This is a genomic window from Candidatus Jettenia sp. AMX1, assembly GCF_030263775.1.
Classification (GTDB): Bacteria; Planctomycetota; Brocadiia; order Brocadiales; family Brocadiaceae; genus Jettenia; species Jettenia caeni.
Genome location: NZ_SZPP01000001.1, coordinates 57672 through 107116, shown reverse-complemented (window position 1 = coordinate 107116; position 49445 = coordinate 57672). Strand labels below are relative to the sequence as shown.

The window sequence follows — 49445 nt, the reverse complement described above, 5'->3', positions numbered from 1 at the left end:
AATCCCTTTCAGTGTATACAACTAAAAAATTCGCTTTCCTCATATATCTCAACACCTTAGGACTTTATTTTGACTTTACTTTAGTAAAGTCACGCTAGAGCGGTGTTATGCACTTTGAAATATCACCTCAGCAAATCTTCTTAGCATGAGTATGACGAAAGCAAGGAAATGAAGACCTAAAGTGGACGGGTTTGTCAAGACTATTTATTGTTAATTTTTAGATGCATTGATAAATAAATTACCCTTCTGTGCCTCCACAAAAATTCATCCCTGCTCATTATTGTTCCCCTTTATGAGAATAATAAAATCCTCTCTTTACTCATTCTCACGAAAAATTCCATAATGAACCTCATTATGTTTGATCTATGCAGACCCAAAAGCTCACACTGCTTCCGTATATACTTAGTCTCTTATGTTCTCCTTCTAGTAACCTCCTCTTCTCTTCAACGCTCAAGCGGTACAGATTTTTTTTAAGCCATTCGTTCTCCACCTTCAACTGGCCTATCTGACGGTAAAGCTCATCTATCACCTTCTCCTTCTCTTCTCGTAATTTCCTCCCCTTTCCCCTGAAATATCTCTACCATCCCCTCCCATGCTCGTTTTCGCCAATTTACTATCTGTGTCCTGCGTACTTCGTATTCTGACGATAACTCTGCTATTGTCTTTTCTCCTTTTATTGCCTCCAAGGCTACTTTTGCCATAAACTCTGAATGAAAACTCTTTCTTATCCTCCTTTTTCGGACCTCCTTTTATCTCCTATCCTACCAAAAATGATTCTTAACTACTGGTCCGAAAAATCCAGTCCATTATACACACCACCGTTTTGTTTTAGATAATATATCTTGAGAATATGTTAAAGATGACCTTTTGGATTGTATCCCACAATATATACATTATCTTTCCTGTTTCCCCATATACCTAGCAAAAGGTAATCGGTATTGCTTTTTTGTCGGCTCCATTTTGTGCCGTTATAATAAAGTATCGTACCGTAATCTCCTATTGCAAAGATGTTATTATTATCAACGCCCCATATTCTTCTCAGCCAGTTATTTGTATCACTTCTCTGTCCCTTCCAATCCATACCATCATAATGGAAAATGAGGCCATCCGCTCCTACCACGAATACATTTTTAGGGCTGGTTCCCCAAACACTCATAAGCCTTTTATTCGTAATTTGAACAGCAGTATTCCATGTCTTTCCATCGTATCGAAGTATCGTACCGTAATCTCCGACTGAATAAATAGTATCCTTACTAGCGCCCCAAACTCCATAAAGCCAGTTAAGGGTTCCACTATATTGTTCTCTCCATTTTTCTCCATCATAATGTAATATTTTCCCCAAAACACCAACAATGAATATATATTTCTCACTAAGGCCCCATATACTAGTTAGCCAATCTCCAATACCAATTTCAATTTTTTCCCAGCCAGATCTATCATGATGAAGAATAGTACCCTGGTCTCCTATAATATAGATGTTTTCTCGGCTGCTACCCCATATTTTATTTAATCTGTGGTAAGTAATATGAATGTCTTTTTGGATAGTCCATGATTTACCATTATAGTGAAGTATAGCGCCATTTTTACCAATTGCGAAGATATCGTTATCGGAAAACCCATAAATATCGCTAAGCCACATATTGAATCCATCATAGACATGATTCCATGACTTGCCATCATAGTGAAGTATAACGCTATCGCACTTATCATATTCCGTTGCCTGTTCTTCTAATCCCCATTGATTTGCGAAAACAATATCGTTCGTAGAAGATTGATATATAACAAAAAGGATAGAAATAAAAATATTTGTAATTATTTTCATACTCTTTTCCTATAGAATGTTTAGTGTGTAAGACATGGTGATAATCTTTTAATTTGCTCCATGATCTTCCTTGTAATCTCTTCGATCTCTTCCTTTGTAGTACCTTTTATCTTCTCAAATGTCATAGGCTTGCCAAAAATTACTTTAATTCTGAAAATTCTTGGTATCTTTGCGCCCTTCGGCAGTGCCTCATATGTACCGGAAATAAATGCGGGGATGACAGGTGCATTGCTTTTTTTTACCAGAAAACCAATACCGGGATTTCCCTCTTGAAATTGACCTTCTTTACTTACGCCTCCCTCAGGGTAGATACCAAGAACATTATTTTTCCTAAGTACCTCAATTCCCTCTCTAAGTGCAGCAATATTCGTGCCTTTCTTTCTTACACAGATACAGTGAAATAATTTAAAAAGCCATTTCCAGCGTCCTTCATAAAACTGTTCAGTCATCATAAAAAAAATACGCCTTGGGAACATTGCCTGTAGGACCACGGGGTCCATATAACTAAAATGATTTGCTGCCACGATAAGGGGTCCTTTCAGTGGTATCCATGCTCTATTTTCAACTTGGATATGATAAAGTATTCTCAATAAGATAACACCTACTACCTTAAGTACTAAGAAAAAACAATTGTTCAATAAATTCATAAGATAAACAGTAAACAAACGTAGGGTAGAGTAGATACCTCTTAGTCTTCCCTTAATAAGGGGAAATATGGAAAGATTTTTGTTTAATTTTCGATCCATAAAGTTATCCTGATAATGAAAGATTTAGCGAAATGAATTTATAGTGAAATTTCCTTGATAGATAAATTTGTTTTTGATAGCATAAGAAATCATTTCACCAATATTTAAAGTTATTTAATGAAAAAACCAATCAGTATATAATTATTGTTTTAGTTCCTTTAATTTAACGAGATATTTTGTTCTTTAATGAGATACAGAAGTTCTTCTTATTTTAGCATTCAAATCGTATATTTTTACACAATAAAAAATAAAATTCATAAATTATGGTATTCGTTGTGTTTTACATTATCGATATTTGAAAGGAGCAGTCCGGATGTCACCTAAGTATATCTATTTTTTTGGCAATGGTTCTGCGGAAGGAAGCGCAGATATGAAACACCTCCTTGGTGGTAAGGGAGCCAACCTTGCAGAAATGACAAACCTAGGTATCCCTGTCCCTCCTGGCTTTACTATAACAACAGAGGTTTGCGATGCATATTACAAGAAAAACCAGCAGTATCCTGAGGGTCTTGCCGAAGAGATAGAACGGAATCTTTCTCAACTCGAGAAATTAATGGGTGCAAAATTAGGTGATGCAGAGAATCCCTTACTGGTTTCTGTGCGTAGTGGCGCGGCAGCATCTATGCCGGGGATGATGGATACAGTTCTCAACCTTGGATTAAATCCAGACGCTATTAAGGGCCTCATGAAAAAAACAGGTAACGAACGTTTTGCGTGGGACGCATACCGACGCTTTATTACCATGTTTGGTGACGTAGTTATGGGGGTAGAACGTCATCATTTCGAAGAGATTCTTGACAAATACAAAAAAAAGACACGGGTAAAAAGCGATACAGAACTTACCGCTGAACAATTGAAAAATATTGTTGAGGAGTTTAAGGTAATCTATAAGAAAAAGACCCGTGAATCCTTTCCTCATGATCCAAAGGTTCAGCTCCAAAAGGCAATAAATGCTGTGTTTGCCTCATGGAATAATCCCCGTGCTATAAAATACAGGCAACTTTATGATATTAAAGGCCTTCTTGGAACAGCAGTAAACGTTCAAGCCATGGTTTTCGGAAATATGGGGAATGATTCTGCTACGGGCGTATGTTTTACGAGGAATCCTTCAACGGGTGAGAATAAATTCTACGGTGAATTCCTCATTAATGCGCAGGGTGAGGATGTTGTTGCAGGTATTCGTACACCTGAGCCAATTGCTGATCTGGAGAAAGAGATGCCTGATGCTTATAGTCAGCTCGTTAAATATAAGAACATACTCGAAAATCATTTTAAGGATGTTCAGGATATCGAGTTTACCATTCAGGAAAGCCGGTTGTTTATGTTACAAACAAGAACTGGTAAGCGTACTGCCAGGGCAGCGGTAAAGCTGGCTGTTGATATGGCTCGGGAAGGACTTATTGATAAAAAGACAGCTATTTCCCGTATCGATCCCGGCCAGCTCGATCAGTTATTACATCCAACCTTTGACCCTAAAGCAAAAAGAGAGATTGTTGCTGTAGGGCTTCCTGCTTCACCAGGCGCGGCTACAGGTAGGGTTGTTTTTTGTGCCGAAGATGCAGAGAGATTAGCCGAGAAGAATGAGAAAGTAATCCTTGTACGAAAAGAAACCTCGCCCGAAGACATCGGTGGAATGCATGCTTCTCAGGGTATTCTGACAACACGTGGAGGTATGACATCTCATGCTGCCGTGGTGGCAAGAGGAATGGGCAAATGCTGTGTGGCGGGCTGTGGCTCGCTTAATGTTGATTATAAAAATCAAAATTTTAAAGTAAATGGCAGGGTAATAAAAAAAGGAGAATACATCTCCCTGGATGGCAGTAGCGGAGAAGTAATGTTAGGGCAAGTCTCTACCATAGAGCCCAAATTGAGCGGAGATTTTGCTACCCTTATGGAATGGGCAGATGAGTACCGGAAACTTAAGATACGAACGAACGCAGATACCCCGGAGGATGCAAGAAAAGCGCGTGAGTTGGGCGCAGAGGGTATTGGACTTTGCAGAACTGAACATATGTTCTTTGGAGAAAACAGAATTGATTCAGTTCGGCAAATGATACTCTCCGCACCAGACGTAAAAAATTTAAAAGCTAAAATTAGCTTCCTGGAAAAGGAGTTGGCAAAGGCAGCGAATGATAAAGCAGATGTTCTTAAGAAAGAATTAATGTTGGTTAAAAAGGAACTTAAAGAGCCTCTGGTCTCATATTCGTCTGCGCTTAAAAACCTACTTCCTATGCAACGCCGGGATTTTGAGCAGATATTCAAGGCAATGGATGGGCTTCCTGTTACCATACGGCTCCTTGATCCACCTCTTCACGAATTTTTGCCGCAGGAGGAATATAACCAGAAGGAAATAGCAAAAAAGATGAAACTTAGTCTTAAAGAGATACAGGAAAAAGTGTCGGCGCTTCACGAATTGAATCCTATGTTAGGCCACCGGGGTTGCCGTTTAGGTGTTACCTATCCTGAAATATATGACATGCAAGTACAGGCTATTATTGAAGCTGCATGTAATATGAAGAAAAAGGGTATTACCGTATATCCAGAAATTATGTTGCCTATCATTAGTACAGAACAGGAATTCAGTGTATTAAAGGATAATGTCCATAAAATTGCCAAAGATGTTATGCAGAAAAAAAACATGCAAATTGAATATATGGTAGGCACTATGATTGAATTGCCGCGAGCAGCCCTGATAGCTGATAAAATTGCAAAACATGCAGAATTCTTTTCCTTTGGAACTAATGACCTTACGCAAATGACATTCGGATTTAGCCGTGATGATGTAGGATCTTTTGTACCGGAATACCTTGAGAAAGGTATTCTTGAAAAAGATCCATTTCAGGTATTGGATCAGGAAGGAACAGGGCAATTAGTTGAGATTGGGATTCATAAAGGAAGGAGTATCCGGTCCAATCTAAAAGTCGGTATCTGTGGTGAACATGGTGGAAATCCTCAAACTATCTCCTTCTGCCATAAGATTGGAATGAACTACGTAAGTTGTTCGCCATTTAGGGTACCTATTGCCAGGCTTGCTGCAGCGCAGGCCTCATTACAGCAACCTGTATCACGGGCAACTGTTTAAGTTTTATGTTTTAGAGCTGCAATATTAGAGGTGGCATGGATAAACTTGTTTGCCCGTATTTTGCTTGTAAAATGACTTTCGTTTCCATAATTTTTAAGTAATACCTTTCTATTCAAAAGGCATTCGAACTAGTTATTGGATGCCTTTTGTGTTTACAACTAGATAAAGTGACGTTCACTGGATTAAAACTTTGTATACACTAAAGTTGCAATTTCAAAATGCGGTATATTCAACCCAATAAGTTTCAGTCATTTATCCTTTACCTCACAAAAACATGCTCCAATCAACACGCTGTTGTTTGATTTAAAATACCATTGAAATAATTTTTTAAATGGCTTATACTTCGCTTCAAATCAGAAGTAATACAGAAGTTAGTAATACCAATTTAGAGAAATAATTAAATATGGAAAAAGGAAATTCTTTTACTATTCATGATTTGCCAAAGCCTGAAAGACCAAGGGAACGACTGATAAAAGGCATTGGTCTTGCCAAAGCCGCTCAGATTAAAGCATGTTTTGAACTTGGCAAAAGACAGTACTTAGAGTCTGAAGTGGAAGATATTGATTTCAAAAATTCACAGAGCGTAGTTAAGGCGCTACAAGCGAAAATTAAAGACAAGGCAAAGGAACACTTTAAACTTATCCTCCTCCTGAACACGCGCAATAAAATTATTGGCATTTCTACTGTTTCTATTGGTACTCTTGATTCCAGTTTAGTGCATCCTTGAGAGGTGTTCAAAGAGGCAATTGTTCATAGTGCTTACTCGGTAATTCTTGCCCACAATCATCCCTCTGGTGATCCTGAACCACCTTCTGAAGATGATATGACAATAACGAGAAGGTTAAAAGAATCCGGTAAAATATTGGGCGTAGAGGTTACAGACCATATAATTATTTCAAAAGATGGGTTTTTCAGTTTTAAAGAAAAAGGCATATTATAGAAAACTTATCAACAACTATGCCTACAAAGAATTTAACGGACCTAACAAAAGATGAGCTTATTGCGGAAATTGAGCGGTTAAGGAAGGAATTGAAAAAGAAGAAAAAGTATGGCCTTGTATGGGAAAAAAACCAGAAGAAGTGGTTGAGATATGTAAAAATAAACTCCCAATTCTCAAGGAAGTAAAAAAGCAAAGAAATAATTTCTGATCCAAATAAACCTGTAAATTTGCTCATCGAGGGAGATAATTATCACGCCCTTTCAGTTATATTGACAAGAACGATCCGTATCGCCATAGCAGATGGTTATCAATGATGTTTTCACGCTTATGCATAGCAAGAAATTTACTAAAGCAAGATGGTGTGCAGATTGTCACAATCGATGATTACGAACTATTTGGTTTACTCGGCTTATTAGAGAATCTCAATGCAAGGTTTCTTGGTAGGGTTTGTATTTGTATCAAGCCGGAAGGCAGGAGGCAAAGTAAGTATATGATGGAAGCACATGAATACGCTTTATTTGTCACTTGGGGTAATCCTGTCATACTTTGTACAAATAATGAAAATAATATTTGTACTGAGGTTTGTTATCCTAGAATAAAGAAAGTTATAAATGGCTACCAAAATGGAAGTTCTGATATTAAAGGTTTCGGTGGAAATCTCAAGTACTTCAGGACTGACTTTGCTGACGCTGAGCCAACAGACAAGAATAAAAAGAAGCTTACCGAACAGGCAATGGAAATGCTCTGCATGAAGGTGATTAGAGTATTAAAGGATACACATGGGATTTCAACAGAAAATGGGAAACTGGCTATCTGGCTTTCGGGCGAACATATCAATAAGGAAGATGTGGTTTAAAAATGGTGATAGAGACACAAAATTTTTTACCGTGCCATATAGTAATGGAGAGAAAAAACCATTTTATATTGATTTTATCGTTAAGTTGAAAGATGGAAGGATTGGACTATTTGATACTAAATCTGGGCTAACTCAAAAGACTGCAGGACCAAAAATTGATGGATTATTCAGTCATAAATAGAAAGATAAAAAAGAATATTTCTGTAAGTAGTGAAGCGGTTGATATTGAAATTATTAATATTCCTGATGCAGAGAAAAGACAAAAAGTAGGCATGTTGTCTTCAATATCACAATCCTAATCTAAAAGACACGGATGTTAAGACTATAGTAGAGGAAATAAAAAAGAGACGAAAAGCAAAATAGAAATGTAAATTGACTGCAATGCCATAGTCCTTATCCTTTTGTGATTTATGCTTGAGATATATAAGAAATTACCAAAAACCAATTGTGGTAAATGCGGTGTGCCTACCTGTATGGCCTTTGCGCTGAAAGTAAAAAATGCACAACTTAAGATACAGGATTGTCCTTATATCAGGAAGGAAGATAAGGAATTATCTGTCCGGAAAACTACCCTTACTATGGAAGATAACTATGAGCGTGTAAGTAGCGAATTAGAGAATGAGGCAAGGCATTTGAATTTCAGGGAGGTTGCTGCTGCTATCGGCGGCTGTTTTGAGGTTGAGCATGGGTACGAGATTATAAGGCTGAATATGATGAATAAACCTTACGAGATGCGGAAGGAGGGTTTGTTTGAAGATGGTAAATATTGTCATGACTCGTGGGCAAAGATTATTGTTTACGACTATATCCGGAGAAAGGGAAATAAACCCTTGACCGGGGATTGGGTTACGTTAGGACATTTTCCTGATACAGCCTCTCATGTAAAGGTATTTCAACGCAGCGCAGAAGAAAAGGTTGCGGCAACTTTTAATAAGAATACAGGAGGTTTAAAGGCCCGATGCAAGGAATTGGGCGGGGTAGAGGACATAGGCAGGATGAAGGCGGATTATATTTGTCGTTTTGATCTCTTACCACGCATACCCTTGTATTTATGCTTCTGGGGGGCTGACGAGGAATTTTCAGCCAGCTGTAAACTCTTTTTAGATACAAGTGCAGAGGCCTATATTGATATAGAATATCTCGCCTATCTTGTAGAAAGATTTGTAGAATTATTTGTTACATTGTTACCAATTCAATAAGGAAGATATACCATGGCCAATTGCTGGAAATGTGGTTGTTTCCTCGGAGAAAAAGACGAGTGGAAAAAGATGACTACCGTGAAGGGAGATATTTGTATTCTGTGTTATAATAAGGCTAAAGAGACTGATGGTCCACGTATAAAGGCTGATATGGATGCCTTTTTAAAGGACAGAGAAAACCAATAATGAATTTTCATTGACTTTGTAACATTATTTTGGCATGAATCTAATTATGAGTTTCTTTTAATCCTTCCCATATTTTTTCCAAAAGAAGGAGGTCAACCATGTTAGAATATACCTTATCTTATCTTATTGTTTTTACATTCGTTCCTTTTGCAACAACACTCATTGCGGATGCTAAGGATAAGCTTTCAACGATACCATGGGAAAATACCTTTGAAGAAGCGGTAAAAAAAGCAAAAGAAGCGGAGAAGCCGATTTTATTAGACTTCTTTTCTCCTACATGAGCAGGCTGTAAAACCCTGGGTACCGTGACGTATCCAAATGCTGCAGTAACCGATTACATCAACAGAAACTTCATCCCTTTACATGTCAGTACACAAAGCAATTCAGACCTTCTGAATAAATACCGCATATTTTGGACGCCAACCATTCTTGTTTTAGATTCTGATGGTACCGAATATTATCGTTTTCATGGTTTTCTCCCATCTGATGAATTTATTCCGCAATTGGAATTTGGCTTAGGTAAGATGGTACTGGAAAAGCATGATTATAAAACGTCCAGCACTAAATTAAAATCTGTGGTAGATAAATATCCGAAGAGCGGTATTGCGCCTGAGGCACAATATTGGCTGGGTGTTTCAGAGTACAAGGCAACTCATAATGTTGATGCATTGTTAAATGCGTGGCGGAAGATCATGAAGGATTATCCAAATAGTATTTGGGCTGATAAAGTATCCTTTGCTTTTTAAAGAATTGATGGTAGGTGTGAGCCAATAAAAGAGTTCTTAGAATCTATCTCTCTATACAATAGATAGAGATACTGCTATTCATTCTTATCTATTGTATAGAGCTAGATCCTGATAGGCTAAAAATATTTCGTTTTTTTAACTCTAAGACCTTTTACGGAAAAAATTTTAAACTAGGTCTCATTCCAGTTAATAAATTGGGGAAGGCGTTTGCCTCTTTTACAGTGAATGAGTTCGTGTAAGAGTTTTTCAGGATCATGGGATACGGTAAATAACTGACGGTGTTTTGTTTGTATAAAGCGTTCCTGTAATACATAGTTTACAAATTTCAGCAGTAAATCAAAATATTTTTCCACATTTAATAAGCCAATAGGCTTTATGTGGATTCCCAATTGTGCCCATGTGATAATTTCAAAGAGTTCATCAAATGTTCCAAAACCGCCGGGCATTGCAATAAAGGCATCAGATAATTCTACCATCATGGCTTTTCGCTCATGCATGCTTGACACAAATCGGAGTTCTGTCAGACCCTGATGTGCGAATTCTCGGGAAGAAAGAGCTTTAGGGATAACGCCAATAACTTCTCCGTTCTCTTTCAAAACAGCGTCTGCAATAACGCCCATTAAGCCGATACTGCCTCCGCCATACACAAGTCCAATTCCCTGCGATACCATAGTCTTGCCTAATTTTTGAGCCATTTCTGTATAAACAGGACGCGCGCCCAGCCGGGAACCACAAAATACACAGATGCGTTTTATGGAATTACTATTTACTTCCATTTTATTACCTACATCTTTACGCCTGTTTTATACAGGGTATTTAAAATATTCATAGCAAGTTCCATTGCCTGGGGTTTCGAAAGCAGTAACTCATAATTATCAGCATCTGCCTCATCTTCCACGATGATTTCAATACCTTCTGTCCTGGCAACAACAATAATTTTTTTCTTTTCTTCCATACTCATTCTCCTCCTTTGATAAATAAGTAATATCAAAAATCAACCGCAGAGCTAAAGAAAACTGAAAAAATTATTTCTCTGTCATCTGCCTGTATGTGGTTCATTTCTCTCTAAATTTTGTTTTTAACTATTTTCATTTTTAAGTGAGCAATAGAGCCAGATGGATTTAAATCTTTAGGGCATACTTCCTGACAGTTAAAGACTGTATGGCAACGCCACACCCCATGTTCATTATTTACCATTGTCAACCGTTCTTCTCTTGCGCCGTCCCGCGTATCTGATACGAACCGGTCCATGTTAAGAAGAGCCATCGGACCCAGGTACTTTTCGTGTGATGCTGTAACAGGACATGAAGAATGACAACAGGCGCACAGGATACAATCAATCAGGATGTCTATTCTCGATCTTTCTTCCGGGTTCTGGATCTGTTCTCTTGTTGCTGGTAATGGTTTGTTAGGCATCAGGTACGGTTTTATATATTCGTAGTTTTTCCAGAAAGGCCCCATGTCAACAAAAAGGTCTTTGTGAATAGCCATATGGGCAAGTGGCCGTATTGTAATGATATCTGATGTAAGTTTCGATATTAAGGTGTTACAGGCCAGGCGATATTTTCCATTGATATGCATGGCGCAGGAACCACAAATTGCAGCCCTGCAGGAGGAGCGAAAAGCTAATGAGTTGTCCAATCGCTGTTGAATGTAAAACAGCCCCTCAAGTACTGTTTGATCTTTCCGTGTGACGGGAATTTTAAATTCCTGCAAATAGGGTTTTTTATCATTATCGGGATCAAAACGGAAGATATGGAAGAGAATGTTATCTTTTTGCATGGTCGGGTCTTCTACTGTTCAAATAAGGCATTTACGAATGCGTCAGGATTAAATTTTTCTATATCATCCGCTTTTTCTCCCAATCCGATAAATTTTACGGGAATGTTTATTTCATTACGCATGCCTAATACAACGCCGCCCTTTGCAGTACCATCTATTTTAGCAAGAAATATTCCTGTAATATCAACAGCTTGCTTAAACATTTTTGCCTGGGAAATTGCATTTTGCCCTGTTGTAGCATCGAGTACCATTAACACCTCATGAGGCGCCCCGGGAGATCTTTTCGAAATAACTCGTTTTATTTTACTTAATTCATTCATAAGGTTCTCATGGGTATGAAGGCGTCCGGCAGTATCCACAATTAATATGTCAATACCCCTTGAAATACTGGCTTCTAATGCATCATAAGTTACTGCTGCAGGATCAGAACCGGTTTGATGTTTTACGATATCTGCTCCGATACGTTTACTCCAAATATCCAATTGATCTGCTGCTGCAGCCCTAAAAGTATCGCCTGCAGCGACCATTACCCTTTTACCCTCTTTGATGAAAAGACTTGCAAGTTTTGCTATGGATGTAGTTTTTCCTACACCATTAACTCCCACTACCATAATGACGGTTGGGGGTGTGGGAGCATAATTAATATCGATTTGCCAGGACTGTAGATCTTCTTTTAATCTACTTTTTATGAAATCATGTATTTGTGTTGTTTCATTTATTGTTTTAGATTTCCATGCTTCATGTATTTCCTGCATGAGTCTTTGAACAGGTTTTACCCCTATATCTGCACCAATCAGGATATCTTCCAGTTCTTCAAGCACAGATTCATCGATAGTTCTTCTAAAAGAAAAAACACCTTTTAATCGGGACCAGAAACGGTTCCGGGTTTTTTCTAATCCTTTTTTTAGCTTTTCAGATTTGATCCTGTCTTCTATAACCGCCGTTTCTTGCAGGGATGGAATGGGTGTTTCGACCTCCTCTTCCATAACAGCAGTTTCAGATGAAGCCAAAGCTTGTTTTTCAGCATCATCTTCAGTTACAGCAGTTTCTGGCAGGACAGAAACCTGTTCTTCAGTTTCAATAACTGTCGTTTCTGTTGGAGTAGAAATGATTTCTTCAGTATCAACTTCTATAACTGCTGTTTCTGATAGTGCTGATACAGGTTTTTTTATAGCACCTTGCGTATCAGGAGTATCGGGTGAAATAGGGGATTCTTCGGTATCAATTTCAATAAGAGCAGTTTCTTCTTCGATAACAGAAACTTCAGGTTCGATGGGAACTAATCTTACAACACCATTTTCTATAATGACCGTTTTTCGAGATTCTACTGTGAAGTTTTTTAGCCGATACCAAAAGCTGACTCGCTTTTTTTTCAAACCCGTTTTTATCTTTTGAGTCTCTATCATTTCTATTTTATTGTCAACCATGGCTTTTTTGCCTTTTTTTGAGGCCAGTCCCATAGGTTATTATCTCCTCTATAGATTTTTACAATAAGAGCTGCCTTTTCAAGAACTTTGCATAATCGGTGTCCTTTGAATTGGAATCTATTTGTAAAACTAATATTAACAAATAATGTATAAGGTAAACCTCTTCATTGAGAAGAGCATTTTTGTCTAAGCTTATGAACAAACTCCTCTGGTACCGTAACTTTAGCAATGGGGGTGTCTATTTTTCTCTCTCCATGAAAATCAGAGCCACCGGTTACGGCCAAATCGTATTTTTCTGCTATCTTGAGATATTTCTTAATAGTTTGTGGGGAATGAGCTGGATAATATACTTCAATTCCTTGTAAACCGTCTTTTACCAAATCTTCAATAATGTGATCTCTTTGGGTGAGTCCCGGATGGGCCAGAACTGATGCTCCATGAGCCTCTTTAATCAATTCAATAGCCTCTCGTGGTGTAAACGTTTTTTTAGGAACGTATGCAGGCCCATTGTCCCCTATATATTTTAAAAATGCCTCTAAAATAGTGCTGCAATAACCATGTTTCCATATTACCTCTGCTACATGCATACGCCCTGGCGAGCCTTTCCCTGCTAAGGTAAGGACTTCCTCCGCATCAATGTCAACATTCAGGTTATGGAGTTTTTCAACTATAGTATAAATACGTTTTAACCTGTCTTCATGAGCTCGTTTTAACATCTTTTGCAGAGAGGTATTATGGATGTCGATAAAATATCCAAGGATATGAACCTCTGAAGGACTGAGGTATGAAGAGAGTTCTATACCAGGAATAATATTCAGGTTTTTATTATTTCCGTAACGGAGCGCAATACCAACACCCTCAATAGTATCGTGGTCTGTAATAGCGATAGTTGAAACACCAGACAGAAGCGCCTCATCAACTACCTCTTCAGGTGTCATTGTACCATCGGAGTAATTTGTATGTATGTGTAAATCGGAATTTCCATAATTAACTTCTACTATATTCTGGAAAACAGGATCAGAAACGTTATCTTTCAACTCTCCGTTTCCGAATTGTGTGTAGATCTTATCGAGAATTCCATTTACAAAAGTTCCTGAATTTTTCGTGCTGAACTTTTTGGCAAGCTCAATGGCCTCATTAATTGAAACCTTTGGTGGAATATCGTCCCTGTACAAAAGTTCGTAGACTCCTAAGCGGAGAATATTTTTATCAATAATGGCCATGCGGTGTAATTCCCAATGTTCTGTAACACTGGATATCTTTTCATCTATTTCTTTGAGATGTGACCGGCAACCGTCAACAAGCAATATGGCAAATCTATATATGTCAGGCTTATCTGTATTTTTTTTACAGAAGGTATCGACCTCATCAAATATTCCGTCACCACGCAGGTCAAGTTGATAAAGAGCTTGAAGGGCAAGTTCACGAGCAATCGTTCTATTACGCATAGAATAGTCAATTTTCAGTAAGAGCAATTAAAAAAATAAATCAATAAAAAATGCATTTCTTTATGGTTATAAGTAGGGTGCGGGAGAGGAGAGCAAAACAGGTAACTGATTAAACCTTTTTAGCTGATTTTATACAGGATTGTATTTGATCAAAAAGGTTTACCATTTCTATGGCTGATAAAGCAGCCTCTGCGCCTTTATTGCCAGTTTTTGCTCCAGCCCGGTCAATGGCTTGTTCCAAGGTCTCTGTTGTAATAACGCCATAAATAGTTGGAATACCGGTAGACAAACCAACCTGTGCAATACCTTTAGCTGATTCGCTTGCAATATAATCAAAATGAGGTGTTTCGCCGCGGATAACAGCGCCGAGGCAAATTACCGCATCATATTTTCCATTCTGTGCTACTTTAAGAGCGGCGCCTGGTATCTCATAAGAGCCAGGGACCCAGAAAATATCAATATCCTCTTCTTTTACACCGTGCCTGATAAGTCCATCTAGTGCACCATCCAATAAACGCTTTGTTATAAAATTGTTAAATCGGCTAACAACAATTCCAAATTTCTTCCCTGTGCCAATTAAATTTCCACAGAATTCAATACCCATAAGTTTCAGAGAGTTCCCCTCATAGATAGCCAAGAAAATAGATTGTTATATGCAAAATAGTAGCATATACCATGAAATCTTTCAAGGCTTTTCTCCTGAATTGTTTTCTTGTAATTTTAGAGGTATGTTTGTATGATAAACTGCTTGTTTTTTGTTATGGTCTCAAAGGAAAAATAAATCATAAGGCGAGAAAGAGAAATTTTTATGTGTATCGATTTATTATAATTCACAGAGGTTTGATGTGGAAAAGGTAACGAGAGAAGAAGAGATTGATGAAATCGAAAAAATAAGGATGACTTTAGGCGCACACCTTGAAGAGCTGCGACGCAGGGTGGTTTATTCCATTATCGCCATTGTTCTTTGCTTCGTATTCTGTTGGTTTTTTAAAGTGCAGATTTTGGATATAGCCAAAAAGCCCCATAGGTTTGCTATGGGAAAGGCAGGCCTTTCATCTGAGTTACAGGTGCTCAGCTATCAGGAGGGTTTTTATGCCTATATGAAATTGTGTTTTATAACATCGGTTTTTATCGCTTATCCGTTTGTCATCTACCAAATATGGCAATTTGTAAGGGCAGGGCTTTATAAAAAAGAGAAAAAATATATACTCCTCTTCCTTCCTATTTCATACCTTGCTTTCGTGGTAGGAGGAGTTTTTGGGTATTTTTTACTTATACCCTTTGGTCTGCAATTTTTAATCGGTATTCTTGGTCCGGGAATACAACCAATTATTACCATGCAGCAGTATGTTTCATTTGTGTTCATGCTGACTGTGGCATTAGGATTAGTATTTCAATTGCCTCTCGTTATGCTACTCCTGTCGAAGATTGGAATTGTTAGCCCTGACAAATTCATTGCATGGAGAAAGTATGCCATCTTAGTAATATTTATTATTGCTGCTATAGTTACTCCACCCGATCCTTTTACACAGACTATGACTGCAGTTCCCATGATCATTCTCTACGAACTAGGAATCCTTATCGCAAGACCTACAAAAAAAGGATTTATTCTCCTGGGTACCGCTGTTGGTTGTGGAGCTATTGCTGTGGTTGGGGTATATTTTTATTTTACCCATAGGGGTGGAGAGATTAATGTGTCGAATCCGTATGGGGATATTCAGATTTTATATCCGGGCGATAGAGGGTGGAAGAAGGTATCAGGCCATATGTCCTTTCAGAAAGGTATTACCCTGAAAACTGGCAAGGGAGGGAGAACCGTCTTATCTACAAAAAAGGGGGTGAATGTAGGGATGGACACAAATACTGAAGCGCATTTTTTTGATTCCTGGAAGATGCAACTAAAAACCGGTCAAATCCTCATTTCGATGAAGGAATCGGAAATACCCTTAGAAGTTGATACCCCGAATGGGCGGATACGGATGAATAAGGGTACTTTAAATATCCAGGCGAAGGATATTGTTACTATTGTGACAGCCGTAAATGGCGAGGCTACTCTATTGATAGAAGGGGAAGAGAAAAAATTATTGGAAGGACGGCAACATAAGATGTCCATAGGCGGCGAACCTGTGGATATTGGGGCTATTATCAATTGGTCAGAGGGTATAGTAACGAAATCTGATGAGCAAAAGTGATAAGATTATCAAGAGAAAACAGGAGAAAATACTTACCCTGAGCTTCTGTTTGAAAACGTTGATTCCCAAAAAGTTTCTCCTTCGGATTTAGAATTATACTGTTTTCTTTCCTCAACTTGAAAAACATAATAAGTAAATAATGGTTCAAGTAACAGAAGATACTTTTGAGTGTATTCTATCTACCTTCAATGAGCTACAAGAAATCAATCTTCAGGATGTAACCTTTATAGATCCTTACGGTATGGTTGGCCTTCTGGAATTAGGAGAATTATGTAAATCAAGGAATATTCGGAAAGTCATATATTTACCCCATTCAGAAGAAGTCCTTACATATCTTGAAAGGATGGATTTCTTTCGATTTGCTTATAACTATTTTGACCTCAGGCCTTCAAGACCGGAGATCTTGGAGAAATATCTGAGAAATTCGTATTCAGATGTCCTTCTTGAGATCACACCGATAGAAAAGTCAGATGATATCCATTTCATTGTTCGTAAGGTCAAAGAGCGTGCTCATGCAATCCTCAACAGGCATCTGCATTATAATGAGAGGGCAATTCATGGTTTTATCGTTGCACTTTCAGAGGTATGCCAGAATATCATTGAGCATAGCAAGGCCAGGGGGTTTGTAGGTATCCAGAAATATTTTTTCCAGAACATAGGTAAAAATGTTGTAAAGATTGCCGTTATGGATATTGGTATGGGATTTAAAAAATCCTTATCTGAACGGTTTACCTTAAAGAATGACCTTGATGCTATTGAAAATGCCCTCCTTCGCGGTGCATCCAGATTTGCAGAAAAAGGAAGAGGACACGGATTGGCTGCCGTAAGACGCTTTGTCAATCAATGGGATGGTAAACTCTCCGTCCGTTCGGGAACTGCGAAACTCTCTATAATACCTGAGTGGGCATGGGGAAGAGAGAAAGAATTCCATCTTACTTATTTTCCTGGCGCCCAGATAAACATCCTCCTGCCAGAAATTTAATTCTCATTTCTCCAAGATATTTTGTTTGACTTAGGTTCTATTTTGTTTATAATGAATTCAATTGAATCTATTGAATAAGTGTTGTATTCCTCTGAAGTCAGAAAAAACCGCTTCCTATATCTAAAATAATGACTCAACACTTTTTACCTCTCATAGATACTCCTCTGGAACAAAAATTCCTCAAAGCTATTATCTCTTATTATTTTCATGAAAATGATAAACTTGGTCTTGGACTTAGTAAGTCTCAAATAAGTACTGTATGTAAAGTACTTTTATGTGGGAGCGAGTCTAATTCTGACAATCCTCCGACGTGGCAAATCAATGAAGAAACAATATTGGATGAATATCATAAAAAAGAATTTGCAATAATGGATTATCTCCACATTGTTTCTCTTGAATTAAGAAAACAATTAGGGCAGTATGCAACACCAATTGAGATAGTGAGATATATAGTAAAATCGGTTGAATATATTCCATCGAAAAGTATTTTACAAAAGAGGCTTATAGACCCTGCCTGTGGTTCAGGTGCCTTTTTGGGAGAGGCATGCCGGGTTTACTTGAACGCCCTCAAAAAAGCTGCCATACCTATATCTGAATGGTATCCAATGATTATTTCGGCTATCTGTGGAATAGATATTGACCCAAAGGCTTGTTTCTTTGCCCGATTAAATTTGGCGATGCTCCTTGCGCCTCCCATCCTTGAATTTATCTCCAAGAATACTATCGCAAAATTAAAACCCCTGCCTATCCATTGTGCTGACACCTTGCATTTGTTAGCTTCAAGGAGAAAAAGTATTCCATTATTCTACGACAGAATCAGCATACCGTTAGAGGATCAATTTGATTTTGTTGTAGGCAATCCGCCTTATTATAAAATAAAAAATCTGGAACAAAATATAAAGAATACTTTTACGGAGTCTATTTACGGGCATCCCAATGCTTATGCCCTCTTTATTCATGCAGGTATTGAGATGTTAAGGACACATGGGAGATTGGGTTTCATAGTTCCCCGTTCAATGCTTTCGGGACTTTATTTTAAAAATCTCAGGGAGTTTATTGAAAAAAAAACAGCGATAAAGGAAATCGTTAATATCTCGGATCGAAAAAATATTTTTGATGGCGTCCTTCATGGTACGATGATTCTTTCACTGAAACGAGGGAAACAGAACGATGAGAAAATTAATATTTCTCTCGTGAAAACTCTGGAGGATATACGAGATCAGCATAGGGCAGTAATTGTTGATAGAAATGAAGTAGTCCAACAGCTTAATGGTACAACAGTATGGTTCGTAGCTGATTCTTTGGATGTATATAACATTCTTAGCAAGATAATTAAGGGAAGTCCTCTCTTATCTGGAAATCAAATTAATTATCGGGCAAAGACAGGACAGATTGTTTGGAACAGGGTTAAACCATTATTATCAACACAGAAAGAGCCAGATACCCTGCCGTTAGTATGGGCAACGGATGTCGGGAAGTTTAGTTTTTCTTTTAATAGAATGGGTATTGCAAGACCTTGTTTCCTGAAATCCAATTCAAAGACAAAACAGCTTATTGTTAAAGGCCTTTGTATCCTTGTTCAGCGTGTTACGGCAGATGAGCAACCGTCACGCATTATAGCTTGCATACCAGAAGAGTTGTGTAAAAAAGAGCACGATGGATATTTCGTTGAAAACCATTTGAATATTATTCAGCCTACAAATGAAAGTAATACAATCGATCTCTATTTTATCCTTGGCATCCTCAATTCAGATGTTGTTGACTTCTTTTTCCGTACCATGAACGGCAACACGCAAGTTTCGGCTACAGAGTTGAATCTTCTTCCCATACCAACAGGCAAATCCGATGATAAAATTGCAGAGATTGCTAAAGAAATTCAGGTAGTTGAGGAAGCAAAGAGAAAAAAGCTGTTTACAGAATTGAATGTTTTAGTGGCTAAAGCTTATGGTCTAAATATGAATGAGCTTCGCTTTATAAAGAATCACCTCAACGAGAGGAAATATGACAATTCAGGAGATTAAGACTGTTCTTGAGAAAATAAATTTTCCCCATCGGTTCGTTTCTGAACAAACAGCGGTATGCATAATGGCATTGTCCGATAAAACTGAAAGAAAGGGATTGTTAGCTGATCATAAAAGTTTGTGCGAAGGAGCCAGAATCCATGATATTTTGAATTTCGCTAGAAATGAATTGGGTAAACAGGTTGCAGAAAATACACGAGAAGCATACAGAAAGACCTCCCTTGCACCTCTCTTGAATTATGGTCTTGTGGTTAGGCATCAACTCAGCACTAATGACCCAAATACATACTATAGACTCCATCCAAATTTTGAACGTCTTTTTTCTGAGAAACATCCTGAAAAGCAGCAAAATCTTATTGCTGAGCTACAAATTAAATCAACAAAATTAAGAGAACGACACACACGTAAGGTATCTCAGTATAATACTGTTTGTGTACAAATAAATAGTGAAGATACCTTTTCTCTTAGTCCCGGTGCACACAACATCCTTGAAAAGGCTATCATTGAAGTATTTAGCCACGCTTTTTTAAGTAAGCTACAAGTGGTGTATCTTGGGGATACAGCACCAAGAAAAGGCTATCAAAATCGAGTATTAATGAGACGTTTGAATCTTCCCATTGATACTGCTGAATCATTACCAGATGTTATTCTTCTTTCTGAACATGAAAAACATCTTGTGATTGTTGAAGCAGTAACAAGCAGTGGTCCGATAAATCATATACGTCTTGAGCAATTACAGGAATTTACGCTAGAATCAAGTAAATTGGGATACAAAATCAGTTATATTACCGCCTTTCCTTCCCGTGCTGTTTTTAGAAGGTTTGTTGAAGATATTGCTTGGGGAAGTAGTGTATGGATTGAGAATGAACCAAATAATATTGTGCATTTTGAAGAGTTTGATGATAAATGAAATACAATCCTGAAACAGTAAAGATAGTTCCGAATGTCATTCAGAAGGAATTTGAATCTGAAGAAAATAGAAACAAGCATATAATTTCAAAAGTTCAAATAATGTTAACAGTCGCTAGTATTTTACTAACAGCAATAATTTTTCTTCTGAGAGCAGTGTTTGAACAAGATTGGCACAGATGTTTAACCACGCCATTACTAGTTTTTGCTATGTTTGTAATTATAGGATCAATACTTCTTTTTCTGAATATTATCCGTGTAAAGACCTTTCAAAGAATCGATTATGGGAAACTTATTTTTAACACGGAGCTAGAAAAAGAACCAGAAGAAGTTGGAGGTAGGCTGATTGCTACTTACGAAGATGCTTTAAAAATGAATGTTCGAGTTGTTGACGAATTGGTTGATACATTTAAAAAAGGCACTTTTTTAATTGAAGTTTCAGTTTGTTTATTTGCTGCTGTTTTATTTGTTATTTTAATTATATTTTTGAAAAATTTTTAGGAGACCATGCATGGGCAATAATGAAAATATTAGAGAAAAACCATCGGGAGAAAATAATTCACAGCAAAATTCAACCCAAAGTAGCCAAGACAAGCCTCAAAGCTATGGTACTGTTTCAGTTCAAAAAGAATTAAACAGATCAAAACCAATAAGTTATGGAACAGTATCGAGGAGTTACACAGAAGATACAAAAAACAATGTTACTATTGAAAAACCTCTGAAAGAGGACAATTAATAAAGTTTATGCAACTAGGATTGCCAGGTATAAACGATAATATTGATGTCAGAAGAAAGAACGTCCTTTCTTCTCCAAAATTTGGTGGCTCATGCGATATTGACTCAAAACCTTACCTAAAAGAATTAGGTGTTGAGATCGTTGAAAGAAAACAGCCGATACAATTCACATCGAATTTTGGCGAACATGTTCACAGGTGGGCTCCTTATATCCAGGGGTTTTCTGCTGCATTTGTACAATCAATACTCGACCAATATAAAGATGATTATAAATCACCCATTATTCTTGACCCCTTTGCTGGCTGTGGAACCGTCCTCACCCAAAGCAAACTAAATGGCTACAAGTCTACAGGAACTGAGTTAAATCCGCTCCTCCAATTTATTGCAGATGTAAAGGTTAATTCATGGGACATTGAACCTAAATTACTCCTGAAAATATTTTCATCTGTCCCTAAAGACTTGAAAACGCCTGCCCCTGAGTTTCTTAAATCTAAGAATCAATTCAATCCAGGAGTGCTAAGTAACTTAGAATTTCTCAAGGGCGGAATTGATGCTATTCCTACAAAAATCAAAGAACAAATGAAGGTCAAAAACCTTATCCTGCTTGCATTTTCTTCAATTTTGATCGATTGCAGTAATCTTAAAAGAACTCCATGCCTTGGATACTGGAAAGGCAAAAAAGTAGCCGACAACGCTCCATGGATACTCATGGAGCATAAGATTAAAGATATTTGCAAAGACCTTGAAATTCTTCAAACGAGATATAAAAAGAATATCTTTATAGAAAGTAATGTCTTACTTGTCAATGCGATGAAATACAGGCATGAGCACTTTTTTGATCTTGTCATTACCTCACCACCGTATATGAATGGACTTGACTATGTTATGAATTATAAGATTGAAATGGCATGGCTTGGTTTTACACAAGGGACAAAGGATGCCAAAAAAGTAAAGGATAGTCTTGTTGTTTGTGACAACGTTTCCAAAGGATTAATCAAGACATTTGCTCAGTCAAACGCTAAATATTCAAATGGTTGGATAGAAGAAATAAAAGCAAATATCGAGAAAAATATAAAAAGGAGAGGTAATTATCGCCGAAGCGATATGCCTCATATCGTACATAAATACTTTGATGATATGTACAAGGTCATAAGTGTAGTTACAAAATCTCTTAAATCAAATAGTCGTTTTATTCTTGTTGTTGGTGATAGCTTAATTGCCGATGTTTATGTGCCTACAGATTTGTTGTTAGCTAAAATCGGGACGGAGCTTGGACTTACCATTGAGAAAATAGAAAAGGCACGAGATCGCCGGTCCGGCCAGGTAAGAAATTATAGACTGAGAGAAACAATAATTACTCTAAAAAGAAACTAAAAGGAATACAAGATAATGGAAGATAAATTTGGATATCATCAGGATATAAAAAATGGTGATGGAATAATTAGGGCGAGAACTACAGGCCATTTACGTTCTTGGGATATTCCGAAAACAATGCAAGCATTGGGAACACTAAAGAAAGAATGGGGAAATCTTGAATATCCAGGTATCTACATCCTATTTGATGCTACATCCAGGAAGGTAGATATTGGAGAAGCAAAAGATGTTTGTAGCAGGCTTAAAACTCACTTAAATTCTCCTGAAAATAAAATTAAATATTGGGATAGGGCTGTCATTATCAATGATGGTAGATCGGCATTGCAGTCTGATTTTAATGATTCCGTCATAAGAAAATCATTGGAATTATATTTAATTTCATTATTCAAAGCAAACCGATATGCAGTTGTTGCACAAGGAGAACCACAGAAACATAATCCACAGCAAAGATCCTTATTTCAGGCACTGAAGGATGAGTTTGATTTTCTCCTTATGAAAAAGAATTTGATTGTTAAACTCCTTGAAAAGCCAGGACAGGAGGAAGTTCATAGAGATGAATTGAAGACAATATTGGAAAAGAAAGGCTATAAACTTGATAAGTGGAGGGCAGACGAAGCCATTTTAAACGGTGAAAAAACATACATTAGACCTGGGAGTCCTAAACCTAAAGATAATCCAAAATATTGGCAAATTACTTTCCGTGATAGATTTAAGGATTCTTTACAAGCAGGAAATGGTTACCTTTTAGTTCCAAGAGGTGGTGTATTACTTATTCCTCTTAAGGAAGTTCAAAAGGTTATAACCGACCTTTCAAAATATAAGCAAAATACCATAGATGTTTATGTAAATTTCAAAGAAGATACTATCAACCTATCCTACACAACTAACATGATAGATATACACAATTTCGATTAGCAAAGTTAGTAAAATAAGCAAAACATGCAATTAAATAATCTTATAAAACCATTTATAAGAACTGGAGTAAATACTATGAGTGAAGAAAGTGTAATAACCCTCAATGATAAAAAATTATATCTTGCAACCTTCGAATTCATCTGCGGTGAATATGGACAAGTATTTGAAAAGGCCTTTTATGCAAAGGATGAAGAAACCTTAGAAAAGAAAATTCACAAATATCTTTTTAATTGCTATGGCAAAGGAAATATGTCTGAAATAAACAGAAATGTTTATTACTATTGGAATGGCGAGGTTGCAGTCAAAAATCACGGATGGGAAGAAATTACAGGTATCGAGCAACTTGTAGATAAACTCCTTCAATTATAACGAGAAGATATAGTAATCTCAAAACAAAATGTCACAGAGTAGAGTAAAATTTCCCAGAAAGTACAGATCAGTTTTTCCTCATCCCAAAAGAGACGGAGTGATAGAGTATCAAGTTATTGTTTAGTCAAGGGTGGCGCTGACAAATTTTGTTTGTCAGTGTGTTATATTCCCTACCCACGTGGGTATTGAAACAAGCACGGACAAACGGAGTTTGTCCGTGCCACCCAGAAAACCGCTTACATAAAATGGAAATTCCTATATAATCGTAACTATTCAGCATGATTTTGTGGCCTACCATCTATGGCATAGAACGGTCAAAATCACATAAATTAGATATAAGTTGTACCGCTATTATAGACAGAAAGTGAAATTCAAGGGTTTTTTGCCATATATAGTGTTTTTTGCTCAAACTACCTGAATAGTTACATATAATCAAGATATTTTTGTCTCATAATCCCGAAGGGATGGTATGATTATAGCAAAAAAGCAGAAGAAAGGATTTGAACCCCGAAGGGGTGGCATAGAAAACCCGTGTATACCTGCCATTGCCTGGGAATTTGCCGTTGTCTTCTGATAATTATTTCACCCCTTCAAGGTTATTGATTTTGCGGTTATTCATTATCTATAATCATGACAGCCCTTCGGGCTTGAAATAGAGATCATCTTCATTTTATCTGTTATCACTTCTGAATTATAGGGCATTTTTGTACTATTTGTACTATTATGATCTCGAAAATAAAGCGACATTTTGTTTTAACATTACTATAACTATAGTAAATCTCGTCCGGTGTTTTTATTCATATGACAAAGACTTTTAATGAAAAACTGGCTTTTATTGAGGACTCAAAATTCCCTTCAACGCGATTCCAGGGCAGTAAGCTTAAGATTGCCGATTGGATATGGGAAGGGATAAAGGATTTGGAATTTCAAACGGCTTTGGACGCCTTTGGCGGAACGGGCAGCGTGGCTTATATGCTTAAGCAGAAGGGGAAAATCGTTACCTATAATGATATATTGAAATTCAATTATTATGTCGGGATGGCGTTGATAGAAAATGATAGTGTTACTCTTTCCAGAAAAGATATAGATTTTCTTTTTACGAGACACGCGGGAATAATCTATCCCGGTTTTATAGCGGAAACCTTCAAGGATATCTATTACACAGATGAAGAAAATAGCTGGATAGATATGGTCGTGATAAATATCAGATTACTCAATGATACCTATAAACAAGCCCTGGCATATTTTGCTTTATTTCAGGCCTGTATTGCCAAAAGACCGTTTAATCTCTTTCATAGAAAGAATCTTTACTTGAGATTTGCTGATATTAAGCGGAATTTTGGAAATAAGGCAACCTGGGATACACCTTTTGAGGCTCATTTTAGAAGATTTGTTAAGGAGGCAAACAACGCTGTCTTTTCTCATGGACAAAAGAATCGAGCATTAAACCTTGATGTCTTTGATGTGAAAGAGGATTTCGACCTTGTATACATTGATACGCCTTATATTTCAAAGAAGGGTGTTGGTATCGATTATCTTGGGTTTTATCATTTTCTTGAAGGCCTTGTAAATTACGAGACTTGGCCTGATATGATCGATTACAGGTCAAAGCATAAGAGGTTAAAAATAAAACCATCAGTTTGGGCTGATAAAAATAAGATCCATGCTGCATTTGACCAATTGTTTCAAAAATTTCGGGATAGTATTATCGTTGTTTCCTATCGTTCCGATGGGATTCCTTCTGTAGAAAAACTTGCAGAGATACTCAGTAAGTATAAGAGAACGGTACATGAGATACAGAGGAAGAATTATAAGTACGTTTTAAGTAAAAATGAGATAGAGGAAATTCTTTTCATAGGGGAGTAAAGAGCATGGCAGCTATTATTTGCATTGATTACTATCAAAAAGAGCAATATCAGTTACTACTACAAACGGCAACTGATAGGGATAAGCTTGATGCTACGTACGATGGGTGGCTCAAGTCTTTTAGAAAAGCCTTTTCAAGTATAAAGAAAAGCGGGTTTGAGCCCGTAAAAGTAAATGTTGATGTAAAAGAGTTACTTGCCTATTGTATCGTGCAGGGTCTTGAAAATAATGCTATAACGCGCTCACAGTTCTGCGCAGATTTAGCCAAAGAAGGTAAATGGGAAACGATTGAAAACAATTGATCCTAAAATGCATTTATATAATTTGTATACATTTTTGAAAGAAGAATTAAAAAATGGTTCAAACGATCTTGTGACAAGACCATCGGGCCAGGTAATAAGGGAACGTGTTGAGAGGGACATTGTAAAAGAGGAGGATGGAGCTATTATTGCCCTTGATTTTTCAAGGATAGGGGTAATTGATTACTCATGCGCCGATGAGATCGTGGCAAAGCTCATATCAAGGCTTTTAAGTGGTGAATATGGAGATAAATATATTGTACTTGTTGGTTTAAATGAGAATCAAAAAGAGAATATAGAGGTTGCCCTTGATAGAAAAGACCTTGCCGTAATTGCGAAGATGGAGGATAAAGGGAAGATTCTTATGGGAAAATTACATAACTATCTTCAAGATACGTTAGATGTTATCTTGAAAAAAGGCAGAATAACAGCAAAGGATCTCTCAGAGATTAAGAAGCTTGAGGCTAATACCAGTGGTACAAGGTTGTTAAATCTTTATAAGAAAAGGCTGGTAAAAAGAGTTGATGAGGTAGTGGCGAATGGAAGGGTATGGGTATATGAAGAGATTTAACCTAATGTTTAGGAATCTCAATTCTGTAGGGTAACCTTTTGGGGTTGTTATCCCTGGCCATGCATGCAGGCGTGGAGGCAAGGCTAAAGCCTCGTCCTACATCTCCGTTTTTTTAGGGAATGCCTTCCGGAGAAGCGTCTCCTTGTCTTTTTCAATCTGTGCCTTGAGTTCTTCCACGGTTTCAAATGGCATTTCATCCCTTATTTTAAAGAGGAATTGTACCTCAAGATCCTGCCCGTAGAGTGAACCCTGGAAACCAAGGATGTGGACTTCAATCTCCAGTGTTTCACCCTCATCAGGAAAGGATCCTTTTGCAAATGTTGGTCGTAAGCCTATATTGGTCAATGCCGGATAATCTTGTCCAGTGTAGTGGACTTTTGTTCCGTAAACGCCCCTCGGTGGTCTTACTTCATGATGTAGATTCAAATTGGCCGTAGGATAGCCCAATATCCTTCCTCTACCAGATTTCTTTACTACGGTGCCCAGAATAGAAACAGGTCTGCCGAGCATACCTTCCGCCTTCTCTAACGCTCCTTCTAAAATTGCCTGGCGGATAGCCGTACTACTAATTATTTGATCTTTGTATATTACCGGTGGGCACTCATACACTTCAAAGTTATAGGTATCTGCCAAGGTACGGACCAATGTTATATCTCCCTCACGGTCTTTCCCAAAACGGCAATTGAATCCCAGAACAATGCATTTTACACCAAGCCAGCCGACTAATATCTCATGGATAAAATCCTCAGCAGTCATTTGTGCAAGTTTTGGGGAGAAATTAAGTATTATAATATAATCGACCCCCAGACGCTCAAATAATACCAATCGATGTTCTAAAGAGGTGATAAAGGAAGGATGCCTGTTCTCCAGAAGACTTTTCGGATGACGATCAAAGGTGATTATTACCGATTCACCCTTTTTCCCCGAAGCGTAATGCCTTACGCTCTCAATAATTTTTTGATGTCCCCGGTGTACACCATCGAACATCCCAAGGGTTACCACAGGATTGTGAATTTTTCTGGTTAATTCCTTTATCCCATAGATCTTTTCCAAGGTTTGTTTTACTCAACAGGCTTTCATTTTATTGAAATTTTGTGTATATCTCCATGTGTCGGTTAATATCGGTCTGCCATTCGGAGATGAAAGCTTCTTGTTTCTCAAACAGGTATCGCTTGGCTATGTTCTCTTTATCTTTTTCAAAAGCGCTTTTATCAGCAGGTTTTTTATCAATTACCTCTAAGATATAGCAAGCCTTTTCCCCCAAAGGTTCTACTGCAACCCCTCGTTGACCGGGTTTCAATTCAAATGCTTTTTTTGCCACATTTGGTCTGTCCTCTTTGAGTGCTTCAATATACTTTGAGTCTTTGTTAAAAAGCTTTATAGGACGAGTAATATAATCGATTTCAGAAACGGGAATATCGATTTGCCCGCATTCTGCCTTTATTGATTTTACCATGTCATCAAAAGAAACCGTCTTGGCAGCTGTTCCCGCATGTTTCTCGGCAACTTCCTTAGCTCTGAGCAAGGCCTTTTCCAGCTTGAGGCCAGTTACTACCTGATTTCGTATTTCTTCCAAAGGCGCCGGCGCCGGTAGTTTTTTATCAATAACCTGGAAGATAACCTTGCCTTCTACAAAATCAAAAGGGACAGAAGGTTCGTATTTCTCTCTGTCGAAAGCTGCCTGAATAATCTGATCTGATCCGGGGAATATTTCTAATAAATCATTCTCGGTAAGAAATTCATTCCCGGTTTTTTTCCCTTTCGGAATTTGATAGGTTACTTTATAGGTATTTGCTAGATCCTTAAAGCTTGAGCGCTCTTCTTTATCAATAGATTCGTATATTTCTTCGTCTAGCTTCGTCATAATTTCGGTAGTCTTTTCTATCGCCTTTTGCCTTACAAGGATCTTTTGGATATCCCCCTTTACTTCATCAAAAGATTTGTAGGTCGTTACGGTTTCCTCTTTGTGTTCCTTACCTTCGTCACTGTTTTTCTTCTTTTCTTTCTTCTGATTGTTTTTATTTTCTTCACTTACGGTCTTATCCGCCTTTGTATCTTCAGGTTTTGTATCTGCTTCTGTAATCTTAAATTGAACTTCCTTGTTGTCCTCATAATATTTTTCCATTTCATCCTCTGGAACGGACACCTGTTTTTCCATGTCGTCAAATTTTGCTATCAGACACTCCATCTTAACTCTTTCCGGAAGTTTGTAGCCTGGTTGATGGGATTCCTCGTTGTATTCATTATTTTTGTATTTCTCATAATGGGAGCGGATTTCATCCTCCGTTACATTGACAGAATTTAGAAAGCCGCTGGCCCTCAAAGTAAGTGCTTTGAACTTTACCTGCTCATTTTCCATGGAGTATCTTTGCCAGGTTTCTTCCGTTGTCATTTTTGTTGATGCGCGCATTGCAGATTCCAGCTTTTCAACGAGTAATGCTTCCCTTAAGGTACGCTCTATATCATCCTGATTAAGCTTGAAATTGCTACAGAGGAATTGTATAAGGCTATATTTATTCATATTCATTCCCGTTCCGAACATCTGAAAGGCAAGTCTCTGAATACCCTCTTCGATCTCTTGTGTTGTCACCATAATTCCCATTCGCTGGGCTTCTTCCACAAATATGAGTTGTTTCCATACTAACGAAACAATAGATTCGTTTGCCTGTGAGAAGAACAATCTTTGCCATCTGCGCAACATATCTGCAAACTCATTTTGGGTAATTTTCCTGCCAAGCACCTTTCCAACGGGTTTTTTAGGTATCATTTCCATTGCAGAGTAACTGACACCCCATACAACCATTGAAAAGATCATGATGATATAAACTGTTTTCTGATGTCTTCTGAACCAAGAACTCGAAACCATATCTCCTTATTTTCCTCTTAATTGAATAGTATCAATAGTGAAATTGAAAAGTTATAATAAAAATATTATTTTATCCATAATTTTTATAATTATCAAATGGTTTTTTGCAGTGATCAAAAAAAATATCTTGACACTTCTTACAACCTCTGATTAAATTCTTCATTTTGAGGTTATAAATATTAAAGATGGCAAAAACAAAAAAAAATATGGTAATTGTTGAATCCCCTGCAAAGGCGAAGACGATTGGTAAGTTTCTTGGCTCGTCTTTCTTTGTCTGTTCATCGATGGGGCATGTGCGAGACCTGCCAGAAAAGAAACTATCAGTTGATGTGGAAAATAATTTTACACCTGAATATAAAGTAATTCCCAGCCGAAAAAAATTAGTTTCAGAATTGCTTGGTGATTCAAAGAAAGCAGACGCTATTTATCTCGCATCCGATCTTGATCGTGAAGGGGAGGCTATCGCCTGGCATCTATCTCAAGTTCTTGAATTACCCGAGAAAAAGGTGCATCGGGTTACCTTTAATGAAATAACAAAAGACGCTATCCTGGAAGCCTTTAAGCATCCTAACCCTATCAATATGGCTAAGGTGAATGCCCAGCAGGCGCGAAGGATACTTGACCGACTGGTAGGTTATCAGTTAAGTCCTTTACTCTGGAAGAAGATTACGAAGGGGCTTAGCGCCGGTCGTGTTCAATCCGTTGCTGTTCGGCTCATTGTGGAGCGTGAAAAAGAGATTAAGGAATTTACACCACAAGAGTACTGGAAGATTACTGCTGAATTAAAGCGCATCTCAGAGAATACAGATAAACCTGAAGATAGTAAGGCTTTTAAGGCCATTCTTCAAAAATTTAAAAATGAAAATATTGAAATAAAAAATGAACAACAGGCGAAAGGCATTGTTGATGAACTTCAAAAGGCAGAATATCGTGTTGCGAGCGTAAAGAAGCAAACGAAACGTAATAACGCACCACCGCCCTTCACAACAAGTCTTTTACAGCAGCAAGCGTCTACGCGGCTGCAATTCAGTGCAAAAAAAACAATGCTTATTGCCCAGCAGCTTTATGAAGGTATTGACATAGGTACACAGGGTACTGTCGGACTTATTACGTATATGAGGACGGATTCTTTCCATATCTCAGAACAAGCGCTTTCATCCTGCCGGATACACATTGCTGATACCTATGGTAAGGATTATCTCCCGGAAAAACCTAATATACATGCATCCAATAAACAAGGCACGCAAGGCGCCCATGAGGCTATTCGGCCTACTGTGGTAGAATATACGCCTGAATCTATAAAGGATTTTTTAACAAAAGACCAATATAAACTGTATGAACTGATATGGAAACGGTTTGTAGCCAGTCAGATGCAACCCGCTCTCTATGCTGTGACAGACGTTGAAATAATTTCAGGATTGTATACCTTTAAGGCTAGAGGGAGGGTATTACTTTTTGATGGTCATACCCTCATTTCAGGACACGAGATAGATAAGGATGAACAAATCCTCCCGCCGTTGGAAAAGGATCAAGGGCTTGAATTAATAACATTATCACCTACCCAACATTTTACTCAACCACCTCCACGTTTTACCGAGGCTTCTCTTGTTAAAACTTTAGAAAAGATGGGAATAGGGAGGCCAAGCACTTATGCTACCATTATCTCTACAATACAAGATAGGGGATACGTCAAACAAGAGAAACGTGCGTTCTATGCCACGGAATTAGGGATGTTGGTTACTGAAAAGCTCATTGAGCATTTTGCTAAAATAATGGATGTAAAATTTACTTCCCATATGGAAGGAGAACTTGATAAAATTGAAGATGAAAAAATTGATTGGCTTACGGTGCTGAAAGAATTTTATGATCCTTTTAAAATGGATTTGGAAAAAGCAATGGGAGAGATGAAGAGCGTAAAGGGTACTCCTGAAGAAAGTAATCAAGTCTGCACTTTGTGTGGGCAACCTATGGTTATACGGTGGGGGAGGCACGGGAAGTTTTTGGGATGCTCAGCGTTTCCTAAATGTAAAAGCACTCTTCCTCTCGATGAGAAAGGTGAGCCAGCACAACCTGAAACGACCGAGCAGAAATGTGAAAAATGCGGCAATACTATGGTTGTGAAGACTGGCCGGCATGGAAAATTTCTGGCCTGTTCCGGATATCCGGAGTGCAAAAATACAAAATCTCTTAGTGGTGAGGCGACAAAGGTTGAACCAACCGATGAAAAATGTGAGAAATGTGGAAGTTCTATGGTTATTCGCTTTAGTAAGAAAGGCCGGTTCATGGGTTGTTCTGCCTATCCCAAATGCAGAAATATTAAGCCTCTTCCTACGGGAGTAAAGTGCCCTCAGGAAGATTGCGGTGGCGACTTAATACAACGCAGATCAAAACAAGGCGGGATATTCTTTGGATGTAGTAAATATCCGGAGTGCGACTATATTACAAAAGAGCTGCCAACGATTCCCCATGTATCCGAAGAGAAATAAGGAATAAAGAATGAATACTATCGGTGATTGATCTTGGTGTTCAGGTTTCAGGAATTATTCAAAACAAATAAAACTTCCTAATGATATTCCTGTAAGATATTTCTTTGGTTTCATTTATTTTAGTGTTACAAATCCTTTGTTTTTTACAAATATACTTACTGCCCCGGTCTTATCTAAGAATTCATCCATAAGCGCCATAAATTCTATAACGGAGTCTACTTCTCTCGTTCCTACTTTTGTAATCAAATCACCGGGTTTTATACCCGCATGTTCAGCCGGGCTATCTGATTCGACATCAACGACCAGGACACCTTTCTCACCCTCGAAACCTAGTGATTTTGCGATTTCAGGAAGGAGCTCATTTACTACCAACCCTAAAGAAAATTTTGTTGGCTCATCCAGTTTTTGAATAGCAGTATAACTTTTGCCTGCAAGATCTTCCGGTTGTGGTTCCACCACAACTTCTAACGCATTTTCTGCACCATCCCGTATGATCTTTACAATAATCGCTTTGTTTACCTTTGCATGTCGAATAGCATGCTGAAGATCTGTTGTATTTTCAATTTTTTTCCCATCTAATTCTGAGATAATATCGCCGGGAAGAATGCCAGCCTTTGATGCAGGGGTATCACTCCAAACTTCTAAAACAAATGCTCCCTTTTCTATTGGTAACTGTAAACGATGAATAATCTCCTTTTTGTTTTTTAGACCAAGTACCCCTGCCAAATCGTCATTAATATCGTGAGTTCCTACACCCAAATACCCTCGTACGACAGTTCCTGTAGTTATGATATTTTCAGCTGTTTCTTTTGCAATACTAGCAGAAATGGCAAATCCTACACCCTGAAAACCTCCGGACCGAGTGGCAATAGCGGTATTCACTCCAATTATTTCTCCCCTAAGGTTAACAAGCGGTCCTCCACTGTTTCCAGGATTAATAGCCGCATCCGTTTGAAAAAAGTCTTCATAAATAAAAGGGAGCACAAATGGGATAACGTGAGTTCTTCCTTTGGCGCTGATAATACCCATAGAAACTGTTTGGTGATACCCAAAAGGACTACCAATTGCAATAACCCAGTCGCCCACTTGTACATCTTCTGAATTACCGAATTTAACCGGTAAGCAACCTTCTGCTTCTATTTTGATAACAGCAAGATCGGTATTAGGGTCGATACCAATGATCTTGACGCTTTTATATTGTTCTCCATTATAGGTAATCACTGTGATTTCATCTTCAGAAAAACCATCGATAACATGGTTGTTCGTTAAAATATAACCATGCTCTTCTACAATAATACCGGAACCTAGCCCTTTTTTGGGTATATCTTCCATGTGAGGATCGCGTTTAGATGGAAAATGCTGCGATGGGGGGATGGGTTCTGTTTCGGAAGTGCCGCCAGGATCCCGTTTTTTTTCCGTACTTAAACTGACAACTGATGGACTGACAAGTTGTGAGACTTTCCGGAATGTCTGGATAAGTGGCTGGGTTATCTTTTCAAGCTCTAATAGTTCTTGCCTTAATTTATCAACCTCATTATTTTGGTTTGCAAAAGTAAGGGGATTATTGAAAAAATAGAGGAGGGTTACTACCACAAATAAATAAAACATTCTTATACATTTACATTTCATTTTTTTTCTGTAGGAACTTTCAATTTATAAACTAAATATCCGCTACCTGCAAATATGCATACATTTACGAAAAAAGTTAACATAACAATCCTTTTAGCTACTATAGGATTGTTTGTTCTGTATACTCTTGAAACAGCGTTAAAGGTAAAATATATAATTGAAATATATGCTAAACATAGTAACGCAATCAAGATGAATTTTTTGAACGGTTTCATGTAACTGAATTAAATTTACTGCTGAATTATGTTTAATAGACAATAATTAAGAATTTATATTCAGGGATTTGCTGGAAGTTCGGTTTTCTTTTTTATCTCTTCTTTTATATCCAACTTTACCATTTCCAGTCGGTTGGCTAATTCAATTTCAGCTTTCTGAATATCATGTATCTGCTTATTAAAATTTTCCTCAACAGTCTGATAATTAGCCTTTAAATTGCAAATATTATCATGCATAATTTTGACCAATAGTTCTATCTCTTTTACATTTTGCTGAATATCCTTGCCATGTACCTTTATGTTATCCACTTCGCTATGCAGCCTATTCCCATCGTTTACCAATAATGAAATAGATTTGGATACATCATCAATCCTTTTTTCCAACATCTGATTTGTTTTAGAAAGCTCGGCTATCTTGCGATCAGTATCCTTTTGCCATCCTTTTGAAGCAATACTGCATCCATATGAAAACAACGTTAAAAATGAGATACCAGCACATATTATTACCTGTTTTTTCATTGTTCGTGATAATTATAATTCAATTGTGTATAAACACAAAGATAAATTTTTTAGAAAAGGGGAACTTTTTTTGGGGTATGGATGTTTTTATTAGTAATTGTTCTCCTTAAGGCAAGCTGACTTTTCGCTTTCCTCCTTTTCTTCGAAAGTCAGCTTGCCACTTTTAATAGACTTTTTACTAATTTTCTCATATCAAAAATACTTGGTCTTCAATATACTGTACAGGCGTATCATAAAATATATAATCAGGAATGTACTCGATAATCTCTTGTTCAATTGCTTTTTATATTCTTTGTGTTATAATAGGGAATAGTTTTATACAGTTCTTTTCTTTCAATAGTTTATAAATAGGGGGCGAAAGGATTCGACCGGATACGTTGAGGTATAGGCGGCGTATTGAGGTTGTCAGGCGGCCTCATTAAAAACCTGGCAAAATGATTTAAATGCCGAATATCCAATGGCAATGGCTGCTTAAGTGTAGCCACGTTTAATTAACCTTACCTGCGAGATTAATTAAACGACAACGAGCAGGATAGTTTAGTTCCTGTGCTCGGTGGGAACTAAGCGAACCTTTAAACGGAGCTAGTCATGAGAAATCCTGTCTATTGGAGTTTTTAATGGCGAAATTAAAAAATAGACTATGTACGTAGAAACCTATGCTGAAATATCCAGGGACGCGGGTTCAATTCCCGCCGCCTCCACCATAACTTATTAATAATTAAGGACTTATAAAAGCAGTTTTACATTCAGTGACAGGCTGGTGACGGCCTTATCTTTCAACGACAAATTCGATATGTAATTTTCAACTTCCCCCAATCGCTGTGAGCATATTTTCCGTGGCCTAATAGATGTGATCCACTAAGAAGTGGTACCCCTTTCAGGAAAAGAAGCTGTTAAAGCTTTTCAAAAAATAGTTTGGCAGATTTAGGTCCAGCACTTATTTGTAAACATCTCCTCTTGCTTCCTCAGCAGCCTTTATTTGTTCCATAAGCTCATTACTTGATAAAATTTCAAATGTTGCCTCTGCATCTTCTTTTTCTTTGAGATAATTGAGAAAATCAATAGCAACTTTTACCTTATCCTCTCTGATGACACATTAAGCGAGCGGCATGACACACCTTTTATGGCACACTTCTGAGACATGTCACATTCATTATTCTTATTTTGAATAACCTGCTCTTGATTGCCGCATAATATTTTTTAATAAAAACAGTAAGAAAATTGAAATCAAAAAGAGTAAAATTTACATAGCGGTAAAATTTAAAATAAGATTTGAATGTGCAATATTTTAGAATATACCCTCAATTTAAAAAAAAATAACCACAACGTATATCATACCCATCCATTATCCTTATAGTTTATTTTGATCCAGACCCATCCATCGCTTTTCATGGTATATTTTTTGATATAACAAATGTTTAATCTTAGAGCTAAAGCAAAATTTGTCTTAGAAATAAGGTTTTCTCCGTTGTTCATCATGTGTCTTTAGCAGATATTGTTCGGTAACTGGTTTTCCCAGGGTGAATTTTTTCTAAATTATATGGTAATTCGAAACATATTATACGGAGATTAGATATGGGCAGCATGTATGGATTTTCAGCACAAAAACGGATCAATAATCCCGCCATCATACTTGATAAAATGTTCAGGGCTATTCCCTCCCCATGTTTATCGGCCAATCATCAGTGGACTACACGAGAAGGACTCGTAGGTCTTGGAACAACTTATCCTGCAAAAGCCAGTGCATCCAAATATTATGCTGAAGATTTATCAAGCGGTATGTATTGTATTTTTGATGGTATTATATACCGCGATAATAATGATCTAAACAGAAAGAGCCTTGTAGAAACTGATGGAGCTGCTTTTTTACTTGAGCAATATCAGAGATCAGGGACTAATTGTTTAAGGAATATCAATGGCAGTTTCAATGTAGCCTGGTGGGATGAAAAAGCACATCGGTTAATTTTAGCTAATGATAAGTTAGGTCACAACCTCTTATTTTTGGGTATTCGGGATAACATCCTTGTCTTTGCATCCATGCTGGCACGGATTATGGCAACCGGCATTTTATCCTCTGATATAGATATAGAGGGGTTTGCTGATCTATTAAACTACGGATACATTCTGGGTGAAAGAACCCTTTTCAAAGATATCCATGTTCTGCCACCCGCCAGTTTTCTTACCTGTGAAGGAGGTAAGGTATGCATCAAACAATATTGGCATTTGAATCAGGTGGAATCTCATGGAAGGTATGATAAACAACGGTTAGATGAACTGGAGAATACTTTTAAATTAGCAGTAAAGCGTTCTATTCTGCCGGATAAAACATGTGCTATTGACCTGACAGGAGGACTTGATTCACGGTGTATATTAGCAGCCGCTGTAAACCAACGATTACCATTTATTACCCATACCGGTGGCCAACCGGATACTACGGATGTCGTAATTGCCAAAAGATTGTCTGCTCAAATTGGAGTACAGCATTGTTTTGAATCAATTAACCCACAAATGTTAAGCGAATGGCTCGTTCCTATGGTACTTTATCAAGGGGGTATTTTTGCAACCATTCATTGTCACCCTTGTCAACTTCTCTATTCTCCGTTACCATTCGATGCAATAGTGCAGGGAACCGGAGGAGAATTTGCCCGGGGCGCCGATTGGGTCTCTCCCGGCGACCTCCGTATCAGCAATCTTACTACTGAGTTTATCATGCGCCGCTTATCATCAAGAACAGCTCAATGCCTAAACATGGAGCAGCTTTGGAAACGGGAATTCAGATTCATCGGCATGCATGCTCCGCGCGAACATTTACATAGCTTACTTGCGGGATACAAGCCAAAAGATTCTCCTATTGCTGTTATGAAGTACCTTTCTCTTAACGAACTTGGGCGTAAATTCCTCAATAAGGCAATTTTAATTGCGCGTGGCAGCAAGGGTGCATATTTTCCCTACTTTGACCATCAATGGGTAGAGGCTATCGCCTCTATTCCCATATCTGAACGAGTAAACAATAGAATACAAACTGATTTAATTAAGAGGCTTTGTCCCGAAATCAAAGATATCCCCTATACCCATGATCCTTTTCCTCTGCTAGCTCCTTTGTGGAAAATCCTTATGAGAAAAGGGTATAGAGTAGTTAAACGAAGAACGTTACAAAAGTTACAATTTACTAATATTAATCCTGATGAAGTTCCCAGCACCTATTATTTTCGTTGGTCCCGTAAGGAAATGTACAATACTTTCACTGAACTCCTCTATAATCCTCATGCTGCATTTCGAACCTATCTTAACTGGAAAACCGTTGAAACCTTGCTCAATCAGCATTTTACAGGCAAAAAGAACTGGGAAATCCTTGTAGCTGCTCTGACCGTATTCGAAATCTCTCATAAACTATGGGTAGCTCCCTATAAACCTTACACCGATGACCATGTTATTCCATTATTTTTACCATCTGATTTGAAAAAAGCGATTTGAAAAAGCCTGTTAATATAAACAAGTTTACTGTATGGCAAAATGGATGAATACCATAATAAATTTTGTAGCGTAATACTAAGGCAATTAATTATGAACAATACAGAATTAAAGGAATTTATACTTACTGTTAAGCAAACTTGCCGGAAAACATCTTATTCACCTCGTGGGTTTCTTTCTCCCATAAGATTGTTGTACCGATTACTACAGCAGTTCGACCGTAAATTCAGAGTTAATGCATGGGTTATATCAGGAGATAGATCACTGAAAACATCCATTACTACTATCTTCACAGGAAATAAAAAAAATAAAAATTATCTTAATAATCTGCTATTCAATAATCTCTGTAGCGAGGTTCATATTGGCAAAATATGGAGATGGAATAGTATCAAAATTGTTCATAAAAAACCTCCGGGTTGTTCTCTCAGAATTTCAGAGATTCATAAGAATTCCCGCAAATTACCCGGTAATAAGGCAAGTTTCTTTATCCCATGCTGGGTTGGTGGTGAGGCGGATCTCTCAGCAGACATTTCAACTATTATCCATAAAAAGAGCCTTAATTCAGATCTGAATAAAATAAAACAAGGTAACATACAATTCGAGATTACCAAAGAGAAGAGCCGGTTTGATAATTTTTATTATACTATGTATTTGCCCTATGTTACCCGTGTTCATAAGAATAGAGTTATACCATTGTCATACGAGACGATGAAAAAAAATTTTAAAAGATGTGATTTACTTATGGTTAAAAAAGATAGTGAGTTTATTGCAGGCCAACTGATTATTTATAATAATGATATACCGCGTCTTTGGTTTACAGGTCTTAAAAATGGTAACACTGATTATTTAAAATATCACATAACAGGCGCAATGTATTATTTTGCTATGACTTATTTGAAACAAAAAGGTTGCAAAAGAGTCCATTTTGGATTAACAAGGCCTTTTTTAAACGACGGTGTGTTCCAGTATAAAAAAAAGCGGAATTTACAAATTACAGATTCATCAAAAATTGGATTTTTGATTCAACCACTCGGGAAATTAACAACCGTAAAAGAATTCTTTTTGAAAAATCCTTTTATATACTTAGAGAAGGGTAAGTTCTATGGAGCAGTGTTTATCGATAATGACCAATTACACTCTCAAGAGGATTATGAAAAGATATACGAAACTTATTATATAAAAGGCTTATCAAAGTTAACTATGTATCTCTTCGGTGATAATCAAAAAAATATGAAAGAAGCTATTCCTCCTAAACTATTTGGCAGAATGTCTCTACATTCTGCCGAAACTTTATTTGAGAAATAAAATACCGTGCCTGATACCTATCCCTGTTTCTCTGTCAAAGATCTTAGAATTATCTAAGTACTTCTCATAATTTTGTAAGATCATTACCATGAGTATTTCAAAATTAAAAGAATTAACAGTTATTACCAGATTAGCTTGCCAGAAAACCCCTAACTGTTTTCATTGGCTGTTTTCTCCCATTAAGTTATTGTACAGATTAATACGTCAGCTCAATCAGAAATTTAGAGTTAATGTGTGGGTTATATCAGGAAAGGAATCTCCGGAAACACCTATTATCTTTGCAGGAAACGGAAAAAACAAAAATTACATCGGAACTTTGGCATTTGATAGTTCCTGTAACGAAATTAATATGGGCAAAATACGGAGGGGTAATCTTCCTAAGATAATCAATAAAAAGTATCAAGATTATTTCCTCAGGATCTTAGAGGTTAATAACACTTCTCATAGAGTATCTGATGCTGAGAAAGGCTTCTTAATTCCTTGCTGGATTAGTCAGGAAGCAGATATTTCTGTTGATACTGCAACACTGAGGAAATATGAGAAGCAAATAAACAAATGGAATTTGCAGTTTGAGATGACAAATGAACGATACCAATTCGATAAATTTTATAATACCATGCACTTGCCCTATATTACTAAAGTTTATGGGAATGGAGCATTTCTCATGCCATATGAGAATATGAAAAAAAATCTTAAAAAATGTGATCTGCTCCTCATAAAAAAAGATAATGAGCATATAGGAGGAAATCTGATTATTTATGAAAAAGATGTACCTCGCTTATGGTCTCTTGGCATTAAAGATGGCAATACTGATTATTTAAAAACCGGTGTAACAATAGCTATAGATTATTTTGCAATAAAATATTTGAAACAAAAAGGTTATAAAAAATTGAATTTTGGAGGAACACGGGCTTTTTTACATGATGGTGTATTACAGTATAAAAAAAGATGGGGTTTACAAATTGTGGGATCATCAAAAATGGGATTTCTGATTCAACCACTAACCAAATCAGTGAATGTAAAGAACTTCTTTTTAAGAAACCCTTTCATATACATAGAGGAAGATAAGCTCAATGGTGCCGTTTTCATCGAAAGTGACCAATTGTGCTCTCAAGAGGATTTAAAAAAAATATATAAGAACTATTATGTAAAAGGTCTGTCTAAGTTAAATATATACCTATTTGGTGATAATGAGAGAAATACGGGAGAAATTATCCCTCCCGAATTACGTGAAAGGATGTCGATACAATTGTTTTAGTAGTTATTTAACTGATATTCCAGAAAGAAAATGAAAATACCTCAAGAGAAGATTCTTCTATCACTTTACTTTCTTAGCATGGTAATATAATGACACATACCATCCGGTATTGCCAGGAACTCTGTATGGTGAGTAACTTTATAATTGAGAAGAAGGATGTGATAAGAATTTTCCGTCTATCATTCTCTTACTCCTTTTTATTTCTGTTGGGTTATACGGCTTTTTGAAGAATTCCCTATTTGCTATGTGGATAAAAGGCGCTTTTACTCTACTGATATTTCTTTGGATTCAAATTTACTTTGGAATTATTCATACTTTGATGCAAAAAGAAGTATGCTTCGCTAAGGATATAGAAACTATTGAAAAAGAGTATGATAAGGTTGCGAAGAAGATAAAACAGTTCAATAAGGACCATCCCTTATTCATGATCACAGGAAAAATTAAAAATCGGGAAGATAAGTCCATTCAGGTTTGGGGATTAGCAATACCTCGGGATAATAATCAGAATATTTTTGGCGCAGTTTGGAATGATTCCAATATTATCATTGAAAATCCTGGTCAAAATGGCATCCTGATAGATCATTACCAGGGTGAACATAATTTTTTTAGGAAACAATACGGAAAGAATATTTTTGGATCACCCGTGCCTGTTTGGGTATATGGAGATGAACCTGAGCGGTTGAAGCTGCAAAATTTCTTATCTAAACTGAAGGGTAAAATTGAAAAATACAGACAGGCAGAATTTGAACAGGGAAAAGGTAAAGAAGTGAGGCTTACCGTTGAACGGAAGAGACTCGAGCAGGAAAAGATTAAGATTGGGAATAGTATAGAAGAGATAAAACGGGAAATAGTGAAATGTAAGGAGAGTTCTGAACTGGCAAGGCTTCATCTTAAAGATAGTCTGAGAATAGTTCAGGAAATGCTGAAAACGACTCAGGAAAGCCCCGGACAGACAGAATCTCAGCTAACGGAAAGCCTTAAAAAATTTCAAAAATTGCTTGCGCAGGAAAAGCTGGAATTTGAAAAGAATTGGGAAGAATTTGAGCAGGCAGAAGTGAAAATGAAACAAAGCCGGGAAAAACTCGAACAGGCCAATAGCAGGGAAGAGCTTAAAAATGCAGAACCAAGGCTGAAGGAGCTTTTAGAGAAGATGAAACGGTATCGGGAAGGATTTGAGACAAAAATAAAAAATCTAAAAGAGGGCAAAGAGTTTTTCACGAATTATAGACTCGAAAAAGGATGAGGTAAAAGGTAGTAGAGACGCATGGTGATGCGTCTCTACGATTAACCATCAAATCCAATAATTAGTTACTGATTATATAAGTCTTGTATCTCCTGATTCTTATTTCTTTTTAGTACTTACAGTTTTTGCTTCTTCCTCTGCAAGAATAGTATCATATAAAAATGCGGCGATGATACTACCTGCAATTGGACCAATCCACCAGACATAGTGATGGGTAAATTGGCCTGATGCGAGAGCCGGACCAAAGGAGCGTGCAGGGTTCATTACCCCGCCGCTGATAGGACCTCCTATTAAGACGCCGAATAGTACGACCAGGCCTATTGCCAATCCGGCAAATCCGCTATATGCCCTTTTATCAAGAACTGTTCCACAGAATGTTAGAACGAGCAAGAAGCTAATAATGGATTCCATAATAATACCTTGAAGAACAGAAACTTCATTTCCCAAAGTACTTGTACCTAAATAAACCGTGTACAGCGCTTCGGGAAATAATATTTTTAATGCAAAACCTGCTAATGAAGCGCCGAGGATTTGCGATAGTATATACTTAATTGCGGTATCCGGATTTATTCTTCTGGTGACCCAATGAGCAATGGTAATTGCTGGATTGATATGCGCGCCTGAAACATAACTAATGGCATAAATTACTGAGGTTGTTGCCAGACCAAAAGCAATCGAAATTCCTAAAATACCTAAACCCTGTCCACTGCTTTTTCTCAGATAATAATCTGTGCATACCGCACCGGCTGCAATAAAAACAAGGGTAAATGTACCTAAAAATTCTGCAACATATTTTTTGAATGCATCCATCGATTTCTCCTGATTGTTTTAAAGATATTGTTCAATGGAAATGTTAGATGAATTTAATAACTTTCCCCTGCAACCCTGAAGGTGCAGGTTATAGTGTCTAACAGATGAAACCGAACAGAATGGACTATGAATAATTATACCATCACGGACAAACAAGTTTGTCCGTGCCACCCGGTATAAACTACTGTTCGGTTTCATCCCTTTAATACTGTAATTGAGTACTTCGATCATGGAATTTTCCGACATTCATTATAGTAAAGAAAGCAACTGCTTATACAGAGAATGAGGAAATTTGTCAAGCATTTATTTCATGAATAACTCTTTTACCCTTTCAATAGCTGCTTCCTTTGTTGTGAGATTTCCGTCAAGTTGTTCATCCTCTATTTTCGTTAAAATCTCTTTAAATAAAGGACCTGGCTGTAGTCCCATTGCTATGAGATCATGTCCTGTTATAAGAGGTTCCGGTTTAACCTCCTCACGGCTCAATTTCTGAAACATCTCCTGACAGTAATCGTAATCTGACAGATCGCCACTGCTGGCAAGTGCATCGGCACGGCATAATTCCGCCAATTCCGGATAGCCTTCCTCTGCAAATAGTCTCTTCAGCTTGTTAAGCCGCATCTTTTGGGCATCCTTAAAGCAAAGGTGTTTCAAAACGAGCCAGCGAATCCGTTCCTTATCGTCTGTAGAGGTTTTTAACCGATCACAAATTTCGGTTGCCATATCTGCCCCTACTTTCTCGTGCAGATTGAATCGGATTCGATCTGTTACCGTAAAAGTAACGGCCTTACCGATATCGTGCAACAGTACTCCCATGGCTAGTGTCCATGATGGGTTTTCCATCTTGGATAAAGCTAGCAAAGTATGGATAAACACATCGCCCTCGGGGTGAAAATTTTCCGGCTGTTGTACACCTCTGGTATTGGATACCTCCGGTAATATTTCTTGTAAAAGATGAAGCTCTTCCAGGAGTTTGATGCCGATATGGGGATTAGGACCGGTTATTATTTTTTCTAATTCTTCCCGTATGCGTTCTGCGCTGACCATGTGAATTTGCGGCGCAAGCTGCATAATTGCCTGTTGTGTATCTTTATGGATGGAGAAATGAAAGCGGCACGCAAATCGGGCGGCCCGTATCATGCGTAACTTATCTTCGGTAAATCGTTCGATAGGATCTCCAATAGTGCGAACAATCCCTGCCTCGATATCTTTTCGCCCGCCAACATAATCAAGTATCTCATCTTTTACCGGATCATAGAGGAGACCATTTATAGTAAAATCTCTTCGTTTTACATCGTTTTCGGGAGTACTGAAGCTTATCCGGTCGGGATGGCGTCCGTCGCTGTATGAGTCCTCCGTGCGGAAGGTTGCTACTTCAAAATTATGTCCTTCTTTAACGACAATAACAACGCCAAATTGTATTCCTACGGGAATGGTTTTCTGAAAGATTCTTATAACATCGTGAGGCATGGCATCCGTGGCAATATCGTAATCAAAAGACTCCTTGCCCATAATCATATCGCGTACACATCCGCCCGCAAGAAAGGCCTTATAGCCATGTTTCTGCAAAGTTTGTACGATTTGAACAGCATATTGTTTGATGGTCATTTTTACGGTAATTTACCAAAAGTTGATTTTCGTTGAAGATGTTGCATTCGCGGGAGCAGTAAGGCCGTTACCACAGAAGTTTGTTGCATTATCTATGGGGAAGCGGCCTACTGATTATAGAAAAGAAACCATAGGGAACATACTAAGAACTTTCATAAAAATTAATGCTTGATCCATATATTCCTGTAATAGATTGACTGTTATGGTTTATCTGTTCATTCTCAGTAAACCAAGATGGGGTTCTTTGAAGGAATAGAGATTATGGACACTGCCTTCAGTTTGAGCAGATTGTGAACGCATTTCAAATCGCAGTGTATCATCATATAATCCCTTGTGAAGTTCCTGAATATTTTTGGATCCAAGTTCCTGGAATGAATGCAATAAGCTTTGCATTAAATATTGGACAAAATGTACAACAGAACCTTTATCTACAACAGTACCTGAAACACCCTGTGAAACCTTTACCCTGTCTTCAGCAGAGAGATATCTTTTCCCTCCTCCTTTTTCCATTGCCTCTTGAGAAGCCATACCCCGGTATTTTTTAACGCGCATCCCACCTTCGTAAAAATATTCTCCGGGCGCCTCGCTCGTTCCTGCAAGTAAACCACCCATCATAACGGTGCTTGCACCCAGGGCCAGCGCTTTTACAATATGCCCGATATGGGCTATACCACCATCTGCAATAACGGGTATATTGGCGTATTCCCTTGAGAATTTTGCCGTATGATATACCGCTGATCCTTGGGCCCTTCCCACAGAAAGGGTATCCTGCGTTATACAGATCGAACCGCTGCCCATACCGATACGGAGCGCATCTACCCCGGCATCAATGAGTGACTTGCATTGTCTGGCAGTAACGACATTTCCGCCGATTACATCAAGATGCGGGTATTTTTTCTTGATATGGTGTACCATGTTGATTTGAAAAACAGAATCGCCCTGAGATGAATCAATTACGATAACATCTACACCTGCCTTCACCAGTTCATCGAGACGTTCTTTATCATCTTCACGGGTAGAGAGCGCAGCTCCTGCGAGGAGTTGTTTATCTCTGTTTTTCGATGAAAAGGGGAAGTCATTGTTCTTGAGCAAATCAGTACGGCTCATGAGAGAGACGAGGCGGCCTTGCTTATCAACAATGGGAAGTTTTCCCTTCTTACTCTCCTTGAGTATCTTGTTACCCTCTGCCAGAGATATACCAGCCGGAGCCGTAACCAACTGAGTGGTCATTACCGCTTTTAGTTTTTTAGTCCGGTCTTCTTCAAAATCCGTATCCCGCTTGGTTACAATACCGATGAGTTTCGAATGTAATGTGCCGTCCTCTGTAATGGGGATACCTGAGAAGCCATACATCTCTTTGAGAATATCAACGTCCTTAATGGTATGATTTGGGCTGAGGACAACAGGCTCAGAGATAAATCCATTCTCAAATCTCTTGACCCGACGTACTTCTTTTACCTGCTCCTCAATAGTGTTATTGTAATGGATAATGCCGATACCCCCTAATAAAGCCATGCTAATAGCCATCTTGGATTCAGTTACCGTATCCATAGGAGAACTGACCACAGGTCTTTTAATCTTTATGTTACGGGTAAGATTGGTTTCGAGACTTATCTCATCGAGTGAAAAATTGATATGACCTGGAAGCAGGATAAAATCGTTGTACGTAATACCCCCCTGATACTCAAAAAATGTTTTTGCATCCAGTCCGTTAGGTGACATAAGAGTTGTTTTATTACCTCCGATGTAAAATTGTTATTTGGCTATAGAATTATTTTGTAGCTATTATAGTAATCTTACTGCTATAAAGTTATGAAGATACGAGGATAATACAATCTTTATTCTTTACAGGTGTCTTTCTTTGTGTCTTTTTGCCTTGTAAGTTAACTTATATTATTATACCATCATATGGTAATTAACGAAACTATAAATTGCCTGAATTATCCAGTAAAATCAATGCTTTCATGTGCTTAAAACATTTCTGTTTTCTCTCATTGTAGTCAACTTTTTCCAAAATCGCAATTCCTGCCCTTAAACTCTCTGGACAATGGTGTGCATAACGCCGTGTCATAGTAATATTGACATGACCTAACAATTTTGAAATAGTATACAGATCAACCCCTCTTTGTGCAAGGCGTGTTGCAAAGGTAAGCCTTAGGTTGTGGAAGCGGAAGTCATCAATCCCTGCTTTTTCCCTAGCAATAATGAAGTGCTCCGTTACCCAGCTTATACTGATTTTTTACCCACGGTATTCGTAAATACCAAATTTGTTTTTATACTTCTTATCCGGGTTTTTCTTCCAAAATACCCATCGCAATACTTGTTAAAGGAATAGTTCTTGCCCTTGCGTTTTTCAACTTCTGAATAACAATTGTCTTTTGCAGAAATTACCCTATCCCATGTTAGTGAAAGCAATTCGTCCCGCCTTAAATCCTGTATGTAAGGCTATATGTAAGGCTAATAGTACTATCTCCCGTAATCACCCCGGTATGTTCTCCAATAGCCGCCGCTCGCCTTCCTCAGATAACCACTTGCCATACTGGTTGTTTTCCTTATCCTTGGGAATTTTACTAACAGGGTTTTCCTTTAGCCATTCCCTAATAGCAATAGTAAACATTTTGGAAAACATTGCCTGCTTTAAATTATACGTACCTGGTTTAATACCTTTACTGTATTGCATGGCCTTGTATTTAGATATCTTTTTAGGAGTTATTGAAGTCAACTTCATATTACCAAAAAAGGGAAGCGAATGATTCAGTGTTGTTTTGTAGTACATTTGTGTTCTTTTTGAATTTTTAGGAGCATATTCCAACATGAAACGGTCTGCCATGTCTTTAAAAGTCTTATCTCCACCCTCGCACTGATTAAAATACTTACCTTCGATAAGTTCTGTTCGTAACTTAGTTTCAATAGACTCAGCAAGCTTCTTGTTATCGATCTCGAGGCTTCTCTGTATTTGCCTTCCCCGGCACTTGATACATGTCCACCAAACTCGCCACGTTTAAATATAAATTCCTCTTCTTCCGTGACCGGAAGGTATCCTTATGACTGTGTTAAAAATTATATATGCTTTAACTTACATCTGCAATAACCTTATGAAGAATTTTCTCGCGGTGCCTGGTATCTTGTTTCAGGAAAGCCATAAAAGAGCCAATGTTATTCAGATCAAAGAGTATTCGCCGCCCAAGTTTAATACTGGGGAGCCGTCCTGTTCTTGCCCATTCGTATAGTGTTTAATAAGATAATTCATTACGAAGAGTTTGTACTTATCGTACTTCGCTTCTTTGAATAGGGCATGACCTTTGAAGTACGCATTGAATGCCGTTGTGTATTTCCTGAACATTTGTGAAATCAACAGAAAATCGTAGATTCGGTGAAAATTTTTCGCCTCCTTTGCCTCAAAAGAGCAAAAATCTTTCGCTAATTCAACGCAAAACAATATCTTCAATAAGCTTTTTATCTTTCCATACATACACCTATTATTTCCCTTTAGATATCCCTTGAAAGGAATTAAGCCTGGGTTGCCAAGTAGTAACAACTTTTCCCAATGATCAGGCTAGCCTTGTTTATGACTTATAATCAATATGTTGTACAGGAAAAAGATTATGATGCAACTAATAGCAGAAAGTCAAAAGGTTTCTTATTTAATCTTGTCTGTTTTTAAATTTTCTTGCACCTTTCGATATGTATTGATATCGTAATATTGTCATTTTTAATAGGTAGAATATTCGATGTTAAGGATAATACGAAGATCTCAATTCTTAATAGAGGCATTCATGATACCAAGATAAGAATTCTTGAAGGTAAATGTGTTAATAAGGTTGGCTAAGTATCTAACGAATGGATTAAACAATATCGAGAGCTAAAAATTTGCGTTTAAATCTGTAAAAAACTTAAAGATGTAAAGTGGGCAAAAATGGCTTCTTCCGGTAATTTAAATGAAGCAAGGTCGTCTATGAAATTGCATATAATATATAAGAATAGTATGTTCATTAAATACTTGTTTTACTTGACTTTTAAATATGTTTAACGATAGTATGCCGACAATTATAGAATAATGAATGTTATATGCTTTCAGAACATCAAAAAGAGTTAATCAATTCCATAATTATTGTTAAATTGAATAACGAAACGATTTAGATTTTATTATGGCTGATGTCCATAACAAAGCCACTCGCAGTTTTAATATGAGCAGAATCAGGTCAAAAGACACAAAACCTGAGATGATGGTACGTAAGTTTCTGTTTGGAAAAGGTTACCGTTACAGACTGTATGACAAGAAACTCCCCGGCAAACCCGATTTGGTTCTCTCTAAGTATAAAACTGTAATTTTTGTCCATGGATGTTTCTGGCATGGACACACAGGATGTAAATACTTTGTAGTACCCAAAACGAAAACAGAATGGTGGCTGAACAAAATAAACAGGAACAAAGAACTTGACCGGAAAAGCGTAAAGAAACTGAAGACGGATGGTTGGAAAGTAATAATAATCTTTGAGTGTAAACTGAAAGATGGCAAAGCCGGAAAAACATTGGAAAACATAGCAAATCGAATAGAGGCAAATGGAAATACCAATCATTGACATATTTGCCGGCCCGGGCGGACTTGGTGAAGGATTCAGTGCTTTACTTCATTCGGAAACAAAACGCAGAGTATTCAAAATAGTACTTTCAGTCGAAAAAGACGAGTACGCCCATCAAACCCTGACTCTGAGAAGCTTTTTTCGTCAGTTTGCCTCCGGAGAAGTTCCTTCGGACTACTATGAATTTGTTAAAGGAAATATTTCCCTGGCGGAACTCTATAAAAAATGGCCGGTACAGGCCGGAAAAGCAAAGGCTGAAGTATGGCTTGCTGAATTGGGAGATGGCAAAGAGTTCGTATCCAATAAAACAGTGGACGAAAAAATTAAAGAGGCTCTCAGTGGCAGAAAAGATTGGCTATTGATTGGATGCCCGCCATGCCAGGCTTATTCTGTTGTTGGCCGATCAAGAAGGCAGGAAAAAATTCTTGATGAGAAAAAAGACGAGCGTGTCGGGCTGTACAAGCAATACCTGAGAATCCTTGCGATACACAACCCCGCAGTATTTGTAATGGAAAACGTAAAAGGATTGCTTTCTGCCAAAACGCAGGAAAGTCCGGTACTCTCCAAAATACTCAGTGACCTTGCTGATCCGGTAAAAGCTTATCTTTCTGAATACAGAAACAATGGAATTAAGTTAGACTGTCCGGGATACCGGATATATTCCCTTGTGGCTGAACCTGTATCCTTTGATGCCAATGACAATCCCGTTTTCAGGCAGGAGGATTTTATTATTTACTCTGAGAAATATGGTATTCCACAAACCCGGCACAGGGTAATACTTTTGGGCATACGGAATGATATTGACCACAAGCCGGGAATACTTAAAACGCAGAAAGAGATTCCTGTTTCATCTGTACTTAGCGGATTGCCCAAGCTCAGAAGTACGCTCTCCAAAGCAAGAGATAACGGAGAAACATGGAAAGCATCTGTGAAGAAAATACTGTCAAAAGGTGTGTTGTCTGACATTGACGAAGAAGTGAAACAG

At 37.7% G+C, this 49445-nt stretch carries 44 protein-coding genes, 1 other RNA gene and 1 pseudogene (1 of these 46 only partly in view); 27 read left to right on the top strand and 19 right to left on the bottom strand.

The window, feature by feature from the left end:
* Positions 1 to 518: 518 nt before the first annotated feature.
* From FBQ94_RS00475 to FBQ94_RS00465, 3 genes are all read right to left on the bottom strand, one after another.
* Positions 519 to 701 carry a transposase gene (locus FBQ94_RS00475; protein ID WP_007221644.1) on the bottom strand — a complete coding sequence of 61 codons (183 nt, stop codon included), beginning with the start codon at positions 699 to 701 and terminating at the stop codon, positions 519 to 521.
* A 152-nt stretch (positions 702 to 853) separates the two neighbouring features.
* On the bottom strand, positions 854 to 1822 hold the full coding sequence (locus tag FBQ94_RS00470; RefSeq protein WP_007221645.1) for a WD40/YVTN/BNR-like repeat-containing protein: 969 nt from the start codon (positions 1820 to 1822) through the stop codon (positions 854 to 856).
* A gap of 20 nt (positions 1823 to 1842) precedes the next feature.
* Complete coding sequence (locus FBQ94_RS00465; RefSeq protein ID WP_007221646.1) at positions 1843 to 2568, bottom strand: lysophospholipid acyltransferase family protein; 726 nt, start codon at positions 2566 to 2568, stop codon at positions 1843 to 1845.
* A 313-nt stretch (positions 2569 to 2881) separates the two neighbouring features.
* Here FBQ94_RS00465 and ppdK point away from each other — a divergent pair, with 313 nt between their 5' ends.
* From ppdK to FBQ94_RS00430, 7 genes and pseudogenes are all read left to right on the top strand, one after another.
* The gene (gene ppdK, locus FBQ94_RS00460) at positions 2882 to 5650 is read left to right on the top strand and encodes a pyruvate, phosphate dikinase (RefSeq protein ID WP_007221647.1); all 2769 of its coding nucleotides are present in this window, start codon (positions 2882 to 2884) and stop codon (positions 5648 to 5650) included.
* 403 nt (positions 5651 to 6053) lie between these two features.
* Positions 6054 to 6590: pseudogene (radC, locus tag FBQ94_RS00455) on the top strand (RadC family protein).
* Positions 6591 to 6607: 17 nt separating this feature from the next.
* Entirely contained in the window at positions 6608 to 6775 is a 168-nt protein-coding gene (locus FBQ94_RS00450; protein ID WP_007221650.1) for a hypothetical protein, read from the top strand.
* A gap of 125 nt (positions 6776 to 6900) precedes the next feature.
* The gene (locus FBQ94_RS00445; RefSeq protein WP_007221651.1) at positions 6901 to 7446 is read left to right on the top strand and encodes a hypothetical protein; all 546 of its coding nucleotides are present in this window, start codon (positions 6901 to 6903) and stop codon (positions 7444 to 7446) included.
* A 410-nt stretch (positions 7447 to 7856) separates the two neighbouring features.
* A complete protein-coding gene (locus FBQ94_RS00440; RefSeq protein ID WP_007221653.1) occupies positions 7857 to 8645 on the top strand; it encodes a DUF3786 domain-containing protein in 789 nt (262 codons plus the stop codon).
* A 12-nt stretch (positions 8646 to 8657) separates the two neighbouring features.
* On the top strand, positions 8658 to 8831 hold the full coding sequence (locus FBQ94_RS00435; protein ID WP_007221654.1) for a hypothetical protein: 174 nt from the start codon (positions 8658 to 8660) through the stop codon (positions 8829 to 8831).
* 98 nt (positions 8832 to 8929) lie between these two features.
* On the top strand, positions 8930 to 9577 hold the full coding sequence (locus FBQ94_RS00430; protein ID WP_285441916.1) for a thioredoxin fold domain-containing protein: 648 nt from the start codon (positions 8930 to 8932) through the stop codon (positions 9575 to 9577).
* Positions 9578 to 9747: 170 nt separating this feature from the next.
* On the opposite strand, the gene FBQ94_RS00425 is transcribed toward FBQ94_RS00430, so the two are convergent.
* The 6 genes from FBQ94_RS00425 to ribH all read right to left on the bottom strand — a co-directional run bounded on the left by FBQ94_RS00425 (position 9748) and on the right by ribH (position 14838).
* Complete coding sequence (locus FBQ94_RS00425; protein ID WP_007221657.1) at positions 9748 to 10353, bottom strand: LOG family protein; 606 nt, start codon at positions 10351 to 10353, stop codon at positions 9748 to 9750.
* Positions 10354 to 10361: 8 nt separating this feature from the next.
* A complete protein-coding gene (locus FBQ94_RS00420) occupies positions 10362 to 10532 on the bottom strand; it encodes a hypothetical protein (protein ID WP_007221658.1) in 171 nt (56 codons plus the stop codon).
* Between the two features lie 110 nt (positions 10533 to 10642).
* Entirely contained in the window at positions 10643 to 11359 is a 717-nt protein-coding gene (locus FBQ94_RS00415) for a succinate dehydrogenase iron-sulfur subunit (protein ID WP_007221659.1), read from the bottom strand.
* An 11-nt stretch (positions 11360 to 11370) separates the two neighbouring features.
* A complete protein-coding gene (gene ftsY / locus FBQ94_RS00410) occupies positions 11371 to 12819 on the bottom strand; it encodes a signal recognition particle-docking protein FtsY (protein WP_007221660.1) in 1449 nt (482 codons plus the stop codon).
* Positions 12820 to 12950: 131 nt separating this feature from the next.
* Entirely contained in the window at positions 12951 to 14234 is a 1284-nt protein-coding gene (gene nusB, locus FBQ94_RS00405; RefSeq protein WP_007221661.1) for a transcription antitermination factor NusB, read from the bottom strand.
* 109 nt (positions 14235 to 14343) lie between these two features.
* Positions 14344 to 14838, bottom strand: coding sequence for a 6,7-dimethyl-8-ribityllumazine synthase (ribH, locus tag FBQ94_RS00400; protein ID WP_040543681.1), 495 nt, complete (start codon positions 14836 to 14838; stop codon positions 14344 to 14346).
* A 241-nt stretch (positions 14839 to 15079) separates the two neighbouring features.
* Between ribH and tatC the strand changes: the two genes are divergently transcribed.
* From tatC to FBQ94_RS00340, 12 genes are all read left to right on the top strand, one after another.
* A complete protein-coding gene (gene tatC, locus FBQ94_RS00395) occupies positions 15080 to 16426 on the top strand; it encodes a twin-arginine translocase subunit TatC (protein ID WP_007221664.1) in 1347 nt (448 codons plus the stop codon).
* 139 nt (positions 16427 to 16565) lie between these two features.
* Positions 16566 to 17408 (top strand): ATP-binding protein, encoded by an 843-nt coding sequence (locus tag FBQ94_RS00390; RefSeq protein WP_007221665.1) that lies wholly within the window; start codon positions 16566 to 16568, stop codon positions 17406 to 17408.
* 128 nt (positions 17409 to 17536) lie between these two features.
* Positions 17537 to 19429 carry an Eco57I restriction-modification methylase domain-containing protein gene (locus FBQ94_RS00385; protein WP_040543682.1) on the top strand — a complete coding sequence of 631 codons (1893 nt, stop codon included), beginning with the start codon at positions 17537 to 17539 and terminating at the stop codon, positions 19427 to 19429.
* Positions 19410 to 20339: a BsuBI/PstI family type II restriction endonuclease gene (locus tag FBQ94_RS00380; protein WP_007221667.1), complete on the top strand. Its 930-nt coding sequence runs from the start codon at positions 19410 to 19412 to the stop codon at positions 20337 to 20339. The genes FBQ94_RS00385 and FBQ94_RS00380 overlap by 20 nt, the downstream gene beginning before the upstream one ends.
* Positions 20336 to 20839: a hypothetical protein gene (locus FBQ94_RS00375; RefSeq protein ID WP_007221668.1), complete on the top strand. Its 504-nt coding sequence runs from the start codon at positions 20336 to 20338 to the stop codon at positions 20837 to 20839. The genes FBQ94_RS00380 and FBQ94_RS00375 overlap by 4 nt, the downstream gene beginning before the upstream one ends.
* A 10-nt stretch (positions 20840 to 20849) precedes the next feature.
* Entirely contained in the window at positions 20850 to 21074 is a 225-nt protein-coding gene (locus FBQ94_RS00370) for a hypothetical protein (RefSeq protein ID WP_007221669.1), read from the top strand.
* Positions 21075 to 21082: 8 nt separating this feature from the next.
* The gene (locus FBQ94_RS00365) at positions 21083 to 22447 is read left to right on the top strand and encodes a hypothetical protein (protein ID WP_007221670.1); all 1365 of its coding nucleotides are present in this window, start codon (positions 21083 to 21085) and stop codon (positions 22445 to 22447) included.
* Between the two features lie 15 nt (positions 22448 to 22462).
* Positions 22463 to 23362 (top strand): GIY-YIG nuclease family protein, encoded by a 900-nt coding sequence (locus tag FBQ94_RS00360; RefSeq protein ID WP_007221671.1) that lies wholly within the window; start codon positions 22463 to 22465, stop codon positions 23360 to 23362.
* A 75-nt stretch (positions 23363 to 23437) separates the two neighbouring features.
* Entirely contained in the window at positions 23438 to 23731 is a 294-nt protein-coding gene (locus FBQ94_RS00355; protein ID WP_007221672.1) for a hypothetical protein, read from the top strand.
* A gap of 801 nt (positions 23732 to 24532) precedes the next feature.
* Positions 24533 to 25597, top strand: coding sequence for a DNA adenine methylase (locus FBQ94_RS00350; protein ID WP_007221673.1), 1065 nt, complete (start codon positions 24533 to 24535; stop codon positions 25595 to 25597).
* Between the two features lie 5 nt (positions 25598 to 25602).
* Complete coding sequence (locus tag FBQ94_RS00345; RefSeq protein WP_007221674.1) at positions 25603 to 25899, top strand: hypothetical protein; 297 nt, start codon at positions 25603 to 25605, stop codon at positions 25897 to 25899.
* A 34-nt stretch (positions 25900 to 25933) separates the two neighbouring features.
* On the top strand, positions 25934 to 26467 hold the full coding sequence (locus tag FBQ94_RS00340) for an STAS-like domain-containing protein (protein WP_285441915.1): 534 nt from the start codon (positions 25934 to 25936) through the stop codon (positions 26465 to 26467).
* A gap of 96 nt (positions 26468 to 26563) precedes the next feature.
* Here the strand turns inward: FBQ94_RS00340 and FBQ94_RS00335 are convergent, their stop codons facing one another.
* Both FBQ94_RS00335 and FBQ94_RS00330 read right to left on the bottom strand, forming a co-directional pair.
* The gene (locus FBQ94_RS00335; RefSeq protein ID WP_007221676.1) at positions 26564 to 27520 is read right to left on the bottom strand and encodes a bifunctional riboflavin kinase/FAD synthetase; all 957 of its coding nucleotides are present in this window, start codon (positions 27518 to 27520) and stop codon (positions 26564 to 26566) included.
* A 28-nt stretch (positions 27521 to 27548) separates the two neighbouring features.
* Positions 27549 to 29333 carry a SurA N-terminal domain-containing protein gene (locus tag FBQ94_RS00330; RefSeq protein ID WP_040543683.1) on the bottom strand — a complete coding sequence of 595 codons (1785 nt, stop codon included), beginning with the start codon at positions 29331 to 29333 and terminating at the stop codon, positions 27549 to 27551.
* Positions 29334 to 29518: 185 nt separating this feature from the next.
* On the opposite strand from FBQ94_RS00330, the gene topA reads away from it, so the two are divergent.
* Complete coding sequence (topA, locus tag FBQ94_RS00325) at positions 29519 to 31819, top strand: type I DNA topoisomerase (protein ID WP_007221678.1); 2301 nt, start codon at positions 29519 to 29521, stop codon at positions 31817 to 31819.
* A gap of 114 nt (positions 31820 to 31933) precedes the next feature.
* On the opposite strand, the gene FBQ94_RS00320 is transcribed toward topA, so the two are convergent.
* Both FBQ94_RS00320 and FBQ94_RS00315 read right to left on the bottom strand, forming a co-directional pair.
* Complete coding sequence (locus tag FBQ94_RS00320; protein ID WP_007221679.1) at positions 31934 to 33427, bottom strand: trypsin-like peptidase domain-containing protein; 1494 nt, start codon at positions 33425 to 33427, stop codon at positions 31934 to 31936.
* 296 nt (positions 33428 to 33723) lie between these two features.
* Positions 33724 to 34182 carry a hypothetical protein gene (locus FBQ94_RS00315; protein WP_007221680.1) on the bottom strand — a complete coding sequence of 153 codons (459 nt, stop codon included), beginning with the start codon at positions 34180 to 34182 and terminating at the stop codon, positions 33724 to 33726.
* A 350-nt stretch (positions 34183 to 34532) separates the two neighbouring features.
* Here FBQ94_RS00315 and ssrA point away from each other — a divergent pair.
* The 5 genes from ssrA to FBQ94_RS00290 all read left to right on the top strand — a co-directional run bounded on the left by ssrA (position 34533) and on the right by FBQ94_RS00290 (position 41459).
* Positions 34533 to 34886, top strand: a transfer-messenger RNA (tmRNA) gene (gene ssrA, locus FBQ94_RS00310).
* 871 nt (positions 34887 to 35757) lie between these two features.
* Positions 35758 to 37656 carry an asparagine synthase-related protein gene (locus FBQ94_RS00305; protein WP_007221681.1) on the top strand — a complete coding sequence of 633 codons (1899 nt, stop codon included), beginning with the start codon at positions 35758 to 35760 and terminating at the stop codon, positions 37654 to 37656.
* A gap of 90 nt (positions 37657 to 37746) precedes the next feature.
* Positions 37747 to 38958, top strand: coding sequence for a GNAT family protein (locus FBQ94_RS00300; protein WP_007221682.1), 1212 nt, complete (start codon positions 37747 to 37749; stop codon positions 38956 to 38958).
* Positions 38959 to 39046: 88 nt separating this feature from the next.
* A complete protein-coding gene (locus FBQ94_RS00295; RefSeq protein ID WP_007221683.1) occupies positions 39047 to 40216 on the top strand; it encodes a GNAT family N-acetyltransferase in 1170 nt (389 codons plus the stop codon).
* Between the two features lie 319 nt (positions 40217 to 40535).
* Positions 40536 to 41459, top strand: a complete 924-nt coding sequence (locus tag FBQ94_RS00290; RefSeq protein ID WP_285441914.1) for a hypothetical protein — start codon at positions 40536 to 40538, stop codon at positions 41457 to 41459.
* A gap of 99 nt (positions 41460 to 41558) precedes the next feature.
* Here the strand turns inward: FBQ94_RS00290 and FBQ94_RS00285 are convergent, their stop codons facing one another.
* The 6 genes from FBQ94_RS00285 to FBQ94_RS00265 all read right to left on the bottom strand — a co-directional run bounded on the left by FBQ94_RS00285 (position 41559) and on the right by FBQ94_RS00265 (position 47349).
* Complete coding sequence (locus FBQ94_RS00285; protein ID WP_007221685.1) at positions 41559 to 42269, bottom strand: MIP/aquaporin family protein; 711 nt, start codon at positions 42267 to 42269, stop codon at positions 41559 to 41561.
* A 303-nt stretch (positions 42270 to 42572) separates the two neighbouring features.
* Positions 42573 to 43877, bottom strand: a complete 1305-nt coding sequence (locus tag FBQ94_RS00280) for a CCA tRNA nucleotidyltransferase (protein WP_007221686.1) — start codon at positions 43875 to 43877, stop codon at positions 42573 to 42575.
* A gap of 207 nt (positions 43878 to 44084) precedes the next feature.
* A complete protein-coding gene (gene guaB, locus FBQ94_RS00275) occupies positions 44085 to 45599 on the bottom strand; it encodes an IMP dehydrogenase (RefSeq protein WP_007221688.1) in 1515 nt (504 codons plus the stop codon).
* A gap of 202 nt (positions 45600 to 45801) precedes the next feature.
* The gene (locus FBQ94_RS17400; RefSeq protein WP_352246043.1) at positions 45802 to 46080 is read right to left on the bottom strand and encodes a tyrosine-type recombinase/integrase; all 279 of its coding nucleotides are present in this window, start codon (positions 46078 to 46080) and stop codon (positions 45802 to 45804) included.
* 276 nt (positions 46081 to 46356) lie between these two features.
* Positions 46357 to 46707: a phage integrase gene (locus FBQ94_RS00270; RefSeq protein WP_040543684.1), complete on the bottom strand. Its 351-nt coding sequence runs from the start codon at positions 46705 to 46707 to the stop codon at positions 46357 to 46359.
* Between the two features lie 330 nt (positions 46708 to 47037).
* Positions 47038 to 47349 (bottom strand): hypothetical protein, encoded by a 312-nt coding sequence (locus FBQ94_RS00265; protein WP_040543685.1) that lies wholly within the window; start codon positions 47347 to 47349, stop codon positions 47038 to 47040.
* Between the two features lie 676 nt (positions 47350 to 48025).
* On the opposite strand from FBQ94_RS00265, the gene FBQ94_RS00260 reads away from it, so the two are divergent.
* Both FBQ94_RS00260 and FBQ94_RS00255 read left to right on the top strand, forming a co-directional pair.
* Positions 48026 to 48460 (top strand): very short patch repair endonuclease, encoded by a 435-nt coding sequence (locus tag FBQ94_RS00260; protein WP_040543686.1) that lies wholly within the window; start codon positions 48026 to 48028, stop codon positions 48458 to 48460.
* Positions 48441 to 49445 carry the 5' portion of a DNA cytosine methyltransferase gene (locus FBQ94_RS00255; protein ID WP_007221693.1) on the top strand. 510 nt of this gene lie beyond the right edge of the window, so the window shows 1005 of its 1515 coding nt (coding positions 1-1005); the start codon lies at positions 48441 to 48443; its stop codon lies beyond the right edge, outside the window. Before FBQ94_RS00260 ends, FBQ94_RS00255 begins: the two co-directional genes overlap by 20 nt.

Coding starts and splice junctions, on each gene's coding strand:
- FBQ94_RS00475 (WP_007221644.1), bottom strand. CDS start 701: ATGGCAAAAGTAGCCTTGGAGGCAATAAAAGGAGAAAAGACAATAGCA.
- FBQ94_RS00470 (WP_007221645.1), bottom strand. CDS start 1,822: ATGAAAATAATTACAAATATTTTTATTTCTATCCTTTTTGTTATATAT.
- FBQ94_RS00465 (WP_007221646.1), bottom strand. CDS start 2,568: ATGGATCGAAAATTAAACAAAAATCTTTCCATATTTCCCCTTATTAAG.
- ppdK (WP_007221647.1), top strand. CDS start 2,882: ATGTCACCTAAGTATATCTATTTTTTTGGCAATGGTTCTGCGGAAGGA.
- FBQ94_RS00450 (WP_007221650.1), top strand. CDS start 6,608: ATGCCTACAAAGAATTTAACGGACCTAACAAAAGATGAGCTTATTGCG.
- FBQ94_RS00445 (WP_007221651.1), top strand. CDS start 6,901: ATGATGTTTTCACGCTTATGCATAGCAAGAAATTTACTAAAGCAAGAT.
- FBQ94_RS00440 (WP_007221653.1), top strand. CDS start 7,857: ATGCTTGAGATATATAAGAAATTACCAAAAACCAATTGTGGTAAATGC.
- FBQ94_RS00435 (WP_007221654.1), top strand. CDS start 8,658: ATGGCCAATTGCTGGAAATGTGGTTGTTTCCTCGGAGAAAAAGACGAG.
- FBQ94_RS00425 (WP_007221657.1), bottom strand. CDS start 10,353: ATGGAAGTAAATAGTAATTCCATAAAACGCATCTGTGTATTTTGTGGT.
- FBQ94_RS00420 (WP_007221658.1), bottom strand. CDS start 10,532: ATGGAAGAAAAGAAAAAAATTATTGTTGTTGCCAGGACAGAAGGTATT.
- FBQ94_RS00415 (WP_007221659.1), bottom strand. CDS start 11,359: ATGCAAAAAGATAACATTCTCTTCCATATCTTCCGTTTTGATCCCGAT.
- ftsY (WP_007221660.1), bottom strand. CDS start 12,819: ATGGGACTGGCCTCAAAAAAAGGCAAAAAAGCCATGGTTGACAATAAA.
- nusB (WP_007221661.1), bottom strand. CDS start 14,234: ATGCGTAATAGAACGATTGCTCGTGAACTTGCCCTTCAAGCTCTTTAT.
- ribH (WP_040543681.1), bottom strand. CDS start 14,838: ATGGGTATTGAATTCTGTGGAAATTTAATTGGCACAGGGAAGAAATTT.
- FBQ94_RS00390 (WP_007221665.1), top strand. CDS start 16,566: ATGGTTCAAGTAACAGAAGATACTTTTGAGTGTATTCTATCTACCTTC.
- FBQ94_RS00385 (WP_040543682.1), top strand. CDS start 17,537: ATGACTCAACACTTTTTACCTCTCATAGATACTCCTCTGGAACAAAAA.
- FBQ94_RS00380 (WP_007221667.1), top strand. CDS start 19,410: ATGACAATTCAGGAGATTAAGACTGTTCTTGAGAAAATAAATTTTCCC.
- FBQ94_RS00375 (WP_007221668.1), top strand. CDS start 20,336: ATGAAATACAATCCTGAAACAGTAAAGATAGTTCCGAATGTCATTCAG.
- FBQ94_RS00370 (WP_007221669.1), top strand. CDS start 20,850: ATGGGCAATAATGAAAATATTAGAGAAAAACCATCGGGAGAAAATAAT.
- FBQ94_RS00365 (WP_007221670.1), top strand. CDS start 21,083: ATGCAACTAGGATTGCCAGGTATAAACGATAATATTGATGTCAGAAGA.
- FBQ94_RS00360 (WP_007221671.1), top strand. CDS start 22,463: ATGGAAGATAAATTTGGATATCATCAGGATATAAAAAATGGTGATGGA.
- FBQ94_RS00355 (WP_007221672.1), top strand. CDS start 23,438: ATGAGTGAAGAAAGTGTAATAACCCTCAATGATAAAAAATTATATCTT.
- FBQ94_RS00350 (WP_007221673.1), top strand. CDS start 24,533: ATGACAAAGACTTTTAATGAAAAACTGGCTTTTATTGAGGACTCAAAA.
- FBQ94_RS00345 (WP_007221674.1), top strand. CDS start 25,603: ATGGCAGCTATTATTTGCATTGATTACTATCAAAAAGAGCAATATCAG.
- FBQ94_RS00330 (WP_040543683.1), bottom strand. CDS start 29,333: ATGGTTTCGAGTTCTTGGTTCAGAAGACATCAGAAAACAGTTTATATC.
- topA (WP_007221678.1), top strand. CDS start 29,519: ATGGCAAAAACAAAAAAAAATATGGTAATTGTTGAATCCCCTGCAAAG.
- FBQ94_RS00320 (WP_007221679.1), bottom strand. CDS start 33,427: ATGTTTTATTTATTTGTGGTAGTAACCCTCCTCTATTTTTTCAATAAT.
- FBQ94_RS00315 (WP_007221680.1), bottom strand. CDS start 34,182: ATGAAAAAACAGGTAATAATATGTGCTGGTATCTCATTTTTAACGTTG.
- FBQ94_RS00305 (WP_007221681.1), top strand. CDS start 35,758: ATGGGCAGCATGTATGGATTTTCAGCACAAAAACGGATCAATAATCCC.
- FBQ94_RS00300 (WP_007221682.1), top strand. CDS start 37,747: ATGAACAATACAGAATTAAAGGAATTTATACTTACTGTTAAGCAAACT.
- FBQ94_RS00295 (WP_007221683.1), top strand. CDS start 39,047: ATGAGTATTTCAAAATTAAAAGAATTAACAGTTATTACCAGATTAGCT.
- FBQ94_RS00290 (WP_285441914.1), top strand. CDS start 40,536: ATGCAAAAAGAAGTATGCTTCGCTAAGGATATAGAAACTATTGAAAAA.
- FBQ94_RS00285 (WP_007221685.1), bottom strand. CDS start 42,269: ATGGATGCATTCAAAAAATATGTTGCAGAATTTTTAGGTACATTTACC.
- FBQ94_RS00280 (WP_007221686.1), bottom strand. CDS start 43,877: ATGACCATCAAACAATATGCTGTTCAAATCGTACAAACTTTGCAGAAA.
- guaB (WP_007221688.1), bottom strand. CDS start 45,599: ATGTCACCTAACGGACTGGATGCAAAAACATTTTTTGAGTATCAGGGG.
- FBQ94_RS00270 (WP_040543684.1), bottom strand. CDS start 46,707: ATGGCAGACCGTTTCATGTTGGAATATGCTCCTAAAAATTCAAAAAGA.
- FBQ94_RS00265 (WP_040543685.1), bottom strand. CDS start 47,349: ATGTATGGAAAGATAAAAAGCTTATTGAAGATATTGTTTTGCGTTGAA.
- FBQ94_RS00260 (WP_040543686.1), top strand. CDS start 48,026: ATGGCTGATGTCCATAACAAAGCCACTCGCAGTTTTAATATGAGCAGA.